This is a genomic window from Bradyrhizobium sp. TM239 (genome assembly GCF_036247985.1).
Lineage (GTDB): Bacteria > Pseudomonadota > Alphaproteobacteria > Rhizobiales > Xanthobacteraceae > Bradyrhizobium > Bradyrhizobium ottawaense.
In genome coordinates this window covers 113,992-169,019 of sequence record NZ_BTIR01000018.1, presented here as the reverse complement: position 1 = coordinate 169,019, position 55,028 = coordinate 113,992, and the positions used below count along the sequence as shown (strand labels likewise).

Below are 55,028 nucleotides of genomic sequence, written 5' to 3'. Positions count from 1 at the left end.
CCACGCTGTTCTTCATGACCGACCAGCATTGGCAGGTCCTGCGCGGGCTGATGAACTCCTACGACGTCTGGCGTCCCGGGAGCCGGCTCGGCGGCGGCATGGCGCTCGACCTGCTCGTCGGCCGTCTGTCGGAGGCGTTCGTGCTGACGCTGCGGATCGCCAGCCCGTTCATCGTCTATTCGGTGATCGTCAACCTGGCGGTCAGCCTGATCAACAAGCTGACGCCGGCGATCCCGGTCTATTTCATCTCCGTGCCCTTCGTGCTGTTCGGCGGCTTCATGCTGCTCTACCTCACGAGCGACGAGCTGCTGACGCAATTCATGCTCGGTCTCTCGTCCTGGCTGGCGGAGTGATGCTGTGACGACGTCGCGCGCGGACAAGCTCGGCCGGATGGTTTCGCTGGTGAAGCTCCAGCTCCGGCTGTCCGAATGGCAGCTCGCGCAGCTGCGGCAGCAGGAGAGAAGCCTGCAGGACGAGCAGGAATGGCTGGTGGGAGCCCTGAACGATGGCAAGCCGCCGGCGGGATCGTCGAGCGAGTCGATCGCGCGGCGCTTGAACAGGACGAGCGTCGGTGCGCGCGCGATCCGGACGCAGGCCGCGCAGCAGCTCGACCAGGTTCGCGCCGAGAGCCGCCGCGTCAAGCAGCTCGAGCAGGTCGCGAAGGCGGCGCTGGCCGACAAGCTCCGTGACGCCGAGAAGCAGGTCCTCGAGGAGATGACGGGAATAAGCCCAGCCGTGCGCGCGTGGACGCCACCGCCAGCCAACCGGAACAAGCCATGATCGTGACCGCGACACCCGACCTCGTTCTCGACGTCCTCGATGCCGCCGACCCCGTGACGCAGCGCGCGGCGACCGCAAAACTCGACGCGTTGAAATCATCCGGCGCCGACTTCGCCGCCACGATGGACGCGGAGGCCGGCAAGGCGGCGGCAGCTGCCGAGCAGCCCGCGACGAAGGTTGCCGAGGCGCAGTCGGATGCGGTGAACGGGGCGCCGGTTCGGATGATCAAGGCGCCGGCGTCCGGCGAGGTGTACCGGAAGTTCGAAGCTTTCATCCTCCAGACCTTCGTCGAGACGATGTTGCCGAAGGAATCCGAGCAGGTCTTTGGCAAGGGCACGGCTGGCGGCGTCTGGAAGTCGATGCTGGCGGAGCAGCTTGGCAGCCAGCTGGCAAAGGGCAACGGCATTGGCATCGCCAAGCAGCTGGCCGCCGCGAATCCGGCGGGGCCGAACGGTGCTGGCAAGGCCGGATGATGATCCGCGAACGGGTGACAGAAGTTGAAGGGTGAATTTCCTATGCAGGCACAAGACAGCGCGGCGGCCATGGTGATCGAGCAGCCGGTCGCGAACACCGGGGTGATGACGACGGAGGCGGCGGCAGAAGCCGATGCGCTGCTGCCCGTGCTGCTGCCGGTCGTGAGCGGCGAGGCCGTGGTCGACGGCGCGGATGCGGCGAGATCGGATGAGGTGCGCGGCCTGCTGGCAGCCATCCGCCGGCTCGAGAGCATCGTCGAGGAGGAGACGGTCGCGCTCGCGACGCGTCAGAAGATCGATTTCGACGACTTCAGCGCCCGGAAGAGCCGGAGCATGCTCGAATTCGTCCGCCTGATGCGGGCGCGGATGCATCTCGGCGGCGACGTCGAGGTCACCGAGGAAATTCAGCGGCTGCGCGAGAAGCTCGAGCGGAATCGCTCGATCCTCGAAATGCACTACGACGCGGTGCGCGAGGTCGCGAGCATCATCGTCAAGGCGATCAAGGAAGCCGAGTCGGACGGCACCTATACCGGTCGCGCAGCGCAGGACGGAAAATGATCAGACTGGTGCTGGCCGGGCTCTGGGTATGCATCCTCACCGCGGGCACGAGCTATGGCGTGGCCTATTGGAAGGAAAACGGCAGCCTGCTGCCGGCGAAGGACGAATACCTCGACGGGCTGCAATACCAGAAGACGCGGGCCCTGAGCGTGCCCATGGTCGAGAACGGCATTGTGCAGGGCTATATCGTCGCGCGCTTCGTCTACACCGTGGAGGGGCGGACCATGCACCAGCTCAACGTTCCGCCGGAGCCGTTCGTCGTCGACGAGGCCTTCCGCAGGATCTATGCCGACGAGCGTCTCGATTTCAGGAAGCTCGCCCGCTACGACCTCTCCATCCTGACGACCGCCATCAAGCAGCGCGTCAACGAGCGGATGCAGGCTGACGTCGTCCAGGACGTTCTGGTCGAGGACTTCAACTACGTCTCCAAGGAAGAATTCCAGCAGAAGCCGTAGAGCGTTTCGAGGCCGGAGAATCCGTCCTCACGCCTCTGCCGCCGAAAATGCAACGGCCTCCGCGAAGCTGCTTCGCGGAGGCCGTTGTCTGTTCGTGGCAGGCTCTCGCCGTGTCAGTTTCCGGCCGGGTAGGCGGCCGGGACGGCGTGTGCCCTGTTGAGGATGATGCCGACCTCGTCGAGCTCCTGCATCGGCACGTCGAGGGTCTCGCCGGCGGGGATGTCGAGGCGGTATCCGACGTAACGCCGGGCCACGATCGCGTCGAAGCCGAGGCGGTCGCGGAGCTTCTTGCGCAGCTTGCTGACGTGACTCTCGATCACGCTCTCGTCGAAGGTGGACTCGAAGATGCCGTAGACCGCGTTGAAGATCTGCGTCTTGGTGATCCACTTGCCGTGATTGCTGACCATATATTCGAGAATGCGCAGTTCGCGGCGGGGCAGGGTGAGGGCGTGGCCCGCGATCTCGGGGTCACGGCCGTTGAAGAAGACCTGGATCCTGCTCTCGCAGGGCCTCGGCAATTCGCCCACCCGGCGGCGCGCGATCGCGGCCGTTCGGGCCAGGATCTCGCGCAGGTGGATCGGCACGTGCACGACGTCGTCGACGCCCGATTCGAACAGCTCCAGCGTGTTCTTGAGCATCTTCTGGCCGCTCATGGCGATGATGGGAGCCGAGGAACGCTTGCGCATCGCCCGCGGCAGGCTTCCGCGGGCATCGCAATCCCCGAGGAGGAAGGCATCCACCGCTGCCAGATCCGATTCACTCGCGGATTGCAGCCAGTCCCAGAATTCCCCGGAGGAGAAGCCGATCGACGATACGCCTTCGCGAACGAGCCCTCCGACATAGCTGTTCGCGACGCTCTCGCGATCATCAACGATAATATACATCAGTCTTTCGCCCCTGTTTCGCACCTCTTGCGGCCGGTTGGTTATTGTGATGCCCCGGCTCGGCAACGATGCTGTTTGACGACATTCCTTCCCGCGAACCGTTGTTATGGTTTCGATATTCGCGGGCAGCCCTACGCATTCAGTGCCTGCGTCTCGCAGGCCTGGTACTTCAACTCGATACTGAACGCTTACTGCGTGAGGCCCGGCGGGTGTCTTACGGATCACCTCGCGGAGCGGATTGAGAAACGACCTAGAACAGTTGCGCCAAGTTGCTGATCGCGTCCGAACGCTACTGAATCTGTGTCGATCTCCTCGCCAACTGGCGAGAATCACTTGAGTAGGACCGTAACAATTGCCGATTTCCGATCAAGCGTGCGTAACAAAGCGATTGCTACGTGTGCTTGATGCTGTTGGTTTGTTTCGGGTTGTTTCTTGATATATTCAAACGCATCAGTTGCTTCGGAAACTAAACTAGTTCTGCATCGTGATGGGTCTAAGGTTCCGCATCCCCGTACAATCACAGCCATTTTAGGGGGTGCTGCCGATCAGGCATATCGAGGGGTTTTCAACCCGGGATTGCCTCTGGTGCGCGGTTTTCCACATGCGACAATTCGACTCATGTATGGCGGCGAGACTCCAGCTTGGCGAAATCTTGGCGAGTGTGTGTCTTTCGAGTCGCACTCTTGCCACGTGCATGACGCGATTGACTCATGTGACGTCGCATCGCGCGCGATGAAAGATTTTCGATGCGCACGTTTCAGGCAAGCTTCGGCACATAACGTCACCGTTCGACAGATCGAACCGAACGGAGCATTTTCACATGTTGTCCGATGGACAAGCTCGTCCCGACGCGACCGCTGATGTTTCCGCAACGACGAAGCCGGCTGCCGAGCCGCGCGATATCAAGGAGAATGCGGCGCGCACGGCCAAGCCCGCAGCGGGCGCAAAGCGTGTGTCGGCCGCGGCGAGCGACGAAGTTCTGGCGAAGGAGGCACTCGAGGGGCTGAAGCGAATTCGGGCCAAGGCGCGTCTCGACAAGATGGCGATCCCCAAGCCTGCGCCGACCGTGATCAAGCCGGCCGTGATCGTCGCCAAGCCCCCGCCGCCCCGTCCGACATGGGTTGCGCCGCTCGCAACATTGGCGGTCGCCGCCATGCTGGTGGTCTGCGCCTGCACCGGCGTGATCGCCTATCTCACCACGCAGCCCGCCCAGAACAACGTTGCGGCCAATACGGAGATCCGGAATCTGCGCGAGACCGTCGCGCATCTGCGCAAGCAGGTATCGGGCGTGTCGGAAAATCTCGACGGCCTGCGGACCGCTGTGGATCAATCGAGCAAGGCGACCAATGACCGCTTCGGCAGGTTCGCCGAGAATTTGGACCGTATCGAGCGGGTCAGCTCGTCCTCGACGGTGAAGCTCGACAAGCTCGCTCAAGCGCAGGTTCAGGCGCCGGCTCCGGCGCCGGCCATGGTGCAATCGCAGCCCTCGTCACAGCAGGGGCCGATGATGGCCGCGGTTGCCGCGCCTGAGTTCACGGGCTCGGTGTCTCCGTCCGAGCGCGCGCCGGCGCCGCGAAAGGTGATCAAGGGCTGGTCGGTCCGCCAGGCCTACGAAGGCATTGCGATCCTGCAGGGTCCGAACGGCGTCATCGAAGCCGTGCTGGGACAGCAGGTGCCCGGCCTTGGCCGGATCGAGGAAATCAGGAGCGAGAACGGACGCCTGGTGGTGGAGGCGAGCGGCGGTGTCATCTATTCGCCACGCAAGGCAACGCCCTGATCGAGGCTGCACTCTATTGGCGGTGATGCTCGAAGCTGGTGCAGAGCAGATCGACCTCCGCCTCTGCGATCGGCGAGCGAAACAGGCGGCAACTGAACTCGGCCGCTGCCTTGCTGTCGGTGCTGGTGCGCTCCTCCCGGAGGAAGATGCATCGCTTGCAGACGTCGGTGTGGTGCCGCTGCTCGGCCGCGTCCGACTGATCCAGCACGTGCCGGAACGTGTCGCGGAAGCGGATCTTGACCTCGTCGTCGAGGACGGCAATCGCCTCGACCAGAACGCCGACGGGGTCGCGCACCAGGAACTTCTTGCCCTGCTGCGTCACGCTCAGCATCACCGAGCGCTTGTCGGTGGCCGAGCGTTTTCGCTCGATATAACCCAGCCGCTCGAGCTCCCCGATGATGAACGAGGCGGTGCCGCGCGTGGTGCCGACGTAACTCGCGAGCGCCGAAGGCGTTCGCGAAAAGCGGTTGGCGCGGGAGAGGAAGCGCAGCGCCATCCACTCGCGGTCGCGCAAGCCGTGTTTGGTGCCTTCGAACCACAGGATTCGTGCGACCTGCTCCAACAGTTCAATCGATTCGCGAGCCAAATTCATTTCAGTTCCAGATCGGATAAAGCTTTATTCAATTGAGCCTTGGGGTGCGCAATCTGTGTGGAGGAGAATGAAGTCCTCGCGTGCCCTTTCGTCCGTTGCCGGACGGCGGACCGCGCGTGGGGAAGAAGCTCTCCGTGGCAGAGATGGAACTTCCGGACGTGGAACTAGGGCGTCACAAAGAAAGTTCGAGTAAATCGCACGGCTCAAGTCCTCTGAAAATTTCAATCAAATGACGACGGCTCGCGCGCGATTGACGGCGATGTGCGATGTGCGAGCAACATGATGTGCCATTGTAGCCACTGCGGTGCCATTTGTTGCGGGTGAGCGGGTCGAATGCGCGCACATGCGCATCACCTGCAGCACTTGGCGGTGTGGCCAGCCGAGGGAGAACCGTCTTTTTCGGTTAATGGATGTTGCGATGCGGTGCGGCTAGACGGTTAAGTCCGGCACACGAGCGATGGGAATGTCAGAGTGTCGTTGGGATTCTAAACAGTCAGCGCCGTTCAACGTCGTGCAGCATTGGCGGCCACGGCGATCTCCTGCTTGCGGCGGCCGTCGGACTTGTTGCTATGAGTCTGATGCCCGAGACTGCGCCTGTGAAGAAACGGCAGGTCTGGCGCTGAGAGCGCGCGTGCTCGCAGGCTGGTGATTTGCGTTTCGCCGGCAATTACTGGCGAATGCGTCGCCCCCGGGGGGCACCGGCACAGGCAACAGCAAGGGATAGATCGATGAGCTTCGAACCCACCATGGCATCCGACGTCGTCGGGTTGACGAAAGTCGCCCCGGTCTCGCGCCGCGGATTCATGAGCGCCACCGCGGCCGTCGCCGCCGGCTACACGCTTGCGGCCGGGCCCGTGCGCGCCGAGGTGATCACGACCGACACCAATGGTCTTCAGGTCGGCGATGCCAGGATCAAGGTCGGCTCCGAAGAGATGCCCGCCTATTTCGCCCGGCCGGCCGGCAACACCAAGGCGCCGGTAATCATCGTGGCGATGGAGATTTTCGGCCTGCACGAATACATCAAGGACGTCACGCGGCGCCTCGCCAAGCTCGGCGCGTTCGCAATCGCGCCCGACTATTACTTCCGCAAAGGCATCGATCTGACCAAGGTCGCCGAGGTCAAGGATCTGCTCCCGGTGGTCAATGCCAAGCCCGACGCGGAGCTGCTGTCCGATCTGGACGCGGTGGCGGCCTGGGCTGGATCGCAAGGCGGCGACACTGCAAAGCTCGGCATCATCGGCTTCTGCCGTGGCGGGCGCACCGTCTGGGAATATGCCGCCCATAGCAGCACGCTCAAGGCCGGCGTCGCCTTCTACGGCACCTTGGTCGACCCCGAAAATCCTCTGCTGCCGAAGAGCCCGATGCAGCTCGCCCCCGAGATGAAGGCGCCGGTGCTCGGCCTCTATGGGGGCGCCGATACCGGCATTCCCGTCGCTCAGGTCGAGCAGATGAAGGCTGCGCTCGAGCAGAACAAGAAGACGGCCGAATTCAAGATCTACCCCGAAGCGCCGCATGGCTTCCATGCCGACTATCGCGGCAGCTACCGCAAGGGCGCCGCGGAAGATGCCTGGAAGCAGGCGCAGGCCTGGTTCAAGAAGTACGGCGTGTTGAGCTGAGTGCCGACGCCGGTCACAGGGGCGGCCCGATCGGCCGCCCTTTCTCTTTCAATGTGTGCCGATCCCTACTTCACCATCGCGCCATAGACGATGTCCTGAACCTGCTCGCGATAATACTTCCTGAGCTCGCCGGGCGCGGCCGTTCCCACCACGACGACGAGGCGTTCCTTCGGGTCGCAGAAGAATTGCGTTCCGTAGGCGCCGTTCCAGGTGAACTCCCCGGGATTGCCGGGGACCGACGACAGCCCTTCGCTGGTGCGAACCGCGACCGAAAGGCCGAAGCCGAAGCCGCCGCGATGCGGCTCGACATTGGCGACGTTGTTCTTGATCTCGGGACCAAGATGGTTGGTCGTCATGTGATGCACGGTCTTCGGACCGAGGATGCGCTGGCCGTCGAGTTCGCCGCCGTTGAGCAGCATCTGCCCGAAGCGGGCATAGTCGCCGACCGTCGCGAACGAGCAGGCGCCGCCGCAGTCGAACTTGGTTGGGGTGTCGAGCAGCTTGATCGCCTGCGGCTTGCCCGTCAGCGGATCGTTGGCAAATGGGCGGGCGAGGCGAGGGCGTTGCGCGTCGGTCGGGTGGAAGGTCGCGTCCTTCATGCCGAGCGGCTGCCAGACATTGGCGGCGAGATACTCGCCGAGCTTCTGCTCGCTCACCTTCTCGACGACGGCGCCGAGCACGTCGATCGAGAAGCCGTATTCGAACTCGGTCGAGGGCTGATGCGCCAGCGGCAGTTTGGTGATGCGGTCGATGAAGGCCTGGGTGTCGCCTTCGATCGCCGGCGCGACGCCATCAGGGTATTGCCGCGCCACCGGGCTCGAACTGTCGGGACGGCCGCCATACATCAATCCGGAAGTGTGCCGGTAGAGATCGTGGATGAAGATCGGCGAGGCCTGCGGCTCCAGCTTGAGCAAACCGTTGGCCTCGGTCACGCCGATTTTCATGTCGGCAAAGCCGGGATAGTAATCGGACAGCTTGGCCTGGAGCGGCAGCCGTCCCTGCTCCATCAGCGTCAGGCCGGCGACCGCTGCCATCGGCTTGGTCATCGAGGCCAGCGCGAAGATCGCATCGATCGGCATCGGCGTGCCCTTGTCCGGATCCAGCATGCCGTAGGCCTTGTAGTGCACGAGCTTGCCGTCGCGCGCGATGGCGACGACCGCGCCGGGGACGCGCTTGGCGGCGATCTCGCGAGCGAAGAAATTGTCGAGGCGTGCAAGGCCCTGACTGGAGAAGCCGACATCGTCGGGTTTGGTCTCGGGCAGCGGCGCGGCGATGGCCGTGCCGAATGTGATGACAACAGCCGCCGTCACGATCACTGCGATCGTCTTGTTCATTGCGTCCTCCCAAGGTGCGGGCTCGTTATGCGTTGGCCCGCTCGATGCCAAGATCACGTCCCCACTGACGCGAAGTCAAGCGCGGGCGCGGCATGTCTGGGACGCGCCGGGATGCCGGAACCTATCGTGCTTCGCCTGCGTGCCACAACGCATCGAGGCCGTGGCGATAGGTCGGGTGGACAAGCGTGACGCCGAGCTCGCGCTTCAGTTTTGCGTTGGAGACACGGGCGCTGCTGGCATAGAAGCTGCGGGCCATCGCCGACATCTCGGCCGTCGCGAACGCCTCTTCCGGCGGCGGCGCAACGCCCATCAGCTCAGCTGCATGGGCGATCACGTCCTGCGGCGGCGCCGGCTCGTCGTCGCAGACGTTCCAGATGCCGCCGCTTCCGTGGGGAATGGCGGCCATGATCGCACTCGCGATGTCGTCGACATGGATGCGGTTGAAGACCTGGCCGGGCTTGATGATGCGACGGGCCGTTCCTGCCCGCAGTGTCGCCAGCGCGTTGCGGCCGGGGCCGTAGATGCCCGCAAGCCGCAGGATCGCGGCATCGCCGCGCGCAATGTCCATCCAGGCCTGCTCGGCGGCAACCCGCATGCGGGCGCGGTCGAGCGTTGCCTGCGGCGGGGTACTCTCGTCGACCCAGCCGCCGGCATGATCGCCGTAGACGCCGATGGTGGAGAGATAGACGATCTTGCGGCGGCCCGCCGCCAGCGCGTCGCCGAACGCTGCGATGGCAGGATCGCCGCCGCTACCGGGCGGGATCGATATGAGAAGGACATCGGCATCGCGGACCTGCTCGACCGTCTCGCGTGCGGGGGGCTCGCCGGAGAAGGCGTGGACCTCGATCCCGGCGAGGTCGTTCCGCTGCGCGGGATCGCGCACGGTGCCGGCGACATGCGAGAAGCTGCCGCTATGTTTGCGGGCGAAATGCCGGGCACTATAGCCGAGGCCAAGGATGAAGAGCCGCATGCGTCTCCTGAGCAGGTCGAAAGTTCCCGTTCGCGCCGTTGCGCGTCCTTCGCTCATAAGAGATTTTTGGGTCCGGCAAAAGATATTGCGATTTGTCTCGCCTCCTGCCTCGGGCGATGTTCGCCTGTCACAGGGAGGCATCGATCATGCAGGCAGAAGCGCTCGCCGTGGTGCCGCCGGATGCCAATGAGCTGGTCCGGCGCGCGGCCGCGCTGATCTTCGACGTCGACGGTACCCTGGCCGAGACCGAGGAGCTGCATCGGCAGGCCTTCAACCACGCCTTCGCCCGCCACGGTCTCGACTGGCAGTGGGACCGCGCCGTCTACAAGGACCTGCTGCGGGTGACCGGCGGCAAGGAGCGCATGCGCGCCTACCACGCCCGGCTGGGGAGCGCCCCGCCTCTGTCAGATGCGGACATTGCGGAGCTCCACCGCATCAAGACCGCGCATTATGCCGGGCTGGTCGAAACCGGTTGCTGTCCGTTGCGGCCGGGCGTGATCGAGTTGCTCGCCGCGGCGAAGGCACGCGGCCAGCGGCTTGCGATCGCGACCACGACCTCGCGCGGCAACATCGATGCGCTGCTGTCGCAGGCGCTGGGCGCGAGCTGGGCTGCGGGGTTCGACGCGATCGTCGCCGGTGACGATGTCAGGCACAAGAAACCGGCGCCGGACGTCTATCTGGAAACGCTGGCGCGGCTGAAGCTGGGCGCGGTCGACTGCGTCGCCATCGAGGACTCCGCCAACGGGCTGATCGCAGCCTCACGCGCCGGCATCCCGGTTCTGATCACCCGGAGCATGTTCTTTGCAGATGATGATTTTTCCGCGGCGCGGGCCGTGCTGGATGACCTGTCGGAACTGGCCGCCAAACAAGAAACTGAAAAACAACCCCATGCACAGTAGATCACGCTCGCGTGTCCGCCGCGTTCAGTGGACGCGGTGGCTCGCTCTATCGTCTTCAGCCTGCTCGACAATCTGCGCGATCGGGCTCGATTGGTGATGCACCAGCAGCCACTCGTCGCCGACGCGGCGAAAATGGTTGGCCGCGGCCAAGGCGGTGCCGTCGACGATCTCGATGCAGAGCACCCGGGCGCTGTCGCCGTCGACGATGACCTGCGGCTCGGCGCAGACGATCTGCGGCCGCTCCGGGTTTTGCAGGATGTCGCGCCAGCTTCCGATCACCGTGGCGCGCCCGATGATGGCCGGCCAACCGGGATGGATGCAGGAAATGGCGTCGTCGTCCGCCCACAGCCGTTCCATGCCGTCGAAGTCGCCGGTCGAAAACGCGGCGTAGAAAGCCGCGTTGGCGGCGATGATCTTGTTGTCCTTTGCCATCGCTCTCGGGTGGGGCAAGGACAGGCAAAAATCAAGCGCGACTTCCGTTCGACCTTGTGTCCGATTTGGACCGCAGTGCAGCATTGCCCGCTTTGTGGTCAGGCCGCGACGAGCGCTTCCACGGCCCGCCGCGCACCATCCTTGTAGAGACGGCCGAGCGCCGCGGTCACGGCCTCGCGCAGGCGCGGCTCGGACCCCAGCGGTCCGAACACCTTCTGAACCCCGAGCAATGCGGGCGCGAGCCGCTCGGCAACGGGTCCGGCCTCGCGCGCCAGCGCGGCGAATTCGGCGGCGAGGGGATCGCGCACGTCGATGGTGCGGCCCTGCTCGTCTGTTGCGCTGACATAGCGCATCCAGCCGGCCACCGCGAGCGCATGCGTTGCGATCGGCAGGTTTTTGGCGAGGCGATCCTGCATCGCGCCGAGCAGCCGCTGCGGCAACTTTTGCGAGCCGTCCATCGCGATCTGCCAGGTGCGGTGATGCAGCGCCGGATTGGCGAAGCGCTTGAGTAGCGAAGCGCGATAGGCGGCGAGATCAGTGCCGGCAGGCATCGTCAGCGTTACCGCGGCCTCTTCCATCACCTGCGCGGCCAGGCGCGCGAAGTGCGGATCCTGCATGGTGTCGGCGATGGTCTCGTAGCCCGCGAGATAGCCGAGATAGGCCAGCGCCGAATGGCTGGCGTTGAGCAGCCGCAGCTTCATCAGCTCGAACGGCTTGACGTCGGCAACGAGCTCGACGCCGGCGGCGGCAAGATCGGGCCGGCCCGCCGTGAAGCGATCCTCCACCACCCATTGCGTGAACGGCTCGGTCAGCACGGGCCAGGCGTCGCGCATGCCGAGCGCGTTCGCGACCGCATCGCGGTCGGCATCATTCGTCTCCGGCACGATGCGGTCGACCATGGTTGAGGGGAAAGCGGCGTTATCCACGATCCACTTGCCGAGTTCCCTGGAGCGGAGCGCGGCGAATTGCGTCACGATGCGCTGCACGGTGTGGCCGTTGGCGGCGAGGTTGTCGCAGCACAGTACGGTGAAGGGCAGGGCACCCAGCGCGCGCCGCCGCGCCAGCGCCGCGACGATGAAGCCGGGCGCCGAGCGCGGCGCGTCGAAATTATTGAGATCGTGCACGATGTCAGGATGCCGTTCGTCGAGATCGCCGGTCTGCGGCGTGTGGCAATAGCCCTTCTCGGTGACCGTCAGCGAGACGATGCGAATGGCGGGATCGACCATCCGTTCGACCAGCGCTGCCGGGCTTTCGCGTGCGACGACGCTGTCGAGCAGCGCGCCGATCACGCGATGCTCGGTGCCCTCGGCGGCGCGCACGGCAACGGTGTAGAGATGATCCTGCGGGGCGAGGGCATCGCGCGTATCCGGGCTGCGCAGGCTGGCGCCAACGATGCCCCAGGACGAGCTGCCGCTGGCAAGGCAATCGTCGATGACGACGGCCTGATGTGCGCGATGAAAGGCGCCGAGGCCGAGATGCACGATGCCGGGCGTGATGCGCGAACGGTCATAGGCCGGGCGGCGGACGGCCGGCGGCAACCGGTCGAGATTGGCGCTGCCAAGACGCACGGAACCTCGGCGCATCGACGTCTCCCCTTGCTTTGCCGCTGCTTGACATGGCGCCCGTATCAGGTCAATGCTCCGGTCAATTGGTAAGACCAATTTTCCAAAATTGGCGGGCCGCGGGCTGAAAAGCCCCGCGCGACCCTTTCGGGAGGACCAGCGTGCCGCTGGAAGCTGTGGAGGCGAGACGGCTTTATCGCCAGGTCGCCGATCAATTGCGAAGCCTGATCGACAGCGGCGAGTACGCGGTCGGCAGCCGCTTGCCGACCGAGCGCGAGCTCGCCGAGCAGCTCAAGGTGTCCAGGCCGACGGTGCGCGAAGCCCTGATCGCGCTCGAGGTCGAGGGGCGCCTGCGCATTCGCGTCGGCTCCGGCATCTATGTGATCGAGCCCGCCGCAATCGCCGCGCCCGCCGCCGCCTCCGTCATCGAGGGCCCGTTCGAGCTGCTGCGCGCCCGCGAATTCCTCGAAAGTGCCATCGCCGAACAGGCCGCGCGCGTCGCGACCAAAGACGATATCGCCCGCATCGACGCCTCGCTGCTCGCGATGGAGAATGTCGAGCATCCCGGCGAAGCCTCGATGGTCCACGACCGCGCCTTCCACGTCGCGATCGCCGGCAGCCTCGGCAATGCGGTTCTGGTGCGCGTGGTCGGCGAGCTGTTCGACCAGCGCCTCAATCCCTATTTCGCGCAGCTCGCGCATTATTTCGAGAGCCCGGGCACCTGGCGCACCGCGCTCGACGAGCATCGCGCCGTGCGCGAGGCGATCGCGGCGCATGATCCGCAAGCCGCGCGCGAAGCGATGCGCGCGCATCTGGCGCGGTCGCAGGAGCGCTTTGCGCAGAATTTCGGCGCCGAGAACGCGGCCGGATCGTCTTCGGGGCGGAGCCGGACGGTGCGCGCACCGGCGAAGCCGGCGGCGCCAAAGCGACCATCGAAGAAGCGGGCCGGAGGCGGCAGCGCGCGGCGGCGATGAGATTGTACGGTCCGCATCCGTGCCGGGGCGGGTGAACAAGAAGCAGACTTAGAACATGGAGGAAAAGTCGATGTTGAAGAAAATGACGATTGCAGCAGTGATGTCCGCTGCCGCGCTGTTGGCGGCCACCCAGGCCGGCATGGCGCAGACCAAGCTCAAATGGGCCCATGTCTACGAGACTTCGGAGCCGTTCCACACGGCATCCGTCTGGGCCGCGCAGGAGATCGGCAAGCGCACCAGCGGGCGCTACGCGATCGATGTCTATCCGGCCTCGCAGCTCGGCAAGGAAGCCGACATCAACCAGGGCCTCTCGCTCGGCTCGGTCGACATCATCATCTCCGGCTCGAGCTTCGCGGCCAAGAGCTTCCCGCCCATCGGCGTGACCTACTATCCCTACACCTTCCGCGATGCCGACCACCTGCTCGCCTACACCAAGAGCGACATCTTCAAGGAGCTCGCCAAGGGCTACGAGGACAAGAGCGGCCACCACATCGTCGCCGTGACCTATTACGGCGTGCGCCAGACCTCGTCGAACAAGCCGATCAAGACCTGCGCCGACCTCAAGGGCCTGAAGATGCGCGTGCCCGACGTGCCGGCCTATCTCGCGATGCCGCGCGCCTGCGGCGCCAACACCGCGCCGATCGCCTTCGCCGAAGTCTATCTCGCGCTCCAGAACGGCACCGTCGAGGCGCAGGAGAACCCGCTGACCACGATCGAAGCCAAGAAGTTCTACGAGGTGCAGAAGCACATCGTTCTGACCGGCCACATCGTCGACCACCTCAACACGGTGGTGGCGGGCGCGCTGTGGAAGAAGCTGTCCGACGAGGACAAGAAGATCTTCACCGACGTCGCCCAGGAGGCCGCCGCCAAGGCGACCGCGGAGATCAAGCAGAACGAGGCCAAGCTGGTCGCCTTCTTCAAGGAGAAGGGCTTGAGCGTGACCGAGGTCGACAAGAACGAGTTCCGCGACACCGTGCTGAAGAACGTTGCGTTCGAGACGTTTGGTTACCGCAAGGCCGACTGGGAAAAGATCCAGGCGGTGAAGTAACGACGACTGTCATTCCGGGGCGGCGCGCAGGACCGTGCACAGCACGGTCCGAGCACCGAACCCGGAATCTCGAGGTTCCGGGTTCTCGCTTCGCGAGCCCCGGAACGACGTTCAGGTCCTAGGAGCAACCCCCATGTCCACCGCCGAAATACACCGGCAGATCACCGCGGACGAGATCGCCCACACCTTCGAGGAGGAGGCGACGCCGAAGGTCGACCTCGGCATCTACGCGTTCGAGGACTGGGTGGCGCTCGCGATCTTCTGGGTGATGGCGCTCGCCGTCTTCCTCCAGTTCTTCACCCGCTACGTGCTCAACGACAGCTACGCCTGGACCGAGGAGATCGCGACCTATTGCCTGATCGGCGTCGTCTTCATCGGCGCCTCGATGTGCGTGCGGCTGTCGCGGCACATCCAGGTCGACCTCCTCTACCGCTATTTGCCCCACCTCGTGGCGCGCGCGCTGTCGACGGTGATCGACCTGATCCGGATCGCCTTCTTCGGCTACGCCATCAAGCTGGTCTGGGTCTACATCCAGATCATCGGCGACGAGCAGATGACCACGATCAATCTTCCCAAGGACTACGTCTACTACGCCGTCCTGGCCGGCTTCGTGCTGATGTTCGTGCGCTCAGTGCAGGTGGCCATACAACATTTGCGACAGGGTTATTCGATCCTCGAACGTCCCGGCGCCTACGACGGTTTTGAAGGATAATCCCATGTTGCTGCTGCTCGGAGGCTTCCTCATCCTGATGCTGCTCGGCGTACCCGTGGCGATCGCCATGGCCGCGTCGTCGCTGCTCTACATCCTGGTCAGCGGCGTGACGCCCGACGTCACGCTGGCGCAGCGCATGATCGCCGGCGTCGAGAGCTTCCCGCTGCTCGCCGTGCCGTTCTTCATCCTGGCCGGCAACCTCATGAACATCGCCGGCGTCACCGGGCGCATCTACAAATTCGCCGTCGCGCTGGTCGGGTGGATGCGCGGCGGCCTCGGCCACGTCAACATCATCGGCTCGGTGATCTTCTCGGGCATGTCCGGCACCGCGATCGCGGACGCCGCCGGCCTCGGCACCATCGAGATCAAGGCGATGAAGGACCATGGCTACTCGACCGAGTTCTCGGTCGGCGTCACCGCGGCCTCTGCGACGCTCGGGCCGATCATCCCGCCGTCGCTGCCCTTCGTGATCTACGGCATGATGGCGAACGTCTCGATCGGCGCGCTGTTCCTGGGCGGCGTCATTCCCGGCATCGTCATGACGCTGCTGATGATGGCGACCGTCACCTATTTCGCGCACAAGAACAAATGGGGCAGCGACACGCCGTTCTCCTGGCCGCAGCTCGGCTCGGCCGGCCTCGAGATCGCGATCGTGCTGGCGTTCCCGATGGCGATCTGGCTGATGGTGCTCGCGGGCATGTCGGTCAACATGGCCGTCGTCATCGGCCTCGGCACGCTGCTCATCATCGACTGGTATTTCGACTTCTCGGCGGTGATGGCGCTGATGGCGCCGGTGATCCTGATCGGCGGCATGACGCTCGGCTGGTTCACGCCGACGGAAGCCGCGGTCGCCGCGGTGATCTGGTCGCTGTTCCTCGGCCTCGTCCGCTATCGCACCATGACCTTGAAGACCGTGGCGAAGGCGACGTTCGACACCATCGAGACCACGGCCTCGGTGCTGTTCATCGTCACGGCGGCCTCGATCTTCGCCTGGCTGCTGACGGTGTCGCAGGCCGCCCAGATGCTGTCGGACTGGATGCTCAGCATCACCCACAACAAATGGGTGTTCCTGGCGCTAGCCAACGTGCTGATCCTGTTCGTCGGCTGCTTCATCGACACCACGGCGGCGATCACCATCCTGGTGCCGATCCTGCTGCCGATCGTGCTCAAGCTCGGCATCGATCCCATTCATTTCGGCCTGATCATGACGCTGAACCTGATGATCGGCCTGCTGCATCCGCCGCTCGGCATGGTGCTGTTCGTGCTCGCCCGCGTGGCCAAGCTCTCGGTCGAGCGCACCACGGTCGCGATCCTGCCCTGGCTGGTGCCGCTGATGCTGGCGTTGATCGCGATCACCTACATCCCCGAACTGACCCTCTGGCTGCCAAAATACATGGGACTCTCCAAATGACCTCCACCGCTCTCGCCGCAACCCTGTTCGGTCCCGAAGATCTGCGCATGGTCGAGCATCCGCTCGACAAGCTCGCCGACGGCATGGTGCGCATCCGCTTCGGCGCCGGCGGCATCTGCGGCTCGGACATGCACTATTTCCGCCATGCCCGCACCGGCGATTTCGTGGTGAAGTCGCCGCTGGTGCTCGGCCACGAGATCTCGGGCGAAGTCGTGGAGATCTCCGGCTCCGCAGCCAATCTGAAGGTCGGCGACCGCGTTGCGGTCAACCCGTCGCGCTGGTGCGGCCAATGCGTCGCCTGCCGCGAAGGCCGGCCGAATCTGTGCGAGAACATCTACTTCATGGGCTCGGCCTCGAAGACGCCGCACATGCAGGGCGGCTTCGCCAATTATTTCGACGCGGTTCCCGCGCAGTGCGTGAAGATTCCCGATCACGTGTCCTATCAGGCCGCAGCGCTGGCCGAGCCGCTCGCGGTCTGCCTGCACGCGGTCGCGCGCGCCGGTAATATCGAGGGCAAGCGCGGCATCATCTTCGGCGCCGGCCCGATCGGGCTGTTGACCATGCTCGCCGCGCATCGCGCCGGGATGGCCGACATCACGGTGGCCGACATCGCGCCGGCCCCGCTCGCCTTCGCGACCAGGCTCGGCGCTTCGCATGTCGAGAATGTCTCGGGCGGTGAGGAAGGACTAAAGGCGCAGGCTGCGTCGCGTCCCTATGACGTCGCGTTCGAGGTCTCGGGCACGGCCGCGGGCCTTGCGAGCGCCATCGGCATCGTCAGGCGCGGCGGCATCGTGGTGCAGATCGGCAATCTGCCCGGCGGCCAGATCCCGACGCCCTCGAACGCCGTGATGGCAAAGGAGATCGACCTGCGCGGTTCGTTCCGTTTCGGCTTCGAGTTCATGACGGCGGTGGAACTGATTTCCTCCGGCGGCGTCGACGTGCTGTCGCTGGTCACCGCCGAGCGGCCGCTCTCGACCGCGCCCGATGCGCTCAGGCTGGCGCTCGATCGCTCGCAGAGCGTCAAGGTCGTGCTGACCGCGAACTGACCTTGTTTTGACGCGTTTTCTTCACGCGAACCGGTATCCACTTCGCTCGAAAACGCTTTAGGAGATATCCATGATGCTGCAGGGTTGGCGCTGGTACGGGCCCGATGATCCCGTGTCCTTGGATGACGTCAGGCAGGCCGGGGCGACGGATATCGTCTCGGCGCTGCATCAGGTGCCGATCGGCGAGGCCTGGACCCGCAAGGCGGTCGAGGAGCGCAAGAACTTCATCGAGCACGGCCAGCCCGGCCGCTCGCAACTGACCTGGTCGGTGGTGGAATCGATTCCGATCCCCGACGACGTCAAGCGGCTCGGCGGCAAGGCGACGCGCTCGATCGAGGCCTGGATCGCGAGCCTGGAAGCTGTCGCGGCCTCCGGCATCAAGATCATCTGCTACAACTTCATGCCTGTGGTGGACTGGTGCCGCACCGACCTCGAATGGGAGCTGCCGAACGGCGCCCGCGCCATGCGCTTCGACCAGGACCGCTTTGCTGCGTTCGAGCTGCATATCCTCAAGCGCCCGGCTGCCGTACAGGACTATTCGCCCGAGCAGCAGGCGCGCGCGAAAAAGCTGTTCGACCAGATGAGCCAGACCGACATCGACTATCTCGTCATGGTGATCGCCAGCGCGCTGCCCGGCTCGACCACCGAGCCGATGACCATTCCGCAATTCCGCGACCGGCTCGAGACCTATCGCGACATCACGCCAAAAATCCTGCGGCAGCATCTCGCCGAATTCCTCGCGCGGGTGACGCCGGTGGCCGAGCAGCTCGGGGTGTCCTTGACCTTGCATCCGGACGACCCGCCGAGGCCGCTGTTCGGCCTGCCGCGCATTGCCTCGTCGGCCGATGACTATCAGGCGCTGTTCGATGCCGTGCCGTCCAAGGCGAACGGCATCTGCCTGTGCACCGGCTCGCTCGGTGTGCGCGCGGAGAACAATCTGCCTGAGATGGCCGAGCGCTTCGGCCCCCGCATCGCCTTTGCCCATCTGCGCGCAACCAAGCGCGAGGCCGACGGCCTGTCGTTCTACGAATCCGATCATCTCGACGGCGACGTCGACATGGTCGCGGTGCTCAAGGCGCTGCTGAAGGAGAACGCGCGGCGTTCAAAGGACAAGCAGATCGTGTTCCGCCCCGATCACGGCCATCGCATGCTGGACGACCTCGCGGCGACCAAGCGCACCAACCCCGGCTACACCGCGATCGGCCGTCTCCGCGGCCTCGCCGAGCTCCGCGGCGCGATCCGCGCGATCGAGCATCGGTGAGGGTCAAAGCTCTTTCCACATCGTCATTGCGAGACGGGTGCTCGACCCTAACACGGCCTGCTTGATCGCGCGCCGCCGTCGCGATCAACCCATGGCGAAATCGGCCGCCGTCTCCGCGTGAATGGCCGTGGTGTCGAACGTCTCCACCGTTGTGTCATCAGGGCCGACCAGCATCGTGATCTCGGTGCAGCCGAGGATGATGCACTCCGCGCCGGCGGCGACCAGCGCCGCCATCACGTCCTGGTAGCGGCGGCGGGAGGGCGCGGTGACGGTCCCCAGGCACAGCTCGTCGTAGATGATGCGGTTCACGTCGGCGCGTGCGTCGGCGGGAGGAACCAGCACGTCGAGATCATGCGCGCGCAGCCGGTCGATGTAGAAGTCCTCCTCCATCGTGAACTTGGTGCCGAGGAGGCCGACCCGACGGTATCCCTTCGCCCGGATCCGTTGCGCGGTCGCGTCGCCAATGTGGATGAACGGAACGCTCACGCCGGAGATGATGTCGGGCGCCAGCTTGTGCATCGTGTTCGTGCACAACACGATCGCGCGCGCGCCGGCGCCTTCGAGACGCCGCGCGACCTCCGCGAGGCTCGCCGCTGCCTCCGCCCAGCGGCCGGCGTACTGCATCTGCTTGATCGCCTCGAAATCGTAGGAATACAGCAACAGCGGGGCGGAATGCAGCTTGCCCATGCGACCCCGGACCCGCTCATTGATCAGCTTGTAGTAGAGCGCCGTGCTCTCCCAGCTCATGCCCCCGATCAGGCCGATGGTTTGCATTCCGGTGTCCTCGACAATGTGGTTCAGCCGGATCGTAAACGAAGACGCCGAAGCCCGGTAGCCATCGCTTGATCGCGGCGGCTTGGTGGGCGGAGCCTTCGTAGCCCGGATGGAGCGAAGCGCAATCCGGGGCCGCTCGCCCGGCATCTCGTACCGTCCCGGATTACGCTGGCGCTCCATCCGGGCTACGCCATCGTGGCTGTGTCGCCCTCTGTCAACCCACCGTCGCGAAAATATTCCACTTTACCGAAATTCGGTTTCGGCGTATGTGTCGGCCATCCTGATCCGGCGAAAGGGGCGGTCGTACGTCGCAACGAGCCGCGGATCGGGGAGCGGTGGACGCGGCAGCGTCGTGCACGAGAGGCGGGAGCAGGGCGGGCGAACCCCGTGAGGTCCCGGCGGCGTGCGGACGAGCGGCGCTGATGCGTACGGCCAAATCGCGTGGTCCTGGCTGTCGTTGCTACAGCCAAGCCTTGCGGAGGTGCGCCAAGCCCGACCGGGCGAAGCGCATCGTCAATCCGCGAGGTGACGGAGGCAAGCAGGAACTCGTCTCCGGGGAGAGCGCGCCATACGCCGTCAAACGTCGCGCAGGGAAGGCCGGATGATCGGCTGCCCTGTGTCTCCCTCGTGCATTGCGTGTGCAATGTCTTCGCACGGGGGTCTTGCGGGTGCCAGCCGGCACCCGGCCTTCCCTGCGCCCTTTCTATTGAGGGCGCGAAGAAGAGAGCAGAACTCGGGCGGAAGCGCCGCGAGGATGTGAACGCATGTCCGCGCGTCACAAACCAGCATCGTAGAGTGGGCAAAGCGCAAGCGTGCCCACGCATCTCGTGTCGCGATTGAATTGGGTGGGCACGGCGCGGTGCGCCTTTGCCCATCCCACGGCACTCGCAGCTCTCGTGCCCCGGACGCAGTGCAGCGGCCCGGACGATGTGCAGCATCGTCCGGGGTGGTGCGCTGCAGAGCCGGGGCCCATCTCTCGGCGTGCTGTGCCGGCTCTGGGTCCCGGCTCTGCGCAGCAACGCCATAAGCGCGTTCACGCGCGTCTTCGACGCGCTATGCGCGTTGCGGCGCGTCCGGGACAGGCGGGTGGCGTTATGTCGACGGCTATCCGTCCATCAAGCCCGACAAACGGGCGGTCGTGCAAACGGCAAAGGCGGGCATGACGCCTGCGCAGGGTACGTAAAGCCCTTTCGATCTTGCGCGTCCTGTCGGCCTGTCCTACGCCACCTCCGAACCAAATTTTCGCAAGGCGCTTATGCGCATCGCCAGATCCCCGAGGGAGCCGTCATGACCATCCGCAACAGCCGCACCGGGGGCCAGATCCTGATCGATCAGCTCGTCGCCCAAGGCGTCGAGCGCGTCACCTGCGTGCCGGGCGAGAGCTATCTGGCCGCGCTCGATGCGCTGCATGACAGCCCGATCGACGTCATGATCTGCCGCGCCGAGGGCGGCGCGGCGATGATGGCGGAGGCCTACGGCAAGCTCACGGGCCGGCCCGGCATCTGCTTCGTCACCCGCGGCCCCGGCGCGACCAATGCCAGCCACGGCGTCCACATCGCGATGCAGGATTCGACGCCGATGATCCTGTTCGTCGGCCAGGTCGACACCGGCATGCGCGAGCGCGAGGCGTTCCAGGAGCTCGATTACAAGGCGGTGTTCGGCACCATGGCGAAATGGGCGGTCGAGATCGATCGTCCCGATCGCATTCCGGAGCTGGTGGCGCGCGCCTTCCGCGTCGCCATGCAGGGCCGTCCCGGTCCCGTCGTGATCTCGCTGCCGGAGAACATGCTGACCGAGACCGCCGCCGTTGCGGATGCCATGCGCATCGAGCCTGCCGTGAGCTGGCCCGCGCCGGCCGACATTGAAAAGCTCGGCGCCATGCTCACCGGCGCCAAGGCGCCGCTGGTCATCCTCGGCGGCTCGCGCTGGACGGATGAGGCGACCAAGAGCATCGCGCGGTTTGCCGAGCGCTTCGACCTGCCGGTCGCAACCTCGTTCCGCCGGGCCTCGCTGATCGACGCCGACCATTCGCATTATGCCGGCGATCTCGGCATCGGGCCGAGCCCGGGGCTGAAGGCGCGCATCGATAACGCCGATGTCCTTCTTCTCGTCGGCGGCCGCATGTCGGAGATGCCGTCCTCGTCCTACACGCTGCTCGACATTCCGAACCCGCAGCAGAAGCTGATCCACGTGCATCCGGGCTCCGAAGAGCTTGGCCGCGTCTATCAGCCGGCGCTCGCGATCCAGGCGACGCCCGCTGCGTTTGCCGCCGCCGTCGAGACGCTGAAGCCTTCAGGCGCGGTGGCCTGGAAGGGCGAAGCGGCCAAGGCGCACGCCGATTATCTCGCCTGGACCGAGAAGGCGCGCGAGCTGCCGGGCACGTTCCAGTACGGCCAGGTCATGACCTGGCTGCGCGACCGCCTGCCGAAGGACGCCATCGTCTGCAACGGCGCCGGCAATTATGCCGGCTGGATCCATCGCCATCACCGTTTCCACAGCTTTGCCTCGCAGCTGGCGCCGACCTCGGGCTCGATGGGCTACGGCGTGCCGGCGGCGGTTCTGGCCAAGCGGCAATATCCGGATCGCACCGTCGTCGCCTTTGCCGGCGACGGCTGCTTCCTGATGAACGGCCAGGAATTCGCGACCGCCGTGCAGTATGACGCGCCGCTGGTCGTGATCGTGGTCGACAATTCGCAATACGGCACCATCCGCATGCACCAGGAGCGCGACTATCCCGGCCGCGTCGTCGGCACCCAGCTCAAGAACCCTGACTTTGCGATGTACGCAAAAGCGTTCGGCGGCCATGGCGAGCGCGTCGAGCGCACCGAAGAATTCGCGCCGGCGTTCGAGCGCGCGCTCGCCTCCGGCAAGCCGTCGATCCTCCACTGCATCATCGATTCCAGGGCGATTTCGGTCGGCAAGGACTTTGCGCCCGCGGTGAAGGCGTAAGCGATGTCTGGGCGCCGCCACGTCGCCATCATCGGGGCCGGCGCGGTCGGCGTGATCAGCGCCATCGAAGCGCTGCGCGAGGGCCATCGCGTCACGCTGATCGATCCGGGCGAGCCCGGCGGCGAACAGGCGGCGAGCTACGGCAATGCCGGCTGGCTCTCCTCGCATTCGGTGATCCCACCGGCCGAGCCAGGCATCTGGAAGAAGGTGCCGGGTTATCTGATGGACCCGCTCGGGCCGCTCGCGATCCGCTGGTCCTATTTGCCGAAGGCGCTGCCCTGGCTGATCAAATATCTGCTCTCGGGCTGGACCGAGGCGCGGGTCGAGACAACGGCGTTTGCGCTCCGCGACCTGTTGAAGGACGCGCCGCTGCTGCACCGGAAGCTCGCGGAGGAGGCGGGCGTGCCTGAGCTGGTCGAGCGCAATGGCGTGATGCACGTGTTTCCGTCGCGCGGCAATTTCGACAATGATCTCGGCTGGCGCCTGCGCAAGAAGGTCGGCGTCGAATGGCTGGAGCTCAATGCCGACGAGATGCGCCAGCGCGAGCCCGATCTGCATCCGCGCTACACCTTTGGCGTGGTGGTGGAGGAGGCCGGCCGCTGCCGCGATCCCGGCGCTTATGTTGCAGCCCTCGCCAATCATGCGATCGCGAGTGGCGCCGAGCATGTGCGGGCCAAGGCCACCGGCTTGAGGTTGAATGGCGACAAGCTCGTGGCCGTTCTCACCGAGACCGGCGAGATCGCCTGTGATGCCGCGGTGATCGCCGCCGGCGCGCGATCGAAGCAGCTCACCGCATCGGTCGGCGATCCCTTGCCGCTCGAGACGGAGCGCGGCTACCACGTCATGATAGAGAACCCGGAATCAGGTCCGCGCAGCTCGATGATGGCGTCGGACGCCAAGATGGTGGTGAACTGGACTAACAAGGGCCTGCGCGCCGCCGGCACCGTCGAGATCGCCGGCCTTGAAGCCGCGCCGAACTGGAGGCGCGCCGAGATTTTGCGCGACCACCTTGTCAGCATGTTTCCAAAACTGCCGAAGGACATTCCGGCCTCGCGCATCAAGACCTGGTTCGGCCATCGGCCGAGCATGCCCGACGGGCGTCCCTGCATCGGCCATGCGCGCGCCTCGCGCGACATCGTCTATGCCTTCGGCCACGGCCATGTCGGCCTGGTCGGCTCGGCCCGTACCGGCCGGCTCGTCGCCCAGCTCCTCAGCGGCAAGCAGCCTGAAATTCCGCTGGCGCCGTTCGCGCCCGAACGTTTCCTCTGAGGTCGTTGCCTTCGTCCACGCAGCCCCGGTATATTGAGCTGTGTCCGGGCATCAATGCAGCTGATGAAGAGCAACGTGGAACTGGCTTCCGACAGCGTCGTCGATCGTGTCTATGACCAGCTCAAGGCGATGGCCGTGAGCTACGCGTTCAAGCCGGGCGAACGGCTCAACGAAGGCGAGCTGGCCAAACGCCTCGGCGTCAGCCGTACGCCGCTGCGCGAGGCGCTCAACCGTCTCAACACCGAGGGTTTCCTGCGCTTCGCACCGGGCAAGGGTTTCTTCTGCCGCGAGCTCGACGCGCGCGAGATCTTCGATCTCTACGAGCTGCGCAAGTCGATCGAGGTCGCCTCGATTCGCCTCGCCATCAAGCGCGCCAGGGATGAAGATATCGACGCGCTGCTGAAGTTCCTCGAAGCCACCGGCCCTGATCCCGGCGAGCGCTCCTCGCTGGAGCAGGTCGAGCTCGACGAGACCTTTCACGAGCGGCTGATGGCGATGTCTGATAATGCCGAGATGCTGCGCGTGCTGCGCAACGTCAACGCCCGCATCCGCTTCGTGCGCTGGATCGACATGGACCGCGTCAACCGCTCCAGCACGCAAGGCGAGCATCGCGCCGTGGTCGAAGGCCTCAAGGCGCGCGACGAGGGGACTTGCGTTTCAGTGCTGGAGAGGCACATCGACCGCCGCCTCGACCGCATCACCGCCGCGATCAAGGAAGGCTACGCGCAGATTTACATGCCGGCGACGACGCGGTCGGCGGCGAACTGACGCCTGACACGGCGTTCGGCTTTCAGGAGGCGCTCACATGAAGCTCAAGGATAAGGTCGCCGCCATCACCGGCGCGGCGCGCGGCATCGGCAAGGCCTGCGCGAAGAGATTTTTGGACGACGGTGTCAAGGTCGTGATCTCGGACGTCGATGCCGATAGCCTCGCCGCAACGGCCGCCGAGCTCGCGCGTCCCGATGCCTTGCGCACCGTCGTCGGCAATGTCGCCAAGCGCGCGGATGTGGATCAGCTCGTCGCCACCGCCGTGAAGGAATTCGGCCGGCTCGACATCATGGTCAACAATGCGGGCGTCGCCCGCAACCGGGACATCCTGGAGATCTCCGAGGAGGAATTCGACGAGATCATCGGCATCAATTTGAAGGGCGCGTTCTTCGGCGTGCAGGCCGCCGCCAAGCAGATGATCGCGCAAGGCGGCGGCGGGGTCATCATCAACATGTCCTCGGTGAACGCGCTGTTGGCGATCCCGGCGCTGGCAACCTACGCGATGTCCAAGGGTGGCATGAAGCAGCTGACCTCGGTCGCCGCCGTCGCGCTCGCCCCGCACAACATCCGCGTCGTCGCGGTCGGGCCGGGCACGATTTTGACCGACATGGTGGCATCGTCCATCTACACCTCGGAGGACGCCCGCAAGACCGTGATGTCCCGCACGCCAGCCGGCCGCGGCGGCGAGCCGAGCGAGGTCGCGTCGGTCGTGGCGTTTCTCGCCAGCGACGATGCGTCCTACATCACCGGGCAGACCATCTATCCAGATGGCGGCCGGCTGATTTTGAATTACACGGTGCCGGTGAAGGAGAAGTAGGACTCTCACTCCGCCGCAACCGTCATCCCGTAGCCCAGCCGCTTCGAGATACCGCCGGCGCAATCCCGCAGCGCGTGCGCGATCGGGCTGTCCCAGCGTGCATCGAACGTGCCTTCCGGCCCCATCGCGGTGATGACCAGCGCGACATGGCCGGAATGATCGAACACCGGCGCCGAGAACGCGTTGACGCCGGGCAGGGGATCGCCGAGCGCGCGGGCGAGGCCGTGCTTGCGGACCTCGGTGAGCATCTCGGCGACCTTCGGGCCCTTCACGGTGCGCTTCGGATTGTAGCCGACGCCGTGACGATCGAGCCCGCTCTCCAGCGCGGCGGTGATGATCTTCTCCGGCAGGAACGCCGCAAACGCGCGGCCTGTGGCCGTCTCCAGCAGGGCCATCACCGAGCCCACGCGCATCACGATGTGGACCGGCTGGGCCGGCTCCTCGAGCTGGACCACGGTCGGGCCATGCGTGCCCCAGACCGCGAGCGAGACCGCGTGGCCGATCTGGCTCGCGAGCGCGGCGATCTTGGGCCTTGCGATGTGCACGCCGGAGAGCCGGCGCAGGCTGATGAGGCCGAGCTCCAGCGCCAGCGCGCCGATCTCATAGCGGCCGGTGGTCTCGTCCTGCTCGATCAGCCCGATACGGGAGAAGCTGGCGAGATAAGGATGCGCCTTGGCCGGCGACATGCCGGCCTCGCGCGCGAGATCGCGCAGCATCATCGGCTCGCCGCACCTTGCGAGCGCACGGAGCAATTCTCCGCCGACCTCGATCGACTGGATACCGCGGCTTTCTCTCTTCATGCGCCTCCGATGCGCTTGGCTTACGCCGCGTCGCGCTTGGCGGCGCTGTCGGCGAGATGACGTCCGGCAATGTAGCCGAAGGTCAGCGCCGGCCCAAGCGTGATGCCGGCGCCGGGATAGTTGCCGCCCATGATGCTCGCCATGTCGTTGCCGGCGGCATAGAGGCCGGGGATGACGCGGCCCTCGGCGTCGAGCGCGCGGGCGTTCGCGTCGGTGACGATGCCGGCATAGGTGCCGAGATCGCCGATCACCATCTTGATGGCATAGAATGGCCCGGTCTCGATCGGCGCGACGCAGGGGTTCGGGCCGTGCATCGCATCGCCCTGGTAGCGGTTATACGCCTTCGAGCCCTTGCCGAAGGCGGCGTCATAGCCTTGCGGCGCCGTCGCATTGAATTGCCTGACGGTCTCGGCGAATGCCGTCGCGTCGATGCCGGTCTTCGCCGCAAGCGCCTCCAGCGTGTCGCCACGCATGAGATAGCCGGTATCGAGGTGATGACCCAGCGGCATCGGGAAGGGCGGCACGCAGCCGAGGCCGTATTTGCGCAGCGTCTTGTGATCGCAGACGAGATAGGCCGCGATCTCCTCGCCGGGCTTGGCCGCCTTGACCATGGCCTGGACGAAATCGTGATAGGAATTGCCTTCGTTGGCAAAACGCCGGCCGTCGCGCATCACCGCGATCACGCCGGGTTTGGCGCGGTCGATGAAATGCGGCATCACGCCCTTCGAGCCGTCCTTGCGCGTGGTCAGCGACACCGGCACCCAGGCCGCCGCGTTCGGCAGGCGATCCTCGATATGCCCGCCGGCGGATTCTGCGAGACGCAGTCCATCGCCGGTGTTGCCGGTGGGGCCCGGCGAGAAATGCTCGTTGCCGGTCGGCGCGTGCGGAAACATTTTTCTGCGCCGCTCGACATCATGTGGAAAACCGCCGCAGGCCAGCACCACGCCTTGCCTTGCACGAACGCGCACGTTGCGTCCCTCACGCGAAACGATGGCGCCGGTGACCGCGCCGTTCTCGACCGTCAGCTCGCGCACGGGCGCGGACAGCCACATCGGAATCTTCAGATCCTGTGCGGATTTTGCCAGCCGCCCCGCCAGCGCATTGCCATTTGTCAGCGTCATGCCGCGGCCGTAGCGCAGCACGTCCATCAGGTGGCGCGACAGGCGTTTTGCGACGTAAACCGCCGAGGTCAGCGATTTCGTCACCCGCATAAAATGGATGATCTCCTTGCCTGAGCCGAGCATCATGCCGAACACGGTGAGCTCCGGCAGCGGCATGCCGAGTGTCTTGATGAGGTCGCCGAGCTCGCGGCCGTCGAACGGACGCGTCACCATGGAGCGGCCGCCTTCCGCGCCGCCGGGTGCCTCGGCGTGATAGTCGGGAAACACCAGCGGCATGTCGAAGCGGAGCGCGGTCTTGGTGGTGAAGAAATCGACGGCCTCGGGACCGGCGCTCAGGAAGGCGTCGACGCGAGCGCCATCGTAATTGTTTCCGGCCTCGTGTCGCAAATAGGTGCGGGCCTGCTCCGGCGTCTCGGCGATGCCGTAGGCATTTGCCAGCGACGTGCCGGGAATCCAGAGCCAGCCGCCGGAGCGGGCGGTGGTGCCGCCGAAGCGCGGCTCCTTCTCGACGATGAGGACATTCAGGCCGCGATGGCGCGCTGTGATCGCGGCCGACATGCCGGAGCAGCCTGATCCGGCCACGAGCACATCGCACTCGTAAGTCTCAATTGCGCTATGCTCGCTGCCGGTCATCTCAGCCTCACTTCTTCAGGAGCGGACATTTGGATTCGGAGACCGGGCGGAAGGCGTCTTCGCCCTTCACGGTCTTGACGATGTCCAGATAATCCCACGGCTCTTTCGACTGTTCGGGCGTCTTCACCTTGGCGAGATACATGTCGCGGATGACGCGGCCGTCCTCGCGCAACTTGCCGCCATGGACGAATGTATCCTCGATCGGCAGCTCGCGCATCCTGGCCATCACCTTGGCGGAATCGTCGGTGCCGGCCGCCTTGATGGCCTTCAGATAATGCAGCACCGAGCCGTAGACGCCGGTCTGGATCATGGTCGGCATCACCTTGGTGCGCTCGTAGAACTTCTTGGACCAGGCGCGCGTCGCCTCGTCCATGGCCCAGTACGAGGCCGTGGTCATGTAGGTGCCCTGCGCGGCCTTGAGGCCGATCGCGTGCACGTCGGTGTCGAACATCAGGAGGCCGACCAGCTTCTGGCCGCCCTGGACGAGGCCGAACTCGCCGGACTGCTTGATCGCGTTGTCGGTGTCCTGGCCGGCATTGGCGAAGGCGACGACGTCGGATTTCGAGCTTTGCGCCTGGAGCGCGAAGGAGGAGAAGTCCGCCGTGTTGGTCGGATGCTTCACCCCGCCCAGGACCTTTCCGCCCATCTCGTTGACGAAGCGCGTGGCGTCCTTCTCGAGCTGCTGGCCGAAGGCGTAGTCGGCGGTGATGAAGTACCAGGACTTTCCGCCCTCCTTGATCACGGCGGAGGCGGTGACCTTCGACAGCGCGTAGGTGTCGTAGGTGAAGTGCACGGTGTTCGGGCTGCACAGCTCGTCGGTCAGCGAACTCGCACCGGGACCGGAGAGCAGCGCGACCTTGCCCCGCTCGCGCACCATGTTGTGGACGGCGATCGCGATGCCGGAATTGGGGATGTCGACGACGGCGTCGACCTTGCCGTTGTCGAACCAGCCGCGCACGATCTGCACGCCGACGTCGGTCTTCATCTGGTGGTCGGCGCTGATGATCTCGATCGGCTTGCCGAGCACGGTCGGGCCGAATTCCTCCACCGCCATTTTCGCGGCCTCGACCGAGCCCGGCCCTGAGTTGTCGCGACCCCAGCTCGACAGATCCGTCAGCACGCCGATCCGCACCGCGTCGTCGGAGACTTGTGCAGTGGCCGCTGTGGTCGTGGCTGCCGAAGTCATGGCCGCGAGCATGGTGCAGGCCAGAAAGCTTCTCATCGTCGTTCCCTCTTTTTTATGGGCCGCTTGGCGGGCCGGTTATTGTGGCGGTAAATTAGATATAAGCAAATGAGTTTGTCAATAACGAATGGAGGTGCGGGCGGGTTCCTTTGGGGCGGAAGACGCGCCTCTGTCTCGGCATCGTCACTGCGAGCGCAGCGAAGCAATCCAGAATCTCTCCGCGGAGACATTCTGGATTGCTTCGTCGCAAGTGCTCCTCGCACTGACGGGTGTGGGAGCAGCCGCGCCCAACACTCTCGTGTCCCGGACGCGCTGCAGCGCTCTTGCGGTGCTGCGCAGAGCCGGACCCATGCCGCACGGGAGTGCTCCGGGAAGCGTGGGCCCCGGCTCTGCAGCGCATCACGATAGCGCGTCGAAGACGCGCGTAGACGCGCTTCCGGTGCTGCGCAGCGTCCGGGGCACGAGAGCGATCAAATGCCTCCGCAGGTTGCAACCGCCATCGCGATTGGCCATGATGCTCTCCGGAATCTCTGGGGCGGGGCATGACGGCAGCAACGGGAGTCTCCGCTTCGGCGGAGAAATTGACGACGGCGCATGTGGTGTGGGCGAGCGCGCTCGGCACCGCCATCGAGTGGTACGACTTCCTGATCTACGGCACGGCGGCGGCGCTGGTCTTCAACAAGCTGTTCTTCCCGAGCTTCGATCCCTTCGTCGGCACGCTGGCGGCGTTCTCGACCTACGCGGTCGGTTTCGTGGCGCGGCCGATCGGCGGCGCCATCATCGGGCACTACGGCGACCGGCTCGGCCGCAAGACGATGCTGGTCGCGACCATGATCGCGATGGGGCTCGGCACCTTTCTGATCGGCTGCCTGCCGACTTACAGCCAGATCGGCGTGTGGGCGCCGATCCTGCTCATCGTGCTGCGCTTCGTCCAGGGCATCGGCTTAGGGGGCGAATGGAGCGGCGCCGTCGTCATGGTGATCGAGCACGCCGGCAATCGCCGCGGCTTCTACGGCAGCCTGGTGCAGATCGGCTTTCCCGTGGGCGTTGCCGCATCGACCGGCATTTTCGGCCTGATGACCAAGCTGCCCGAAGCCGATTTCCTGAGCTGGGGCTGGCGCGTGCCGTTCCTGATCAGCATCCTGCTCGTCGGCGTCGGCTTCATCGTGCGGCTCAAGCTTGCGGAGACGCCGCACTTCAAGGAGGTCGTCGAGCGCAAGGAGGTGCTGGCGCAGCCGGTGCTGGAAGTGCTCCGCCGCGACTGGCGCAGCTTCCTGCTTGCGATCGGCATCACGGTGTCGGAGGTCGGGCTCGCTTACCTCCTCACCGTCTTTACCGTGGTCTACGCGACGACGAAGCTCGGGCTGCCGCGCCAAGTGATCCTGGATGCCGTGGTCTATGCCGCCCTCGTCGAGTTCGCGACGCTGCCGCTCGCCGGCTGGCTGTCCGACATCTTTGGCCGCAAGGCGCTGTATCTCGCCGGCGGCGTGTTCTCGGTGGCGCTGGCGTTTCCGCTGTTCTGGTTCCTCGACAGCAGGGAGCCGGCGCTGATCACGCTGGCGCTCGTCGTCACGATGACGCTGACGCATGCGCTGCTGTTCGGGCCGAAGGCGGCGTTCATGCCGGAGCTGTTCCGCACCCAGGTGCGCTACAGCGGAGCCTCGCTTGGGGCCAATGTCGCGGCGGCGCTGAGCGGCGGCTTCTCGCCGTTGATTGCAGCTGCGCTGCTGGGGTGGGCCGGCTCGTACTGGGCCGTGTCCGTCTACATCATCGCACTCTCGATCATCACGATCGCTTCGACGCTGATGGCGCCGGAGACGGCGCGGGACGCGCTGAGATCCTGACGCCCGGCGCCCGCACCTGGGGGCGGGTGGCGGCCCGAAAATTTTTTCTGACCGGCCCCCTTGAAAGCTATTCCTGAATTTCTAAGTCGTTTTTCGCCGCGAGAGCGGTGTGCCGGACGCCAGATCGGGTCCGGCGCGGGCGCCGGGCCGGTCTTCGGATCCTGTCTGATACCGTGTCCTGCGTTCCTTCGTATCCATCTTGCTCTCAGGAGGACTTGGTTATGAGGACCAGTTTCGACTTCGCGCCCCTGTGGCGCTCCACCATCGGCTTCGATCACCTGGCCGATCTCGTCGACAGCACGCTGCGCCAGGCGACCGAGGACAACTATCCCCCCTACAACATCGAACGCTCGGGCGAGGACCATTACCGGATCAGCCTTGCGGTGGCGGGCTTCGGCGCCAGCGACATCACGGTGACGGCTGAACAGAACGCGCTCACGATCGAGGGCAGGAAGCCCGAGACCGCCGCGCGGGAATACCTGTACCAGGGCATCGCCGCGCGGCCGTTCCGGCGCGTGTTCAACCTCGCCGACTATGTCCAGGTGAAGCAGGCCGCCTTCCAGGACGGGCTCTTGCTCATCGATCTCGTCCGCGAGGTTCCGGAAGCCGCGAAGCCGCGCCGGATTTCGATCGCGGGCGCCGCGCCTGCGGCTTCGCAGATCGAGCAAAAGAAAGCGGCCTAGACGCTTTCGCCAGAAGCGGCGGCGCCGTGCGCCGCCGCTTGATCATCAACATACCCATCCCTTGGAAAGGAGCATGAGGGGAGGCCACCGATGACCAACGTGAATACCGATTTTGGCACGCTCGACCCGATGTTTCATCCTGCTGCCCATTACGACTCGCCTGCCGATGTCCTGAATGCGGAAGGACTCTCCACGCCGGAGAAGCGGATCATCCTGTCGTCCTGGGCATCCGACATGTATGCAGTCGAGTCTTGCCCTGCATTGCGCGAGATTCCCGGCATCAGCCAGAGGATCCGGCTCGCCGATATCCTGGCTGCGCTGCGCCGGCTCGACGGCGACAATGACAACGACGATCCGCCACGCGGGGGCGGTCTCGCGATGCGGCTGCGGCGGCCCTGGGCCGCCGCAGAGCAACGAGGCGCGTGATGCTGCTTACGCAAACGGTTCTGGCGCTCGTGTTGCTCAGCCAGATCGCGGCGGCATGGACCGTTCCCCTCCTGGTGCTGCAAGACAGAAATGGTGGCGGAGCTGCCCACTGACGATATGGCTCTTCAACAGATGACATCCGCGGCAACGCGCTCGCGACAATTGTCGCGAGAGCCGTGCCGACATTGGGCTCGGGCACGCTTTGCCTGGCGGCTGTTGCTACCCGCAGGACCTGATCGCGGGGACGTTCCGCCCCGAGGAGCGGCGGGTCCGTCCCGGCGATCGTGATGACGTGTGATCCCGGCTCAGGCGGCGCGGTAATCCGGCTCGCCTTGCAGGTCACGGATCAGCCGACGCTCGCGCTCGATGCGTTGCCGATAAAGCTCGCGCTCATGCTCGGTCTTCGCACTTGCAAGAAGAAGCTCGTAGTGGCCGATCACCTTCTCGCTGCCGCGAATGAGCGCCTCCTGCTGACGGTTCATCGCGCCATCCCCGTTGCTTCGGCCGGCATCCCGGAGGGGTGGAAGCCGACAGGGAAGGTCGCCGCGGTCAGCGCATCAAGCGCCGACGTCTCCTCTGCCAGGCGCCTCTCGATGAAATGGCGTTCCAGCTGCGACAGCTTTGTTTTCAGTAGCCGTCGATAGCGGTGAATATTGTTGCGGTGTGCGCGGATGCGGGCCAAATTCTCATCGAGCATCGTCGTCTCTCCAGACGGTCGCGTTGAATCCTTTGATTTTCGAAGGTGAGAAAGTACTTTCTCGGCGAGAAAAATATTCAATGCGAAACGGGTGTCAAGATGTTCGAAGCTCGCAACTCGGCCGTTCCTGTTGCTGGCACGCTGAAGATCGACTATCAGCCGGACCGGTTGCGCTTGACGCGGCCCAATGACAAGGAAGGGAGCCCTGAGATGAAACGGACCTCACCCACGCGACGCGATCTGCTCGCAACCGCAGCGGCTGCCACCGCGGTTTCCATGGCCGAGGTCGCGCCGGCCGCAGCGCAGGCTGGACCGAAGCCGATCTTTCCGGTGCCGATGGTGACGATTCCGATCGTCGGCGAGAGCCAGGTGTTTCAGGTTCGCCGCATCTATTGCATCGGGCGCAATTACGCGGCGCATGCGATCGAGCGCGGATCGGATCCGAACCGCGAGCCGCCGTTCTTCTTCCAGAAGCCGACCGACGCGATCCAGAACGTGGCGGTCGGCGAGGTCGCCGATCATCCCTATCCGTCACTGACCAAGAACTATCATCACGAGGTCGAGCTGGTAGCAGCGCTGAAATCGGGCGGCACCAATATCCCGGCCGATAAAGCGCTCGACCACGTCTATGGCTACGCGCTCGGCCTCGACATGACCCGGCGGGACCTCCAGAACGGCATGGCCGCGGAGAAGAAGCCCTGGGAGATCGGCAAGAGTTTCGACCACGCCGCGGTGCTCGGTCCGATTCACCCCGCGAGCAAGACCGGCCATTTCGAGAAGGGCGCCATTTCGCTGGCGATCAACGGCACGGTGAAGCAGAGCTCGGATCTCAGCAAGATGATCTGGAGCGTGGCGGAGCAGATCGCAAAGCTGTCGGAAGCGTTCGAGCTGAAGGCCGGCGACATCATCTATTCCGGCACGCCGGAGAATGTCGGTCCCGTCGTGAAGGGCGACGTGCTGCTGTGCAAGCTCGAGGGCCTGCCTGATATGTCGATCAAGATCGTGTAGCTGCTGTCGCTTCTTCCCGCGCGGCGGGACACAGGTCGCCATCGTCGCTCGACGGGCTGGTTCCGCCGGTCGATTGCCTTTTGTTGGCCGGCAAGCGAACCTCATGAGGCCATATTTGAGCACGAGTGATTTCCCGTGAGGGAGGCGCTCCGATGACCAAGGCTTTGATCACTGCTGTCGCAATGCTGGCCTGTGTGCCCGTGAGCGCAGTTGCGCAGGAGCGCGCCGGGGATGCTGCACTCGGTGCCGTCTCGGGGGCGGTGGTGCTGGGGCCAGTCGGTGCGGTTGCAGGCGCCTTGATCGGTTACACCGCCGGACCTTCGATCGCCCGGTCCTGGGGCGTGAGAGGTTCGCGGTCGGCAGGACACCGCCAGCCGCGACGCGCGGCGGCGACCAGCGGCCCATCGCGCACGCGCCAGGCCATGAATGCCAACGGCCAGATGAGAGCTGCCGGCAATCCGGCTCCGCCGGTTCAAGCTGCGCCCGCCGCGCCGGCGCAGAGCTCGACGCCGCCCGTTCAGGGATTCGACTGAGGCCGTCGCATGACGGGATAAGGGCCGATCGCTACCACGACGGAGGTGCAGTCCCTCTCCCGCAAGCGGGAGGGGCGAACGACCCGCGGCAATCGATTCAACCTAAAGACATTCCACTCTAGGGCTGGCCGAGGATCTTCTTCGCGGCGCGAAGATGCGGCTTGTCGATCATCTGGCCGTCGAGCCGCAGCGTGCCGGAATTGGGATTGCTGGCAAACGCCGCGATCACCTTCTCCGCCCAGGCGCGTTCGGCCTCGGTCGGCGCGAACGCCGCGTTGACGACATCGACATGCTTGGGATGGATCAGCGCCTTGGCCGAAAAGCCGTCGCGCCGCGCGGCGCGGGTCTCCTGCTCGAGGCCGGCGAGATTGTCGATGTCGGTATAGACGGTGTCGATCGGAGCAACCTCGGCCGCGGCCGCTGCCATCAGGCAGAGATCGCGCGCGAGGCGATAGGGGCTGTGGAACACGCCGCCGGACGCCTTTTCGGTGGCGCCGAGCGAGGCCGAAAGATCTTCGGCGCCCCACATCAGGCCGGCGAGGCGAGGGGAGCAGCCCTTGTAGCTGCCGAGCCCGAAGATCGAACCCGCGGTTTCCGTCGCCACGCAGACGATGCGGGTGTTGCCGATCACGATGCCGGCCGCTGCTTCCAAGGCTTCGAGCCAGGTTGCGACCTGCCTTACGTCGTCACCGCCTTGCGATTTCGGCAGCACGATGCCGTCGGGCCTGCCGGGCAACACCGCAGCGAGATCGGCCAGCGTCATGCCGGTGTCGAGCGCGTTGACGCGGACGTAGAGCTGGTGCGGGCCGGGGCGGCTCTTCAGCATCGCCAGCGTCAATCCGCGCGCCTCCGCCTTCTTCTCGGTGACGACGGAGTCCTCGAGGTCGATGATCAGCGCGTCGGCCTTGCCTTCGCTCGCCTTCTCGAATTTGCGCGGGGAATCGCCCGGCACGAATAGCATCGAACGCATCAGACCGGCCTCTTGTGCATCATCGCCATGCGGCGGCATTTCCCGACGATCTCGTCGTTCTGGTTCAAGGCATGGTGCTCGAACTCGACGATGCCGGCCTTGGGCCGTGATTTGGATTCCCGCACCGAGAGCACCTTTGTCGTCGCCCGCAACGTGTCGCCATGGAAGACCGGTTTTGGAAACGTGACGTCGGTCATGCCGAGATTGGCAACGGTGGTCCCCATGGTCGTATCATAGACCGTCATGCCGATCATGATGCCGAGGGTGTAAAGGCTGTTGAAAATGCGCTGGCCGAATTCGGTCTTTTCGGCGAAATGCGCATCGATGTGCAGCGGCTGAGGATTGAGCGTCAGCAGGCTGAACATGGTGTTGTCCATCTCCGTGACGGTCCGGGTCAGCGGATGCCTGAACTCCTGGCCTACGGAAAAGTCTTCGAAATAAAGTCCGGCCATCGCGGTTTCCTCCCTGCGAAATAACGGCGCGCTCATAGCTTTACGTCGCATGACCCTATGCATGGTAGACACAGTTGATAGACAAATTCACGTATCTGTACGCGGTTTTTCGAGCTAAGAACCCAGGCAAGGGTACGTGAGGGCGCGCAGCAAGCGGCCACGGCCTTTGAGCGGGGAACGCGAAGAGAAGGGAGATGGCGCGGTCGCGGCTCCCGACAAGGAGATCAAGACCATGGATTTCGCGCTCACCGATCAGCAGGAAGCCATTCGCGACGCCATCGCCAAGATCTGCGAAGGCTTTCCGGATGCCTACTGGCTGAAGAAGGACCATGACGGCGGCTTCCCGCACGATTTTCACAAGGCACTTGCGGACGCCGGCTGGCTCGGCATCTGCGTGCCGGAGGAATATGGCGGCTCGGGGCTCGGCATCACCGAAGCTGCAATCATGATGCGCACCATCGCCGAATCCGGCGCCGGCATGTCCGGTGCTTCCGCGGTCCACATCAACGTGTTCGGCCTCAATCCGGTGGTCGTGTTCGGCACCGAAGAGCAGCGCAAGCGCATGCTGCCGCCGATGGTGGAGGGCCGTGAGAAGGCCTGCTTCGCCGTCACCGAGCCCAACACCGGCCTCAACACCACGCAGCTCAAGACCCGCGCGGTCGCCAAGAACGACCGTTACATCGTCAACGGCCAGAAGGTGTGGATCTCGACCGCGCAGGTCGCGCACAAGATCCTGCTACTGGCCCGCACCACGCCGCTGGAAGAGGTGCGCTCGCCGACCCATGGCCTCAGCCTGTTCTACACCGATTTCGACCGCACCAGGATCAAGGTCCACGAGATCGAGAAGATGGGCCGCAAGATCGTCGATTCCAACGAGCTGTTCTTCGAGGATTTCGAGATTCCGATGGAGGACCGCATCGGCGAAGAGGGCAAGGGTTTTCAGTACATTCTCGAAGGCATGAACCCCGAGCGTATCCTGATCGCGGCGGAGGCGGTCGGCCTTGGCAAGCTGGCGCTGGCGCGCGCCACGGAATATGCCAAGACGCGCGTGGTGTTCAACCGGCCGATCGGCAAGAATCAGGGCATCCAGCATCCGCTCGCGGTGAACTGGGTCGAGCTCGAGGCGGCGTGGCTGATGGTGATGTCGGCGGCCTGGCAATACGACAAGGGCATGCCGTGCGGCGCTGCGGCCAATGCCGCAAAGTATCTGGCGGGCGAAGCCGGCTTCTCGGCCTGCGAGCAGGCGGTGATGACCCATGGCGGCTTCGGCTACGCCAAGGAATTCCACGTCGAGCGCTATTTGCGCGAGGTCCTGATCCCGCGCATCGCGCCGGTCAGCCCGCAGCTCGCGCTCAGCTTCATCGCGGAGAAGGTGCTGGGGCTCGCGAAGTCGTACTGAACGAGCCTTGTGGCGCAAACCAAATAGGCCCGCCTATTCGGCGGCGATCCGCTCCATCGCCATGGCGCGTAGCCGGGCGCGCTGGATCTTGACCCCGTTGGCGCTGTCGGTGACGGGGAAGGCGTCTACGAGATAGATTCGCGCCGGCACCTTGTAGCCGGCGAGCCGCTCGCGCAGGCGCGCGATCAGCGTCTCCTGCATTGGCGGCTCCCTTGCAGGGATCACGAATGCGACGCAGCGCGCCTGGCCCTTGAGATCGACGGCAACCACCTGGGCGTCGGCAACGCCCGGGCACGATTTGAGCTCGTCCTCGATCTCGCCGGGCGCGACGAGGAAGCCGCCGAGCCGCATCGCATCGCCCGCGCGGGTCTCGTAGACGAAGGAGCCGTCGCCGCGCAGCCGGCCGATGTCGCCGGTGCGGAAGAACCCGTCCGCGGTGATCGCATCGCGCGTCGCATCCGGGTTGTTGAAATAGCCGAGGAAGCGTGACGGCGCACTGATCTCGATCTCGCCGGAAATGCCGCTAGCCGCAAGCTCGCCGGTTTCGGCGTCGCGCACGCGCACCTTTGCGTCAGGTGACATCGGCCAGCCGCCGCCCTCGATGCGATCGGCGAAGGCGTCGCTTGCGCGGGCGATCGAGAACAAGGCCTGCACCTCGCTCGATCCGTAGAGGCCGAACAGCGGCAGGCCGCGCGCCTCGGCCTCCGCGGCAAGTTCGCGCCAGCCGGGCTGGAATGCGGCAAAGCCGCAGACTTCGAGATGCGGGAATGGGCGTGGTGCATCGCTGAGGGCGAGAATGCGCCGGAACATCTCGTCGGAGCCGAAGGCGTGCGTGATCCCCTGCGTGCTGAGGATGTTCCCCGCCGGCACCGCCTCGAAGGCGTCGAGCACGTGGACGGTCGCGCCCGCCGCGACGAAGCCGAGCAGGCTCGTCATGCCGAAGGTGCCGCAGAACGGCAGCATCGCCAGCAGCGCGTGACGCTGCGGATCAAGCCGAAGCGCCTTGGCGACGGAGAAGGCGTGGCCCGCCAGCGTCCGCTGCGAATGCGCGACGAGCTTCGGCCCCTTGGTGGTGCCCGATGTCGTGTAGAGCAGCACCGGAAGATCGACGTCATCTTGAGCTGGCGCCGGCGGATAAGACCTGTCGAACGCATCGAAGCGCACGCAGGGCCAATGCGCCGGGATCGCATCCGCGCCGATCACCGCGAGCCGTTGCAGCGCGGGAATCTCGTCCTTGGCGATGTCGGCGAGGATCGCGGCAAAATCGATCGCGCGGAATGCGGCCTCGACCACCATCAGCCTGGCGCCGGACAAACGAAGCAGATGCGCGACTTCCGCGCTGCGGTAGCGCGTATTGACGGCCGCGACGATCGCGCCAAGGCGGGCGGCGGCGAACAGCAGCGTGACCCATTCGATCCGGTTGACCAGCCAGACAGCGATCACGTCGCCCTTGCCGATGCCTTGCGCCGCAAGCCAGGCTGCGGTCTGCTCGATCCTTTCCGAGAACTCAGCGCGCGAGATCTGCATGCCGTCGCATACGAAGGCGGTATCGGCGGCGGCCTCGGTCCGGATCAGCGATTGCAGCGAAAACGCGTTGGCACTCATGGCAAGGGGAGTAACCCGATCGCGCAAACCTGTCTACTTGGTGCCGAACATCCGGTCGCCGGCATCGCCCAGGCCCGGGACGATGTAGCCGTGGTCGTTGAGCCGCTCGTCGATCGCGGCGGTCCAAATCGGCACATCAGGATGTTCGCTCTGGAACTGGGCGATGCCCTCGGGCGCGGCCAGAAGGCAGACGAAGCGGATGTCGCGCGCGCCACGGGCCTTGAGCAGGGAGGCGCCGGCGCAGGCCGAGTTGCCGGTCGCCAGCATCGGGTCCATCAGGATCACGGTGCGGTCGGAAAGGTCCTGCGGCGCCTTGAAGTAATATTCCACGGCCTGCAAGGTCTCGGGGTCGCGGTAGAGCCCGATATGGGCGATGCGCGCCGAGGGCATCAACGCCAGCATGCCGTCGAGGAAGCCGACGCCGGCGCGCAGGATCGGCGCCAGCGTAAGCTTCTTGCCGGCGATCTTGGGCGCCCGCATCGGCGCGATCGGCGTCTCGATCTCGACCAGCTCCAGCGGCAGGTCGCGCGTCACCTCGTAGCCGAGCAGCATCCCGATCTCGTTCAGGATCTCGCGAAAGCTCTTGGTCGAGCGGTCCTTCTCCCGCATCAGCGAGAGCTTGTGCTGGACCAGGGGGTGGGCGACGACGTTGACATTGCCAGTGCTCATGAAACCGCTCTACACGTTTCCCTAGAATTGCGCCAGATCGGCCGGGGCTTTTCCGCCGGACGGGCGGCGTCAACCGGGCATCGCCACCGCGCTGCGGGCCCGGCTGCTCGCGGCATAGGCAGCCATGGTCAGTTCGCGGTTGGAGCGGAGGAGCTAGACGCCGAGCCCGCGTGCGACAAGCGTGATCACCAGCGTCAGGATGGCGCCCCAGATCAGGCTCAGCGTCATGGTCAGGATGGTCATTGTGACCGCCTGCTCGAGATGTCCCTTGAAGGGCTGCATGCTAGCCGTCCGAGGCCGGGCGCGCGGTGATGCGCATGCCCAGCAGCAATGCGCCCATCAATGCGACCAGGATGACGATCTTGAGCTCGATCATGTCGTTACCTCGTCTGCAGGGGCATGATGTCTGCCGCACCCGGGTCAGGCGTGGAGATGCCAGACATAGATTGCCGTCCGCAGCGCAATGAGCGCGGTGAGCACGCTGCCCATCGAGAGCAGGGTCAGCGCGCCGAGCGCGAGGCGCTTGAGCCGGGCCTTGCGCGCTGCCGATATCCGCGCCGGGCGCTCCGCCCAGGCGAGAGGCCGTTCAAGGCCGTGTGTCAGCATCGACATTTTCGGAAGTCCTTGTCTGTGGTGCGGCGAGAGCCGTCCCAATCCGTCTCGTAGGATGATGATCGCGGCGTAGGATTGCGAGATGAGTGCCGGGGCCGCCGTATAGGAATGTCATAAGGAAACCGGACGTCGCGCCGGCCGCCGAGACGATCGAGCTCCGTGGCAGCGTCGCGTCAGGCGCCGACGCCATCGATCAGTTCCTCGTCTGTGATCGCGGCGAAGGCCTTCGCGACCTCCGCCCGGCCGGCGGCGTCCAGCGGAACGATCGGTAGCCGCGTGTCCGGCCGCATCAAGCCGAGCATGCCGAGGGCGCTCTTGAGCGCCGCCGGGCTCTCCCTGGAGAGGCAGGTGACGAGGGGAATCAGGCGCTTATGCAGGTAGCGTGCGGATTGCAGCCGGCCTTGCCTGACCTGCGAGAAGATCGTGCTGTTCCTGGGCGACCCATTGTCCCCGGCGATTCCTGCCGATGAAGACGATGGTCGAAAGCGAGCTGCACGAGGGAGGTTCGACGAATTTCACGGATCTATTCCTTCTGAACGATGCCGGCTCGGGACGCGTGTCTCTGCCTGCGCGCTCAATATCCTCAGTGACGAATATGATTTCGAGGGCGGAGGCGCGGCGATCTCATAGGAAGGTCATAAAGCCGGGAAGGAGCGGTCGCACAGGCCACGTCGTTGACGACGCGGAGTAGCGCGAGCAGTGCGAGCCTGCCCTAGCCGCAATTGTCGCAGGCGAGCGGCTCGTAAAGCGGATCCGGCACAGGGCGAACGGATGGAACGCTCGGCCGCGGCACGTCCGCGGCCAATGCCCGGACCCCGACGAGGGCCGACAGCAGAGCCAGTGCGAGGTCGGAATGGCGCGCCTCGACCGCGGCGTCCAGCCAGTCCGGCAGCTCGCGCTCGCGCGACAGTGCACAATGCCACTCGCCCTCGTCATAGGCGATGCGGCGGACCTGCCACATCGGCAGCTCGAGCTCGATCAGCGCCAGCGCCGCATCGGCCCAGGCCTCGACGTCGATCAGGCGCATGATGCGTGCGGGGCGTTCGCCCTCGGCGAGCGTGGGGACACGCCGGCAGGCGTGCGCGATGATGTCGAGCATCAGCGGCCGGGTCATCGCCGGTGCCGCGCGAAGCTGCTGGTCGAGGGAAGGTGGGTCGAGGCGTCGGAAAGCGGCGGTCATGTCAGGCCTCCTGGAGTTGGCGTCGGTCAGTCGGCCGGCCTTGCCAGGATGGCGGGCAGTGCATTTGAAAACGAGATGGGGAAGGGGTCGGAGATATAGGGATTTCATAAGTGGCGCGTGGGTGGGCGAGGGGCGCAATCGCCCCATTCTCCGCTGTCATCCCCGCGCACGCGGGGATCCATAACCACAGGCAGTAGCTGAGGCGCAAATCAGGTCACTCCGAGTCCTCGCCCAACCCGGGACGACGGGGGTTGTCTTCCGATCTCGGCCCGCGCCGGCCTTTATGAGATTCCTATATCTTCGCCATAGCCCTCATCTCGAAAACCTATGTCCGGGGTGGCACTTCAGCACGGTCGAAAATCCGAGCTGTCGCCCGTGGAAATGCGCTCCATTTCCGGCGCGAGCCGCCGGGTCACCGTGAGAAAGTTGCGCCGGATCTGATGGTGCAATGAGGAGTATCGCCATGATGGACATCCTGATGCTGTCGCTGGGCTTCGTCTTCTTCGCCCTCGCGATCGGCTACACCTACGCCTGCGAACGGCTGTGACGGAGCAAACCATGATCTTCGATTATGCGCTCGCCGGTGCCGTCTCGTTCGGTCTGCTGGTCTACCTCACCTATGCGCTGCTGCGGCCCGAGCGGTTCTGACCCGTGCTGCTGCTCGTCGAATTGCTGCTGGCGAACGCCGTGCTCGTCGCCTGCCTGCTGACGGTGCTCCTGCCGCTGTTGCGGGCAAAAAGTCTGAAGGATTGCACCAAGCCTGAAGGGTTGATTCCATGACCGTGATCGGTTGGCTCCAGATCATTCTGTTTTGCACCATTATTGTTGCGCTGACCAAGCCGCTCGGCTGGTACATGACGCGCGTGTTTGGCGGCGAGCGGACCTTCCTGTCGCCGGTGCTGCGCCCGATCGAGGCCGGCATCTACTGGTTCTCCGGTGTCGACGAGAAGCGCGAGCAGCATTGGCTGACCTACACGGTTGCAATGCTGCTGTTCCATGTCGGCGGCTTCCTGATCATCTACGGCGTGATGCGGCTCCAGGCCGTGCTGCCCTTCAATCCGGCCGGGCAGGGCGCGGTCGCCGAGGATCTTTCCTTCAACACCGCGGTCTCCTTCATCACCAACACCAACTGGCAGAACTACGGCGGCGAGAGCACGCTGTCCTATCTCGTCCAGATGCTCGGGCTGACCCATCAGAACTTCCTGTCGGCGGCAACCGGCATCGCGCTGGCCATGGCCCTGATCCGCGGGTTCTCGCGTGCCTCGATGCGCACGGTCGGCAATTTCTGGGTCGACGTCACCCGCTGCACGCTCTACGTGCTGCTGCCGATCTGCGTCGTCTACGCGCTGTTCCTGGTCTGGCAAGGCATGCCGCAGACGCTCGGTCCGTATATCGAGGCGACCACGCTCGAAGGCGCCAAGCAGACCATCGCGGTCGGGCCGGTTGCCTCCCAGGTTGCCATCAAGATGCTCGGCACCAATGGCGGCGGCTTCTTCAACGCCAATGCCGCCCACCCCTTCGAGAACCCGACCGCGCTGTCGAACTTCGTGCAGATGCTGTCGATCTTTGCACTGGGTGCCGCGATGACCAACGTGTTCGGCCGTATGGTCGGCAACCAGCGCCAGGGCTGGGCGATCCTGTCCGTGATGGGCGTGCTGTTCGTCGCAGGCGTCGCCATCACCTATTGGGCGGAGGCCAATGGCACCTCGACCATGCATGCGCTGGGCCTGACCGGCGGCAACATGGAGGGCAAGGAGGTTCGCTTCGGCATCGTCGCGTCCTCGCTGTTCGCCGTCGTCACCACGGCCGCGTCGTGCGGCGCGGTCAACGCCATGCATGACAGCTTCACCGCGCTCGGCGGCATGATCCCGCTGATCAACATGCAGCTCGGCGAGATCATCATCGGCGGCGTCGGCGCCGGCCTCTATGGCATGCTGCTGTTCGTCGTGCTCGCGATCTTCGTGGCGGGACTGATGGTCGGCCGCACGCCGGAATATGTCGGCAAGAAGATCGAGGCACGCGAGGTCAAGATGGCGATGCTCGCGATCCTGGTGCTGCCGCTGATGTATCTCGGCTGGACCGCGGTCGGCGTGGTCTATCCGGCGGCGGTCGCCTCGATGGCCAATGCCGGCCCGCACGGCTTCACCGAGGTGCTCTATGCCTTCACCTCGGCGACCGGCAACAACGGCTCGGCCTTCGCGGGCCTGACCGGCAACACCCTGTTCTACAACCTCACGCTGGCAAGCGCGATGTTCGTTGGCCGCTTCTTCATGATCGTCCCGGCGATGGCGATTGCGGGCTCGCTGGCCGCCAAGAAATCCATCCCGCCGTCGGCAGGCACCTTCCCGACCACGGGGGGGCTGTTCGTCGGCCTCGTCGTCGGCGTGGTCCTGATCATCGGCGGCCTGACCTTCTTCCCGGCACTCGCGCTCGGCCCGATCGTCGAGCATCTGGCGATGAACGCCGGCAACCTCTTCTGATTGTCTGGAGTGACCTCCATGGATACGATGAAACTGCAAAAACGTGCTGCCGTCTCGGCAATGGCCGATCCGAAGATCGTGCTGCCGGCGATCCGCGGCTCCTTCACCAAGCTCGATCCGCGGCTGATGGTCAAGAACCCCGTGATGTTCGTGGTCGAGATCGTGGCCGCGCTGACGACGGTGATCTTCCTGCGTGACGTCGTCACGGGCGGCGCTGGCCTCGGCTTCACCTTCCAGATCATCGTCTGGCTCTGGTTCACGGTGCTGTTCGCCAATTTCGCCGAAGCGGTCGCCGAAGGCCGCGGCAAGGCGCAGGCTGAATCGTTGCGCAAGACCCGCACCGAGAGCCAGGCCAAGCTGCTGACCGGCGCCGGCCAGGCCTTCAATCTCGTGCCGGGCACGAGTCTGAAGGTCGGCGACGTCGTGCTGGTCGAGGCCGGCGACACCATTCCCTCCGACGGCGAGGTGATCGAGGGCGTTGCGTCCGTGAACGAGGCCGCCATCACCGGCGAGTCCGCGCCCGTCATCCGCGAATCCGGCGGCGACCGTTCCGCGGTGACCGGCGGCACGCAGGTGCTGTCAGACTGGATCCGCGTCCGCATCACGGCCGCGCAAGGCTCGACCTTCATCGATCGCATGATCAAGCTGGTCGAGGGCGCCGAGCGGCAGAAGACGCCGAACGAGATCGCGCTCAACATCCTGCTCGCCGGTCTCACCATCATCTTCGTGTTCGCAACCGTGACCATTCCGAGCTATGCGGCCTATGCTGGCGGCTCGATCTCGGTGATCGTGCTGGTCGCGCTGTTCGTGACGCTGATCCCGACTACCATCGGCGCGCTGTTGTCAGCGATCGGCATTGCCGGCATGGACCGCCTGGTGCGCTTCAACGTGCTGGCGATGTCCGGCCGCGCCGTCGAGGCCGCCGGCGACGTCGACACGCTGCTGCTGGACAAGACCGGCACCATCACGCTCGGCAACCGGCAGGCGACGGCGTTTCGCCCGGTGCGCGGCGTGACCGAGCAGGAGCTCGCCGACGCAGCCCAGCTCGCTTCCCTCGCCGACGAGACGCCGGAAGGCCGTTCCATCGTGGTGCTGGCGAAGGAGAAATACGGCATCCGCGGCCGCGACATGGCGGAGCTCGGCGCCACCTTCATCCCGTTCACGGCGCAGACCCGCATGAGCGGCGTCGATGCCGGCCGCTCGTCGGTGCGCAAGGGCGCGGTCGATGCCATGCTGAACTATGTCGGTGGCGGCGCGCCGCTGGCGGTTGCTTCGGGCAACGCGGCGCGGGCGATCCAGCCGGCCGGGCTTTCGGATATCGGCCGGGAGGTGCAGACCATCGCCGACGAGATCGCCAAGGCCGGCGGCACCCCGCTGGCGGTTGCCAGGGACGGCAAGCTGCTCGGAATCATCCAGCTCAAGGACATCGTCAAGGGCGGTATCCGCGAGCGTTTTGCCGAGCTGCGCCGCATGGGCATCCGCACCATCATGATCACCGGCGACAACCCGATGACCGCGGCTGCAATCGCGGCGGAGGCGGGCGTCGACGATTTCCTGGCGCAGGCAACCCCCGAGGACAAGCTCAAGCTGATCCGCGACGAGCAGGCCAAAGGCAAGCTGGTCGCCATGTGCGGCGACGGCACCAACGATGCGCCGGCGCTCGCGCAGGCCGACGTCGGTGTCGCTATGAACACGGGCACGCAAGCCGCCCGCGAGGCCGGCAACATGGTCGATCTCGACTCCAACCCGACCAAGCTGATCGAGGTGGTCGAGATCGGCAAGCAGCTCTTGATGACGCGTGGGGCGCTGACGACGTTCTCGATCGCCAATGACGTCGCAAAGTATTTTGCGATCATCCCGGCGATGTTCCTGGCGTTCTACCCCCAGCTCAATGTGCTCAACGTCATGAACCTGTCGAGCCCGCAGAGCGCGATCCTGTCGGCGATCATCTTCAACGCGCTCATCATCATCGCGCTGATCCCGCTCGCGCTGAAGGGCGTGGCCTACCGCGCGGTCGGTGCCGGCGCGCTGCTCCGGCGCAACCTCTTGATCTACGGCCTCGGCGGTATCGTCATTCCCTTCATCGGTATCAAGGCGATCGACCTCGTCGTGACCGCCTTGCACCTGGCTTGACCCGTCGGCGCACGGCGCATGGCGCCGCGCGCAACGACGAAGACTTAGGAGACCAACATGCTCAGAGAAATCCGCCCCGCCATCGTCCTCTTGCTGGTGCTCACCGCCATCACCGGCCTTGCCTATCCGCTCGCGATGACGGCCATCGCCGGCGCACTCTTTCCCGCGCAGGCTCAGGGCAGCCTGATCGAGAAGGACGGCACGGTGATCGGCTCCGCCCTGATCGGGCAGGAGTTTAGGGACGACAAATATTTCCACGGCCGTCTCTCGGCGACGGTTGCGCCGGACCCCAATGATTCGACCAAGACGGTGTCCGCGCCCTACAACGCCGCCAATTCGGGCGGCTCCAATCTCGGCTCGACCAGCAAGGCGCTGGCCGATCGGTTGAAGGAAGATGTGGACAAGCTGAAGGCCGAGAATCCGAACGCCGCCGTGCCGGTCGACCTGGTGACGACCTCGGCCAGCGGCCTCGACCCTGATATCTCGCCGGAAGCGGCGCAATTTCAGGTGCCGCGCGTGGCCAAGGCGCGGAATATGCCGGAGGATCAAGTGAAGCAGCTCGTGGCCGCCAATACCGAAGGCCGCTTGCTCGGCCTGATTGGCGAACCCAGGGTTAACGTTCTGGCACTGAATCTCTCGCTGGATCGCGCCGCCGCCAGGTAGCGGTCTAGGCTCGCGTCACGCAGATGATTATATTGGCAAAATGGTCCGAGAGCGCCGCGATCCCGAACAACGTCCGTCGCCCGAGGCGCTGCTGGAAGCGGCGCGGCGGGAAGGGAGCGCGAGCGGCAAGCTGAAGGTTTTCGTCGGCGCCGCCCCCGGCGTCGGCAAGACCTACGAGATGCTGCAAAGCGCCCACGCCAAGCGCAAGGCCGGCATCGACGTCGTGGTCGGCTTCGTCGAGACCCACGGCCGTGCCGAGACCGAGGCGCTGGTGCGCGGGCTCGAAGTGGTCCCGCGCAAGCGGCTCGACTACCGCGGCCAGATCGTCGAGGAGATGGACCTCGATGCAGTGATCGCGCGCCGGCCGCAGATCGCGTTGGTCGACGAGCTCGCCCACACCAATGCGCCCCTTTGCCGCCATCCCAAGCGCTATCTCGACGTCGAGGAGCTGCTCTCCCACGGCATCGACGTCTACACCGCCGTCAACATCCAGCACATCGAGAGCCTGAACGATGTCGTCGCCCAGATCACCCATGTCAGGGTGCGCGAGACCGTGCCGGACTCGGTGTTCGATCGCGCCGACGCGATCGAGCTGATCGACCTCACGCCCGACGATCTGATCCAGCGCCTGAAGGAGGGCAAGGTCTATGTGCCCAAGCAGGCCGAGCGTGCGCTGGAGCATTATTTCTCGCCGGGGAACCTGACGGCGTTGCGCGAGCTCGCTTTGCGGCGCACGGCCGAGCGGGTCGATGAACAGCTCCTCAATCACATGCAGGCCAATGCGATTCCCGGGCCCTGGGCCGTCGGCGAGCGCATTCTCGTCTGCGTCAGCGAGGATCCGCGTGCGGCCGGTCTCGTCCGCTACACCAAGCGGCTGGCCGACCGGCTGCATGCGCCATTCACCGCGGTTTCGATCGAGACGCGGCGATCGCTGCAATTGTCCGATGAGCAGCGCGACCGGCTGGCCGATACGCTGCGGCTCGCGGAATCGCTCGGCGGCGAGGCGTTGACCATTCCGGCGGTCGGCCGCCGCATTGCCGATGACGTCGTCAATTTCGCACAAGGCAACAACGTCACCCAGATCGTGATCGGCAAGTCGACGCGCTCGCGCTGGTTCGAGATGACGCGCGGCTCGGTCGTGCACGACCTGGTGCGACGCGCCGGCAATATCACGGTTCATGTCATCGCCGGCGACGAGCTGCCCGGCGAAGCGGCGCCCAAGACGGCGGTGCAGACCGCCGCGCGGTCGGAGCCGTTCAATCCGCTGCCCTATCTTAAATCGCTCGGCATCGTGCTGATCGGCCTCGGCGCCGCCGAGCTGATTCAGCCGCGGTTCGGCATCGAGAACGTCGACCTCGTGCTGCTGACGGCGGTGGTCGCGGTCGCGGTCCGCTACGGACTATGGCCGTCGTTGCTTGCCACCGTCGCGGCCTCGCTCTGTTACAATTTCTTCTTCCTGCCGCCGATCTACACCTTCACGATCACCGACCCGACCAACGTCGCCGCCTTCGTGCTGTTCATGGCGGTGGCGATGATCGTCTCCAATGTCGCGGCGCGCGTGCGCACCCAAGCCGATGCCGCCATCGGCCGGATCAGGATGAGCGAGCAGCTCTACGCCTTCAGCCGCAAGCTCGCCGGCACCGCGACGCTCGACGACGTGCTGTGGGCGACGGCCTACCAGATCGCGTTGATGCTGAAAGTCAGGGTGGTGCTGCTGCTGCCGGAAGAGGGCCTGCTCACGGTGAAATCCGGCTATCCGCCCGAGGACGAGCTCGATCAGGCCGATCTCGCCGCCGCTAACTGGGCCTGGAGCAACGACCGCCCCGCCGGCCGCGGCTCGGACACGCTGCCGGGTGCAAAACGGCTGTTCCTGCCGATGCGCACCGGGCGCGGCCCGATCGGGGTGATCGGCATTGACGACGACCGCACCGGTCCGCTGCTGACGCCGGACCAGCGCCGCCTGCTCGATGCGCTGGTCGACCAGGGCGCGCTCGCGATCGAGCGCGTGCTGCTGGTCGAGGACATGGACCGCGTCAAGCGCACCGTCGAATCCGAGCGGCTGCGCTCGGCGCTGTTGACCTCGATCTCGCACGATTTGAAGACGCCGCTCGCCTCGGTGCTCGGGGCGGCCTCCACCATGCGCGATCTCGCCGGCGCGCTTTCCGACACCGAGAAGCGCGACCTGCTCGCGACCGTGATCGACGAATCCGAGCGGCTCAACCGCTTCATCGCCAATCTGCTCGACATGACCAAGCTCGAGTCGGGTGCCATCGTGCCCAACGCGGCCCTACACGATCTCAGTGAGATCGTGGGTAGCGCGCTGCGGCGTGCAGCCAAGATTCTCACGGCGCACGAGGTCGATCTGGTGCTGGCCGCCGATCTGCCGATGCTGCAGCTCGATGCCGTGCTGTTCGAGCAGGTGCTGTTCAACCTGCTCGACAATGCCGCCAAATACTCGCCACCCGAGACCTCCATCTCGATCCGCAGCCGACGCGACAGCGATCATGTCGTGCTCGAGATCGCGGACGAGGGGGCCGGCATCCCGCCTGATGAGCTCGAGAGCGTGTTCGACAAGTTCTACCGCGTGCAGAAAGGCGATCATGTCCGTCCCGGCACGGGGCTCGGGCTCGCCATCTCGCGCGGCTTCGTCGAGGCGATGCGGGGCACGATCTCGGCCGCCAACCGCAGCGACCGCAGTGGCGCTGTCCTCACCATCCGTCTTCCCGTTCCGGCAGAGAGCCGCGCATTGGATACCGCCGCATGAGCGCAGCCCCGATCAAGGTCCTGGTCATCGACGACGAGCCGCCGATCCGCAAATTGCTGCGGATGGGGCTGACGACGCAAGGCTATGAAGTCCTGGAAGCGTCGAACGGCAGGACTGCGCTGGAGAGGCTCGTTGAGGAGCCGGCGCTGATCATCCTCGATCTCGGCCTGCCCGACGTGCAGGGACACGAGCTGCTGCGCACCATCCGCGCCCGCAACGAAGGCGTGCCGATCGTGGTGTTGTCGAGCCGCGGCGACGAAGCCGGCAAGGTACAGGCGCTCGATCTCGGCGCCGACGATTATCTCACCAAGCCGTTCGGCATGGACGAGCTTCTGGCACGCCTGCGCGCCGCGCTGCGGCATCAGCTCCAGGTCCAGGGCGAGCGCCCGGTGTTTCGCTGCGGTGATCTCTCGGTCGATCTCGTCCGCCGCATCGTCAAGATCGGCGAGCGCGAGGTGAAGCTGTCGCCAAAGGAATACGACCTGCTGCGCGTGCTGGTGCAGCACGCCGGCAAGGTGCTGACCCACCGCTTCCTGTTGAAGGAACTGTGGGATGAACTGACGGACGCGCAATACTTACGCGTCTACGTCCGCCAGCTCCGCCAGAAGATCGAAGCCGATCCGGAACGGCCGCAATATGTGCTGACCGAGACAGGGATCGGGTACCGGTTGAAGGCGGGGGATTAGGCTCCGACTTCGACAGCACGTAGGGTGGGCAAAGGCGCAAAGCGCCGTGCCCACCATTCTCGCGATTTTGATAAAGGTGGTGGGCACGCTCCGCTTTGCCTACCCTACGATATCGAGTGCTGGGCGAGCCGTCCCTTCATCCCGCCTTGCGATGCCGCGCCGTCGACCGATGCGTCTTCTTCGCAGCCCGCTGCCGTCCAGTTGCCCGCCGCGCATGGGACTTCGCTGCCGTCTTCTTGCCGCCACGTCCCTTCAGGCTCTGTTTCAGCGCGTCCATCAGGCTGACGACGTTGCTGGGGTGCTCCTCGGGCTCCGGCAGCTCGATCTTCTTGCCAGACGCCTTGCGTTTCACCAGCGCCTTCAGCGCGTTCTCGTACTCGTCCTTGAACTTGCCGGGGTCGAAATGCGCGGCCTTGGTCTGGAGGATATGGCTGGCAAGCTCGACCATGTCCTTGGTGATCTTCGGGCTCTTGATGTCGTCGAAGAACTGGTCCTCGTCGCGCAGCTCGTAAGGAAAGCGCAGCGTGGTGCCGAGCAGGCCCTTGCCGAGCGGCTCGATCGCCATGATGTGCTCGCGGTTGGTGAGCACGATCTTGGCGAGCGCCACACGGTCCTGGTCCTTCATGGCGTCGCGGATCACCGCAAAGGCATCGACCGCGGCCTTGCCGTCGGGTGCAAGGTAATAGGGATGGTTGAGGTAACGCTGGTCGATCTCCTCGCTCGGCACGAAGCTCTCGATGTCGATGGTATGGTTGCTCTCGATCTGGACCGCCTCGAGCTCTTCCGGCTCGATCTCGACGTATTTGCCTTTGCGCAGCTCGTAGCCGCGGCCTTTCTGGTCGCTCTCGACGACATCGCCGGTCTCGGCATCGATCATCTGCTGCTTGAGCCGGTTGCCGGTCTCGCGGTTGATCAGGTGAAACCGCGTCTTCTCGGCCGCCGTGGTCGCCGGGTAAAGCACGATCGGACAGCTGACCAGCGAGAGCTTCAACGTTCCCTTCCAATAGGCGCGCGGGGCCATTCCATTCTCCAGCGTTTTCAAGGCGTTTTGGAACCCCAACCGCCCCGCGGGGTTTTGGTTCCGGATGGGACTTTGGCCGTGATAGGCTTGAATCCCCGAAAGAGAAGCGGGACCAGTCGTGCTGCAAAAACTCTCCACCTATCGACAGAAGCGTGATTTCGAGAAAACACCGGAGCCGTCTGGCAAGACGGCGGTGACGCCGTCGAAGCAGCGGCGCTTCGTGATCCAGAAGCACGATGCGAGCCGGCTGCATTATGATTTGCGGCTCGAATTCGACGGCGTGTTCAAGTCCTGGGCGGTGACCAAGGGCCCCTCGCTCGATCCGCACGACAAGCGGCTGGCGGTCGAGGTGGAAGACCATCCGCTCGACTATGGCGATTTCGAAGGCACGATTCCGGAAGGGCAGTACGGCGGCGGCACGGTGATGCTGTGGGATCGCGGCACCTGGGAGTCGGAAGATCCCGAACGCGGCTTCAAGAAGGGCGATCTGAAGTTCACCCTGCATGGGGACAAGCTGCATGGAAGCTGGGTCCTGGTACGCATGCGCAACGACCGTACCGGCGGCAAGCGCACCAACTGGCTCTTGATCAAGCACCGCGACGAATTTGTCCGCGAAGGTGCCAAGAACAACATTCTCGATGAGGACAAGTCCGTCGCCTCCGGCCGTGCGATGGAGCAGATCGCCGAGGGCAAGGGGCGCGCGCCAAAGCCGTTCATGCTTGCCAAGGGTGCCAAGACCAAGGCCGACGCTGTCTGGCAATCCAACCGGGCCGAGGAAGCGAGAGGTCCCACGGTCAAGCCGGCGCCGCGCACGGCATTGAAGGGCGGCAAGATTTCCAAGAACAAGGCGGCGAAGAAGAAAGCCACAACTGCGACCAATGGCAGGAAGGTCGCCGAGATGCCGGACTTCGTGCCGCCGCAGCTCTGCACCTCGGTCGAGCGGCCGCCGGCCGGCGAGGGCTGGTGCCACGAGATCAAGTTCGACGGCTATCGCGTGCAGCTCCGGGTCGAGGACGGCAAGGCGACGCTGAAGACGCGCAAGGGCCTCGACTGGACCGACAAGTTCGCCTCGATCGCGAAGGAGGCGGCTGCGCTGCCGGACGTGATGATCGACGGGGAGATCGTGGCGCTCGATCACGACGGTGCGCCGAATTTCTCCTCGCTCCAGGCCGCGCTGTCGGACGGCAAGACCGAAGAGCTGATCTTCTTTGCCTTTGACCTCCTGTTCGCGGAGGATCTCGATTTTCGCCGTCTGACGCTCGGCGAGCGCAAGGTGCGGCTGAAGCAGCTGCTGAAGGCGCGCAAGCGGAAATCGGCTCAGATCCGCTATGTCGAGCATTTCGAGAGCGGCGGCGATGCGGTGCTGCAATCGGCCTGCAAGCTCGAGCTGGAAGGCGTGGTGTCGAAGAAGCTGGAGGCGCCCTATCGTTCCGGCCGCACCGAGAGCTGGACTAAGGCAAAGTGCCGCGCCGGCCATGAGGTCGTGATCGGCGGCTACAAGACCACCAACGGCAAATTCCGCTCGCTGATGGCCGGCGTGCATCGCGGCGATCATCTCGTCTTCGTCGGCATGGTCGGCACCGGTTTCGGTGCGGACAAGGTCAAGCGCATCATGCCGTCATTGAAGGCCATGGCGGCCAAGGAAAGTCCCTTCGGCGGCAAGAACGCGCCGAAGAGGAGCCGCGAGGTGCACTGGTTGAAGCCGGAGCTCGTCGCCGAGATCGAGTTCGCCGGCTTCACCGCCGACGGCAATATCCGCCAGGCCGCGTTCAAGGGCTTGCGGCAGGACAAGCCCGCCGAGGAAGTCGAGGCGGAGACGCCCGTCGACACCGAGCTTGCCGAGCCCACGCCCAGCAAGCGCGCGGCGAAGACGGCCAAGCGATCGAAGGATGCCGGCACCGCCGAGGTGATGGGCGTCGTCATCTCCAAGCCGGACAAGGAGCTCTGGCCCGACGGCGGTGACGGCGAGGGCGTGACGAAGCTCGATCTCGCGCGCTATTTCGAGGCGGTCGGGACCTGGATGATCGAACATCTGAAGGGGCGCCCGTGCTCGATCGTGCGTGCGCCCGACGGCATCGGCGGCGAGACGTTCTTCCAGCGTCATGCCATGCAGGGCACCTCGAATTTGCTCGAACTGGCCAAGGTCTCGGGCGATCGCAAGCCGTATTTGCAGATCGACCGCGTCGAAGGGTTGGCCGCCGTCGCGCAGATCGGCGGCGTCGAGCTGCATCCCTGGAATTGCGCGCCTGATGCCTACGATACGCCGGGCCGGCTGGTGTTCGATCTCGATCCGGCACCGGATGTGGAGTTCGCCGATGTCGTCGAGGCCGCCAAGGAGATGCGGCAGCGGCTGGCCGACATCGGCATGGAGAGCTTCTGCAAGACCACGGGCGGCAAGGGCCTGCATGTGGTGGTGCCGCTGCTTCACGGCGCGCGCGACAAGGTGAGCTGGAAGGAAGCCAAAGCCTTTGCGCAGGGCGTCTGCCAGTGGATGGCCGACGACGATCCAGAGCGCTATCTGCTCAACATGTCGAAGAAGCTGCGCAAGGGGAAGATCTTCCTCGACTATCTGCGCAACGACAGGATGTCGACGGCGGTAGCCCCGCTGTCGCCGCGTGCGCGGGCCGGAGCCATGGTTTCGATGCCCGTCACCTGGGCGCAAGTGAAGAGCGATCTCGATCCCAAGCGCTATACGCTGCGGACCGTGCCGGGCCTGCTGCCGCGGTCAAAGGCGTGGGAGGACTATGACGATGCGGCCGCGTCGATCAAGGCGGCGATGAAGAAGCTTGCGGCGAAGAAGAAGTAGGTTTGTCGCCTTGCGGCGGCGGCCGGCCTCGTGGGGTGGGCAAAGCGAAGCGTGCACACCGTTTCTTTGCAACGGCGAAGAAGGTGGGCACGGCGCAAGAGCGCCTTTGCCCACCCTGTCCTCGTCCTAGATCCGTCCCAGCAGCAGCAGGATCAACAGGATGACGATGACCAGTCCGAGGCCGCCGCCGCCGTAATAGCCGGTGCCGTAGAACGGGCCGCCGCCGATGCCGCTGAAGCCGCCAAGCAGGGCGATGACCAGAATGATCAGAATGATCGTACCGATTGACATGGGAATCTCCTCAGCCCTTTGTTGCAAGGGTCGTTTGCACCTGTCCCCTCGTGCGAGGGCAACTTGCCGCAGGGTTTTAGGTTCCGTTTTTGAAACAGGGCCACAGGTCCAAGTTGCATGGAACCTTTGCCGCGTCGTCCGGCATGACTATGTGAGGATCGATCATCACGGGGCAGGGCCATGTCAGCACCGCTTGTCGTTTCAATTCCGCATCATCTCGGCCGCGAGGAGGCGGTGCGCCGGCTCAAGACCGGGCTCGGCCGGGCGGCAGCCAGCATTCCCGTGATGCAGGTCGAGGAGGAGCGCTGGACCGGCGACAGCATGGCGTTTCGCATTCGCGCACTCGGGCAGATCGCGACGGGTCAGGTCGACGTCGCCGACGATCATGTCAAGGTGCAGGTGGTGCTGCCCTGGCTGTTGCAGCGCTTTGCCGAGATGGCGCAGGCCACGATCAGGAAGCGCGGGCAGTTGCTGCTGACCAAGGACGACGGAAAGTAACTTCAGCCGCGCACGCGCGGGCGCGCGGGCCTGATGGCGCTTGCCGTGCGGGCCTCGATGACAGCGGCGGGCAAATCGCGGAAGGCCTGCGTGACCGGCAGTTCGTGGCCCTGATGGCCCGTCGCGGCATAGCCCGTGATATCGACGGTCGCGTCAAATCCCTCCAGCGCGGGCCATTCCCGGCCCGCCTGGGTAAACGGCGCGAACTGACGCCCGACCATGACGATCGCCGCAGCGCGGCCATGGCGGCGGGCGAAGGCAATGACATGGTCGGCATGTGTGCCCCGCACCGCCAGCGGCTGATAGTCGCCTTGAGCGAAAACGTCGGCGAGCTCGTTGCGCAGCTTGAGAAGACGCCGTGTCCAGGCCAGCTTGATCAGGCCGTCCGGCCAGCTCTTGGTCAGGCCACGCCAATCCGGATCGTCCAATGACCCCAGCGCCGCGTGCCGCGCACCAAAGTCGACCGGGCGGCGGTTGTCGGGGTCGACTAGAGACAGATCCCAGAACTCG

At 65.2% G+C, this 55,028-nt stretch carries 56 protein-coding genes (2 of these 56 only partly in view); 33 read left to right on the top strand and 23 right to left on the bottom strand.

All coding sequences use genetic code 11. The features are described 5' to 3' along the window. The 5 genes in view from fliR to AABA84_RS27505 are tightly spaced (at most 42 nt apart) and all read left to right on the top strand, a layout consistent with a single transcriptional unit that may run on beyond the window. Positions 1–353: the 3' end of a flagellar biosynthesis protein FliR gene (gene fliR, locus AABA84_RS27525; RefSeq protein ID WP_338313737.1), read on the top strand. 400 nt of this gene lie to the left of the window's left edge; the window shows 353 of its 753 coding nt (coding positions 401–753); its start codon lies beyond the left edge, outside the window; the stop codon is at positions 351–353. 37 nt (positions 354–390) lie between these two features. Continuing rightward, positions 391–780 (top strand): hypothetical protein, encoded by a 390-nt coding sequence (locus tag AABA84_RS27520; RefSeq protein WP_212248945.1) that lies wholly within the window; start codon positions 391–393, stop codon positions 778–780. Further along, positions 777–1,253, top strand: coding sequence for a rod-binding protein (locus AABA84_RS27515; RefSeq protein WP_338305428.1), 477 nt, complete (start codon positions 777–779; stop codon positions 1,251–1,253). Before AABA84_RS27520 ends, AABA84_RS27515 begins: the two co-directional genes overlap by 4 nt. A 42-nt stretch (positions 1,254–1,295) precedes the next feature. Further along, entirely contained in the window at positions 1,296–1,811 is a 516-nt protein-coding gene (locus AABA84_RS27510) for a flagellar biosynthesis protein FlgN (protein WP_338313736.1), read from the top strand. Continuing rightward, the gene (locus AABA84_RS27505; RefSeq protein WP_212248924.1) at positions 1,808–2,266 is read left to right on the top strand and encodes a hypothetical protein; all 459 of its coding nucleotides are present in this window, start codon (positions 1,808–1,810) and stop codon (positions 2,264–2,266) included. Before AABA84_RS27510 ends, AABA84_RS27505 begins: the two co-directional genes overlap by 4 nt. A gap of 113 nt (positions 2,267–2,379) precedes the next feature. Here the strand turns inward: AABA84_RS27505 and AABA84_RS27500 are convergent, their stop codons facing one another. Then, complete coding sequence (locus AABA84_RS27500; RefSeq protein WP_162307708.1) at positions 2,380–3,150, bottom strand: response regulator transcription factor; 771 nt, start codon at positions 3,148–3,150, stop codon at positions 2,380–2,382. 820 nt (positions 3,151–3,970) lie between these two features. Here AABA84_RS27500 and AABA84_RS27495 point away from each other — a divergent pair. Beyond that, complete coding sequence (locus AABA84_RS27495; protein ID WP_212248926.1) at positions 3,971–4,927, top strand: hypothetical protein; 957 nt, start codon at positions 3,971–3,973, stop codon at positions 4,925–4,927. A gap of 13 nt (positions 4,928–4,940) precedes the next feature. Here the strand turns inward: AABA84_RS27495 and AABA84_RS27490 are convergent, their stop codons facing one another. After that, positions 4,941–5,519, bottom strand: coding sequence for a MarR family winged helix-turn-helix transcriptional regulator (locus AABA84_RS27490; RefSeq protein WP_212248927.1), 579 nt, complete (start codon positions 5,517–5,519; stop codon positions 4,941–4,943). A gap of 728 nt (positions 5,520–6,247) precedes the next feature. On the opposite strand from AABA84_RS27490, the gene AABA84_RS27485 reads away from it, so the two are divergent. Continuing rightward, positions 6,248–7,135 (top strand): dienelactone hydrolase family protein, encoded by an 888-nt coding sequence (locus AABA84_RS27485; protein WP_338313735.1) that lies wholly within the window; start codon positions 6,248–6,250, stop codon positions 7,133–7,135. A gap of 65 nt (positions 7,136–7,200) precedes the next feature. Here AABA84_RS27485 and AABA84_RS27480 read toward each other — a convergent pair whose 3' ends face one another. Further along, a complete protein-coding gene (locus AABA84_RS27480; RefSeq protein ID WP_338313734.1) occupies positions 7,201–8,469 on the bottom strand; it encodes a serine hydrolase domain-containing protein in 1,269 nt (422 codons plus the stop codon). A 121-nt stretch (positions 8,470–8,590) separates the two neighbouring features. After that, positions 8,591–9,439 carry an SDR family oxidoreductase gene (locus tag AABA84_RS27475; protein ID WP_212248930.1) on the bottom strand — a complete coding sequence of 283 codons (849 nt, stop codon included), beginning with the start codon at positions 9,437–9,439 and terminating at the stop codon, positions 8,591–8,593. Between the two features lie 146 nt (positions 9,440–9,585). Here AABA84_RS27475 and AABA84_RS27470 point away from each other — a divergent pair, with 146 nt between their 5' ends. Then, positions 9,586–10,338 (top strand): HAD family hydrolase, encoded by a 753-nt coding sequence (locus AABA84_RS27470; protein WP_338313733.1) that lies wholly within the window; start codon positions 9,586–9,588, stop codon positions 10,336–10,338. Between the two features lie 24 nt (positions 10,339–10,362). Here the strand turns inward: AABA84_RS27470 and AABA84_RS27465 are convergent, their stop codons facing one another. Together AABA84_RS27465 and AABA84_RS27460 are read right to left on the bottom strand one after the other, a co-directional pair. Next, positions 10,363–10,770: a nuclear transport factor 2 family protein gene (locus AABA84_RS27465; RefSeq protein ID WP_152102443.1), complete on the bottom strand. Its 408-nt coding sequence runs from the start codon at positions 10,768–10,770 to the stop codon at positions 10,363–10,365. A 98-nt stretch (positions 10,771–10,868) separates the two neighbouring features. Next, complete coding sequence (locus tag AABA84_RS27460) at positions 10,869–12,353, bottom strand: mannitol dehydrogenase family protein (RefSeq protein ID WP_338313732.1); 1,485 nt, start codon at positions 12,351–12,353, stop codon at positions 10,869–10,871. A gap of 140 nt (positions 12,354–12,493) precedes the next feature. Here AABA84_RS27460 and AABA84_RS27455 point away from each other — a divergent pair, with 140 nt between their 5' ends. From AABA84_RS27455 to uxuA, 6 genes are all read left to right on the top strand, one after another. Beyond that, a complete protein-coding gene (locus AABA84_RS27455) occupies positions 12,494–13,306 on the top strand; it encodes a FadR/GntR family transcriptional regulator (protein WP_338313731.1) in 813 nt (270 codons plus the stop codon). Between the two features lie 70 nt (positions 13,307–13,376). After that, a complete protein-coding gene (locus tag AABA84_RS27450; protein ID WP_338313730.1) occupies positions 13,377–14,354 on the top strand; it encodes a sialic acid TRAP transporter substrate-binding protein SiaP in 978 nt (325 codons plus the stop codon). 133 nt (positions 14,355–14,487) lie between these two features. After that, a complete protein-coding gene (locus AABA84_RS27445; RefSeq protein WP_038950133.1) occupies positions 14,488–15,066 on the top strand; it encodes a TRAP transporter small permease in 579 nt (192 codons plus the stop codon). 4 nt (positions 15,067–15,070) lie between these two features. Next, the gene (locus AABA84_RS27440) at positions 15,071–16,477 is read left to right on the top strand and encodes a TRAP transporter large permease (RefSeq protein WP_028145709.1); all 1,407 of its coding nucleotides are present in this window, start codon (positions 15,071–15,073) and stop codon (positions 16,475–16,477) included. Continuing rightward, the gene (locus tag AABA84_RS27435) at positions 16,474–17,523 is read left to right on the top strand and encodes an L-idonate 5-dehydrogenase (RefSeq protein ID WP_338313729.1); all 1,050 of its coding nucleotides are present in this window, start codon (positions 16,474–16,476) and stop codon (positions 17,521–17,523) included. Before AABA84_RS27440 ends, AABA84_RS27435 begins: the two co-directional genes overlap by 4 nt. 70 nt (positions 17,524–17,593) lie before the next feature. Continuing rightward, on the top strand, positions 17,594–18,784 hold the full coding sequence (gene uxuA / locus AABA84_RS27430) for a mannonate dehydratase (protein ID WP_338313728.1): 1,191 nt from the start codon (positions 17,594–17,596) through the stop codon (positions 18,782–18,784). A gap of 84 nt (positions 18,785–18,868) precedes the next feature. Here the strand turns inward: uxuA and AABA84_RS27425 are convergent, their stop codons facing one another. Next, a complete protein-coding gene (locus tag AABA84_RS27425) occupies positions 18,869–19,558 on the bottom strand; it encodes an aspartate/glutamate racemase family protein (protein ID WP_338305418.1) in 690 nt (229 codons plus the stop codon). A 1,287-nt stretch (positions 19,559–20,845) separates the two neighbouring features. On the opposite strand from AABA84_RS27425, the gene AABA84_RS27420 reads away from it, so the two are divergent. The 4 genes from AABA84_RS27420 (at position 20,846) to AABA84_RS27405 (ending at position 25,361) form a co-directional block, all read left to right on the top strand. After that, the gene (locus tag AABA84_RS27420; protein WP_212248269.1) at positions 20,846–22,507 is read left to right on the top strand and encodes a thiamine pyrophosphate-binding protein; all 1,662 of its coding nucleotides are present in this window, start codon (positions 20,846–20,848) and stop codon (positions 22,505–22,507) included. A gap of 3 nt (positions 22,508–22,510) precedes the next feature. Then, positions 22,511–23,776 carry an NAD(P)/FAD-dependent oxidoreductase gene (locus AABA84_RS27415; protein WP_338313727.1) on the top strand — a complete coding sequence of 422 codons (1,266 nt, stop codon included), beginning with the start codon at positions 22,511–22,513 and terminating at the stop codon, positions 23,774–23,776. Positions 23,777–23,851: 75 nt separating this feature from the next. Further along, positions 23,852–24,544, top strand: a complete 693-nt coding sequence (locus AABA84_RS27410) for a GntR family transcriptional regulator (RefSeq protein WP_338313726.1) — start codon at positions 23,852–23,854, stop codon at positions 24,542–24,544. Positions 24,545–24,581: 37 nt separating this feature from the next. Continuing rightward, entirely contained in the window at positions 24,582–25,361 is a 780-nt protein-coding gene (locus AABA84_RS27405; RefSeq protein ID WP_338313725.1) for an SDR family NAD(P)-dependent oxidoreductase, read from the top strand. A 5-nt stretch (positions 25,362–25,366) separates the two neighbouring features. Here AABA84_RS27405 and AABA84_RS27400 read toward each other — a convergent pair whose 3' ends face one another. Genes AABA84_RS27400 through AABA84_RS27390 form a run of 3 tightly spaced genes read right to left on the bottom strand, consistent with a single transcriptional unit; the run spans position 25,367 to position 29,137 of the window. Beyond that, positions 25,367–26,161 carry an IclR family transcriptional regulator gene (locus tag AABA84_RS27400; RefSeq protein ID WP_338313724.1) on the bottom strand — a complete coding sequence of 265 codons (795 nt, stop codon included), beginning with the start codon at positions 26,159–26,161 and terminating at the stop codon, positions 25,367–25,369. Positions 26,162–26,181: 20 nt separating this feature from the next. Then, positions 26,182–27,915 carry an FAD-dependent oxidoreductase gene (locus tag AABA84_RS27395; protein ID WP_338313723.1) on the bottom strand — a complete coding sequence of 578 codons (1,734 nt, stop codon included), beginning with the start codon at positions 27,913–27,915 and terminating at the stop codon, positions 26,182–26,184. Between the two features lie 7 nt (positions 27,916–27,922). Next, complete coding sequence (locus tag AABA84_RS27390; RefSeq protein WP_338313722.1) at positions 27,923–29,137, bottom strand: ABC transporter substrate-binding protein; 1,215 nt, start codon at positions 29,135–29,137, stop codon at positions 27,923–27,925. Between the two features lie 503 nt (positions 29,138–29,640). Here AABA84_RS27390 and AABA84_RS27385 point away from each other — a divergent pair. From AABA84_RS27385 to AABA84_RS27375, 3 genes are all read left to right on the top strand, one after another. Beyond that, a complete protein-coding gene (locus tag AABA84_RS27385) occupies positions 29,641–30,942 on the top strand; it encodes an MFS transporter (protein ID WP_338313721.1) in 1,302 nt (433 codons plus the stop codon). A 221-nt stretch (positions 30,943–31,163) separates the two neighbouring features. Further along, positions 31,164–31,625, top strand: coding sequence for an Hsp20 family protein (locus tag AABA84_RS27380; protein WP_338313720.1), 462 nt, complete (start codon positions 31,164–31,166; stop codon positions 31,623–31,625). 90 nt (positions 31,626–31,715) lie between these two features. Further along, positions 31,716–32,051, top strand: a complete 336-nt coding sequence (locus AABA84_RS27375; protein WP_212248260.1) for a hypothetical protein — start codon at positions 31,716–31,718, stop codon at positions 32,049–32,051. Positions 32,052–32,356: 305 nt separating this feature from the next. Here AABA84_RS27375 and AABA84_RS27370 read toward each other — a convergent pair whose 3' ends face one another. Continuing rightward, positions 32,357–32,533 carry a hypothetical protein gene (locus AABA84_RS27370; RefSeq protein WP_212248259.1) on the bottom strand — a complete coding sequence of 59 codons (177 nt, stop codon included), beginning with the start codon at positions 32,531–32,533 and terminating at the stop codon, positions 32,357–32,359. Further along, a complete protein-coding gene (locus AABA84_RS27365) occupies positions 32,530–32,748 on the bottom strand; it encodes a hypothetical protein (RefSeq protein ID WP_338313719.1) in 219 nt (72 codons plus the stop codon). The genes AABA84_RS27370 and AABA84_RS27365 overlap by 4 nt, the downstream gene beginning before the upstream one ends. A gap of 210 nt (positions 32,749–32,958) precedes the next feature. On the opposite strand from AABA84_RS27365, the gene AABA84_RS27360 reads away from it, so the two are divergent. After that, positions 32,959–33,756, top strand: coding sequence for a fumarylacetoacetate hydrolase family protein (locus AABA84_RS27360; protein ID WP_338313718.1), 798 nt, complete (start codon positions 32,959–32,961; stop codon positions 33,754–33,756). A gap of 152 nt (positions 33,757–33,908) precedes the next feature. Then, positions 33,909–34,289, top strand: a complete 381-nt coding sequence (locus tag AABA84_RS27355) for a hypothetical protein (protein ID WP_246550234.1) — start codon at positions 33,909–33,911, stop codon at positions 34,287–34,289. A gap of 118 nt (positions 34,290–34,407) precedes the next feature. Here AABA84_RS27355 and AABA84_RS27350 read toward each other — a convergent pair whose 3' ends face one another. Then, a complete protein-coding gene (locus tag AABA84_RS27350; RefSeq protein ID WP_338313717.1) occupies positions 34,408–35,259 on the bottom strand; it encodes an HpcH/HpaI aldolase/citrate lyase family protein in 852 nt (283 codons plus the stop codon). After that, a complete protein-coding gene (locus AABA84_RS27345; protein WP_338313716.1) occupies positions 35,259–35,762 on the bottom strand; it encodes a MaoC family dehydratase in 504 nt (167 codons plus the stop codon). The genes AABA84_RS27350 and AABA84_RS27345 overlap by 1 nt, the downstream gene beginning before the upstream one ends. Positions 35,763–35,943: 181 nt before the next feature. Here AABA84_RS27345 and AABA84_RS27340 point away from each other — a divergent pair, with 181 nt between their 5' ends. Beyond that, positions 35,944–37,110, top strand: a complete 1,167-nt coding sequence (locus tag AABA84_RS27340; protein ID WP_338306128.1) for an acyl-CoA dehydrogenase family protein — start codon at positions 35,944–35,946, stop codon at positions 37,108–37,110. A 33-nt stretch (positions 37,111–37,143) separates the two neighbouring features. Here AABA84_RS27340 and AABA84_RS27335 read toward each other — a convergent pair whose 3' ends face one another. The 6 genes from AABA84_RS27335 to AABA84_RS27310 form a co-directional block, all read right to left on the bottom strand. Beyond that, positions 37,144–38,715, bottom strand: a complete 1,572-nt coding sequence (locus AABA84_RS27335) for an AMP-binding protein (protein WP_338313715.1) — start codon at positions 38,713–38,715, stop codon at positions 37,144–37,146. Between the two features lie 33 nt (positions 38,716–38,748). Continuing rightward, entirely contained in the window at positions 38,749–39,384 is a 636-nt protein-coding gene (gene upp, locus AABA84_RS27330) for a uracil phosphoribosyltransferase (protein ID WP_212248253.1), read from the bottom strand. 153 nt (positions 39,385–39,537) lie between these two features. Beyond that, positions 39,538–39,666 carry a hypothetical protein gene (locus AABA84_RS27325; protein ID WP_283814243.1) on the bottom strand — a complete coding sequence of 43 codons (129 nt, stop codon included), beginning with the start codon at positions 39,664–39,666 and terminating at the stop codon, positions 39,538–39,540. A gap of 138 nt (positions 39,667–39,804) precedes the next feature. Further along, positions 39,805–39,996, bottom strand: a complete 192-nt coding sequence (locus tag AABA84_RS27320) for a hypothetical protein (protein WP_212248252.1) — start codon at positions 39,994–39,996, stop codon at positions 39,805–39,807. Between the two features lie 173 nt (positions 39,997–40,169). Continuing rightward, a complete protein-coding gene (locus AABA84_RS27315; RefSeq protein ID WP_338313760.1) occupies positions 40,170–40,373 on the bottom strand; it encodes a hypothetical protein in 204 nt (67 codons plus the stop codon). Positions 40,374–40,708: 335 nt separating this feature from the next. Continuing rightward, a complete protein-coding gene (locus tag AABA84_RS27310) occupies positions 40,709–41,176 on the bottom strand; it encodes a hypothetical protein (RefSeq protein ID WP_338313714.1) in 468 nt (155 codons plus the stop codon). Positions 41,177–41,734: 558 nt separating this feature from the next. Between AABA84_RS27310 and AABA84_RS27305 the strand changes: the two genes are divergently transcribed. The 7 genes from AABA84_RS27305 to AABA84_RS27275 are packed head-to-tail and all read left to right on the top strand — an operon-like array spanning position 41,735 to position 49,902. Next, complete coding sequence (locus tag AABA84_RS27305) at positions 41,735–41,824, top strand: K(+)-transporting ATPase subunit F (protein WP_018641117.1); 90 nt, start codon at positions 41,735–41,737, stop codon at positions 41,822–41,824. 3 nt (positions 41,825–41,827) lie between these two features. Continuing rightward, positions 41,828–41,956 (top strand): hypothetical protein, encoded by a 129-nt coding sequence (locus AABA84_RS27300; RefSeq protein ID WP_338313713.1) that lies wholly within the window; start codon positions 41,828–41,830, stop codon positions 41,954–41,956. Continuing rightward, entirely contained in the window at positions 41,953–43,656 is a 1,704-nt protein-coding gene (kdpA, locus tag AABA84_RS27295) for a potassium-transporting ATPase subunit KdpA (RefSeq protein WP_338313712.1), read from the top strand. Before AABA84_RS27300 ends, kdpA begins: the two co-directional genes overlap by 4 nt. Positions 43,657–43,674: 18 nt before the next feature. Continuing rightward, the gene (kdpB, locus tag AABA84_RS27290) at positions 43,675–45,789 is read left to right on the top strand and encodes a potassium-transporting ATPase subunit KdpB (RefSeq protein ID WP_212248247.1); all 2,115 of its coding nucleotides are present in this window, start codon (positions 43,675–43,677) and stop codon (positions 45,787–45,789) included. A 57-nt stretch (positions 45,790–45,846) separates the two neighbouring features. Then, complete coding sequence (locus AABA84_RS27285; protein ID WP_212248246.1) at positions 45,847–46,452, top strand: K(+)-transporting ATPase subunit C; 606 nt, start codon at positions 45,847–45,849, stop codon at positions 46,450–46,452. Positions 46,453–46,492: 40 nt separating this feature from the next. Further along, positions 46,493–49,216, top strand: a complete 2,724-nt coding sequence (locus tag AABA84_RS27280; protein ID WP_212248245.1) for a sensor histidine kinase — start codon at positions 46,493–46,495, stop codon at positions 49,214–49,216. Then, entirely contained in the window at positions 49,213–49,902 is a 690-nt protein-coding gene (locus tag AABA84_RS27275; protein ID WP_212248244.1) for a response regulator, read from the top strand. The genes AABA84_RS27280 and AABA84_RS27275 overlap by 4 nt, the downstream gene beginning before the upstream one ends. Before the next feature lie 136 nt (positions 49,903–50,038). On the opposite strand, the gene ku is transcribed toward AABA84_RS27275, so the two are convergent. Beyond that, positions 50,039–50,923 carry a non-homologous end joining protein Ku gene (ku, locus tag AABA84_RS27270; RefSeq protein ID WP_212248243.1) on the bottom strand — a complete coding sequence of 295 codons (885 nt, stop codon included), beginning with the start codon at positions 50,921–50,923 and terminating at the stop codon, positions 50,039–50,041. 118 nt (positions 50,924–51,041) lie between these two features. On the opposite strand from ku, the gene ligD reads away from it, so the two are divergent. Further along, positions 51,042–53,729 (top strand): DNA ligase D, encoded by a 2,688-nt coding sequence (gene ligD / locus AABA84_RS27265; RefSeq protein WP_212248241.1) that lies wholly within the window; start codon positions 51,042–51,044, stop codon positions 53,727–53,729. Between the two features lie 126 nt (positions 53,730–53,855). Here ligD and AABA84_RS27260 read toward each other — a convergent pair whose 3' ends face one another. Then, positions 53,856–54,020, bottom strand: coding sequence for a DUF3309 family protein (locus AABA84_RS27260; protein WP_007595743.1), 165 nt, complete (start codon positions 54,018–54,020; stop codon positions 53,856–53,858). Between the two features lie 180 nt (positions 54,021–54,200). On the opposite strand from AABA84_RS27260, the gene AABA84_RS27255 reads away from it, so the two are divergent. Beyond that, positions 54,201–54,518 (top strand): polyhydroxyalkanoic acid system family protein, encoded by a 318-nt coding sequence (locus AABA84_RS27255; protein WP_338313711.1) that lies wholly within the window; start codon positions 54,201–54,203, stop codon positions 54,516–54,518. 2 nt (positions 54,519–54,520) lie between these two features. Here the strand turns inward: AABA84_RS27255 and treY are convergent, their stop codons facing one another. Next, positions 54,521–55,028, bottom strand: the end of a protein-coding gene (treY, locus tag AABA84_RS27250; RefSeq protein WP_338313710.1) for a malto-oligosyltrehalose synthase. 2,279 nt of this gene lie beyond the right edge of the window; only the last 508 of its 2,787 coding nucleotides appear in the window; its start codon lies beyond the right edge, outside the window — the gene reads right to left on this strand; its stop codon occupies positions 54,521–54,523.

Bases quoted from the DNA above. Each gene is read 5' to 3' on its own strand.
- AABA84_RS27520 (WP_212248945.1), top strand. From the start codon at position 391: ATGGTTTCGCTGGTGAAGCTCCAGCTCCGGCTGTCCGAATGGCAGCTC.
- AABA84_RS27515 (WP_338305428.1), top strand. From the start codon at position 777: ATGATCGTGACCGCGACACCCGACCTCGTTCTCGACGTCCTCGATGCC.
- AABA84_RS27510 (WP_338313736.1), top strand. From the start codon at position 1,296: ATGCAGGCACAAGACAGCGCGGCGGCCATGGTGATCGAGCAGCCGGTC.
- AABA84_RS27505 (WP_212248924.1), top strand. From the start codon at position 1,808: ATGATCAGACTGGTGCTGGCCGGGCTCTGGGTATGCATCCTCACCGCG.
- AABA84_RS27500 (WP_162307708.1), bottom strand. From the start codon at position 3,150: ATGTATATTATCGTTGATGATCGCGAGAGCGTCGCGAACAGCTATGTC.
- AABA84_RS27495 (WP_212248926.1), top strand. From the start codon at position 3,971: ATGTTGTCCGATGGACAAGCTCGTCCCGACGCGACCGCTGATGTTTCC.
- AABA84_RS27490 (WP_212248927.1), bottom strand. From the start codon at position 5,519: ATGAATTTGGCTCGCGAATCGATTGAACTGTTGGAGCAGGTCGCACGA.
- AABA84_RS27485 (WP_338313735.1), top strand. From the start codon at position 6,248: ATGAGCTTCGAACCCACCATGGCATCCGACGTCGTCGGGTTGACGAAA.
- AABA84_RS27480 (WP_338313734.1), bottom strand. From the start codon at position 8,469: ATGAACAAGACGATCGCAGTGATCGTGACGGCGGCTGTTGTCATCACA.
- AABA84_RS27475 (WP_212248930.1), bottom strand. From the start codon at position 9,439: ATGCGGCTCTTCATCCTTGGCCTCGGCTATAGTGCCCGGCATTTCGCC.
- AABA84_RS27470 (WP_338313733.1), top strand. From the start codon at position 9,586: ATGCAGGCAGAAGCGCTCGCCGTGGTGCCGCCGGATGCCAATGAGCTG.
- AABA84_RS27465 (WP_152102443.1), bottom strand. From the start codon at position 10,770: ATGGCAAAGGACAACAAGATCATCGCCGCCAACGCGGCTTTCTACGCC.
- AABA84_RS27460 (WP_338313732.1), bottom strand. From the start codon at position 12,353: ATGCGCCGAGGTTCCGTGCGTCTTGGCAGCGCCAATCTCGACCGGTTG.
- AABA84_RS27450 (WP_338313730.1), top strand. From the start codon at position 13,377: ATGTTGAAGAAAATGACGATTGCAGCAGTGATGTCCGCTGCCGCGCTG.
- AABA84_RS27445 (WP_038950133.1), top strand. From the start codon at position 14,488: ATGTCCACCGCCGAAATACACCGGCAGATCACCGCGGACGAGATCGCC.
- AABA84_RS27440 (WP_028145709.1), top strand. From the start codon at position 15,071: ATGTTGCTGCTGCTCGGAGGCTTCCTCATCCTGATGCTGCTCGGCGTA.
- AABA84_RS27435 (WP_338313729.1), top strand. From the start codon at position 16,474: ATGACCTCCACCGCTCTCGCCGCAACCCTGTTCGGTCCCGAAGATCTG.
- uxuA (WP_338313728.1), top strand. From the start codon at position 17,594: ATGATGCTGCAGGGTTGGCGCTGGTACGGGCCCGATGATCCCGTGTCC.
- AABA84_RS27425 (WP_338305418.1), bottom strand. From the start codon at position 19,558: ATGCAAACCATCGGCCTGATCGGGGGCATGAGCTGGGAGAGCACGGCG.
- AABA84_RS27420 (WP_212248269.1), top strand. From the start codon at position 20,846: ATGACCATCCGCAACAGCCGCACCGGGGGCCAGATCCTGATCGATCAG.
- AABA84_RS27415 (WP_338313727.1), top strand. From the start codon at position 22,511: ATGTCTGGGCGCCGCCACGTCGCCATCATCGGGGCCGGCGCGGTCGGC.
- AABA84_RS27405 (WP_338313725.1), top strand. From the start codon at position 24,582: ATGAAGCTCAAGGATAAGGTCGCCGCCATCACCGGCGCGGCGCGCGGC.
- AABA84_RS27400 (WP_338313724.1), bottom strand. From the start codon at position 26,161: ATGAAGAGAGAAAGCCGCGGTATCCAGTCGATCGAGGTCGGCGGAGAA.
- AABA84_RS27395 (WP_338313723.1), bottom strand. From the start codon at position 27,915: ATGACCGGCAGCGAGCATAGCGCAATTGAGACTTACGAGTGCGATGTG.
- AABA84_RS27390 (WP_338313722.1), bottom strand. From the start codon at position 29,137: ATGAGAAGCTTTCTGGCCTGCACCATGCTCGCGGCCATGACTTCGGCA.
- AABA84_RS27385 (WP_338313721.1), top strand. From the start codon at position 29,641: ATGACGGCAGCAACGGGAGTCTCCGCTTCGGCGGAGAAATTGACGACG.
- AABA84_RS27380 (WP_338313720.1), top strand. From the start codon at position 31,164: ATGAGGACCAGTTTCGACTTCGCGCCCCTGTGGCGCTCCACCATCGGC.
- AABA84_RS27375 (WP_212248260.1), top strand. From the start codon at position 31,716: ATGACCAACGTGAATACCGATTTTGGCACGCTCGACCCGATGTTTCAT.
- AABA84_RS27370 (WP_212248259.1), bottom strand. From the start codon at position 32,533: ATGAACCGTCAGCAGGAGGCGCTCATTCGCGGCAGCGAGAAGGTGATC.
- AABA84_RS27365 (WP_338313719.1), bottom strand. From the start codon at position 32,748: ATGCTCGATGAGAATTTGGCCCGCATCCGCGCACACCGCAACAATATT.
- AABA84_RS27360 (WP_338313718.1), top strand. From the start codon at position 32,959: ATGAAACGGACCTCACCCACGCGACGCGATCTGCTCGCAACCGCAGCG.
- AABA84_RS27355 (WP_246550234.1), top strand. From the start codon at position 33,909: ATGACCAAGGCTTTGATCACTGCTGTCGCAATGCTGGCCTGTGTGCCC.
- AABA84_RS27350 (WP_338313717.1), bottom strand. From the start codon at position 35,259: ATGCGTTCGATGCTATTCGTGCCGGGCGATTCCCCGCGCAAATTCGAG.
- AABA84_RS27345 (WP_338313716.1), bottom strand. From the start codon at position 35,762: ATGCGACGTAAAGCTATGAGCGCGCCGTTATTTCGCAGGGAGGAAACC.
- AABA84_RS27340 (WP_338306128.1), top strand. From the start codon at position 35,944: ATGGATTTCGCGCTCACCGATCAGCAGGAAGCCATTCGCGACGCCATC.
- AABA84_RS27335 (WP_338313715.1), bottom strand. From the start codon at position 38,715: ATGAGTGCCAACGCGTTTTCGCTGCAATCGCTGATCCGGACCGAGGCC.
- upp (WP_212248253.1), bottom strand. From the start codon at position 39,384: ATGAGCACTGGCAATGTCAACGTCGTCGCCCACCCCCTGGTCCAGCAC.
- AABA84_RS27325 (WP_283814243.1), bottom strand. From the start codon at position 39,666: ATGCAGCCCTTCAAGGGACATCTCGAGCAGGCGGTCACAATGACCATC.
- AABA84_RS27320 (WP_212248252.1), bottom strand. From the start codon at position 39,996: ATGTCGATGCTGACACACGGCCTTGAACGGCCTCTCGCCTGGGCGGAG.
- AABA84_RS27310 (WP_338313714.1), bottom strand. From the start codon at position 41,176: ATGACCGCCGCTTTCCGACGCCTCGACCCACCTTCCCTCGACCAGCAG.
- AABA84_RS27305 (WP_018641117.1), top strand. From the start codon at position 41,735: ATGATCTTCGATTATGCGCTCGCCGGTGCCGTCTCGTTCGGTCTGCTG.
- kdpA (WP_338313712.1), top strand. From the start codon at position 41,953: ATGACCGTGATCGGTTGGCTCCAGATCATTCTGTTTTGCACCATTATT.
- kdpB (WP_212248247.1), top strand. From the start codon at position 43,675: ATGGATACGATGAAACTGCAAAAACGTGCTGCCGTCTCGGCAATGGCC.
- AABA84_RS27285 (WP_212248246.1), top strand. From the start codon at position 45,847: ATGCTCAGAGAAATCCGCCCCGCCATCGTCCTCTTGCTGGTGCTCACC.
- AABA84_RS27280 (WP_212248245.1), top strand. From the start codon at position 46,493: ATGGTCCGAGAGCGCCGCGATCCCGAACAACGTCCGTCGCCCGAGGCG.
- AABA84_RS27275 (WP_212248244.1), top strand. From the start codon at position 49,213: ATGAGCGCAGCCCCGATCAAGGTCCTGGTCATCGACGACGAGCCGCCG.
- ku (WP_212248243.1), bottom strand. From the start codon at position 50,923: ATGGCCCCGCGCGCCTATTGGAAGGGAACGTTGAAGCTCTCGCTGGTC.
- AABA84_RS27260 (WP_007595743.1), bottom strand. From the start codon at position 54,020: ATGTCAATCGGTACGATCATTCTGATCATTCTGGTCATCGCCCTGCTT.
- AABA84_RS27255 (WP_338313711.1), top strand. From the start codon at position 54,201: ATGTCAGCACCGCTTGTCGTTTCAATTCCGCATCATCTCGGCCGCGAG.